Genomic DNA, 57671 nt, shown 5'->3' on the forward strand with positions numbered 1-57671 from the left:
ACAAAGTTAAAAACTGACTGGGAATTAACTCTACTAGCTGCTCTTATTTCACTGACACCTGGTACATTATCAATGGATTTTTCAGATGACAACAAGTTCATTTATATTCACTCAATTCATGTACCAGATAAAGAGGCTATGATTAGACAGATTCATAACACGTTTGAGAAAGCGATTATGGAGGTGACTCATTAATGCTGCACACAGTATCACAAGTCGTATTAATAGTCATGTCCATCTCATTACTCGTTTGTTTTATACGAGTAATCATTGGTCCTACAATGTCTGACCGTGTTGTAGCATTAGATACATTCGGAATAAACTTAATAGGATTTATTGGAATCTTAATGATAATCCAAGAAACTACTGCTTATTCTGAAATTATTTTAGTTCTTGGGATTCTTGCTTTTATAGGTTCAATCGCATTAGCTAAGTTTTTAGAAAGGGGTGCTGTTTTTGATAGAGATAATTCTTAGTATTTTAATTCTTCTTGGAGGCTTTCTTAGTATCCTAGGCTCAATCGGAATTATGCGCTTCCCAGATGTTTATGGTAGATTACATGCTGCAACGAAAAGTGCAACATTAGGTGTTATCTTTATTATGACAGCAACCTTTCTATTTTTTCTAATAGTAGAGCACTTATTTGTTGGAAAAATACTTTTAACCATCGTCTTTGTTTTTCTAACAGCACCATTAGCGGGGCTAATGATTTCCCGCTCTGCTTACCGAATTGGCGTACCATTATGGGAAGGTAGTACGCAAGACGATTTAAAGCATAAAATGAACAAAGCTAAAAAGAATCAAAATAATGAAGCTTAAATGTAAAGGAGACTCAAGATTGTATCTTGAGTCTCCTTTTATATCTTGATAGTAACAGCTTTAGTAACTTCTATAGCCGTATTTTTGTCATTAAGTTGATTCTGCATATTTCACAGCCTCAGCTAGTAAATCAACGATATGGACCCCTCTAACACTCTCAGATAAGCCCTCCCTTTCAATCCCTAGCTTCATTTGAAGTAAACAGCCTGGATTTGCCGTCACTATTGAAGATGCACTAGTTGCTTTTGCATTGACCATTTTGTGGTCTAAAATATCATTAGACATATCTGGTTGGACTATATTATATATCCCCGCTGAGCCACAACAAGTATCTGCATCTTTCATTTCTTTGTACGTCACGCCTTCAATTGACTGAAGTAATTTTCTTGGTGCACTGGCTGTTTTCATGACATTTCGTAAATGACATGAATCTTGGAAAGTTATTGTTTGCTCTGTTAGTTTCATTTTGGGAGGACCCACTTCAACTAGTATCTCTGAAATATCCATCACTCTTGAGGAAAAGGCCTTTGCTCTCTCTACCCATTCAGGATCGTCTTTTAATAAATGGTCATACTCAACTAATAGTGCCCCACAACCGCCTGCATTAGAGATAATATAATCAATATGGTCTTCCTCAAAGGCAATAATGTTTTTCTTAGCCATTTCCTTCGCTTTATCTTTCTCACCACTGTGAGCATGAAGAGCACCACAACAGCTTTGAGTTTGAGGAATTACGACTTCACAACCTGACTTCTTTAATAGGTACAATGTAGAATCATTTGTTTCCATAAACATTGTATCCATTAAACATCCTGAAAAGAATGCAACTTTTTTCTTTACTATCCCTTCTGCCTGAACATGAGAGGGACGATTTTTCATTCGTTTAGGTGATGGTACGGATGGAAGGATTTTTTCCATTGTTGCCATATTACCAGGCATAACATGTAGCACTTTCGACTTTTGGACAACCTTTTGTACACCAGACTTTTGATAGAACCATAATAAACTATTTAACGAACGCATTCTATTTTGATGAGGGAAAAGCTGATTAAATACTGTTTTGCGCAAGACACGGACAGGAACACTATATTTTTTTGTTGTATTTAGGATATCTCTAGCTTCCTCTAGTAAATGACCATATTTCACACCTGAAGGGCAGGCTGTTTCACATGCACGACAACCGAGACATAGGCTTAACTGCCTTTCAAAATCTTCATCAGGCTCCATTTTCCCGTCGACAACTGCCTTCATTAACGCTATCCGACCACGAGGTGATGCGGCTTCATTTTGTACTGTTTCTCCATAAGTCGGACAACTTGGTAAACAAAAACCACATCTCATACAGTTCATTAATTCATCATAATCCATTCGTTTTTGAAATTCAGCGATTGTCTGTTCTTTTGTTTTATCTGTTATGTTACTCATCGTTGAACAACCACCCGTTTTTTAGTTTCTTTCGCAAACATCTTTCCAGGGTTCATTATGTTATTAGGGTCGAAAGCAAATTTTAATGTCTTCATCGCAGCTACACCTTCTTCACCTAACTTCCAAGCTAAATAAGGTGATTTCATAACCCCTACACCATGCTCTCCTGTAATCGTCCCACCTAAATCTATTGCCTTAGCGAAAATCTCTGCAAAAGCCTCTTCTACACGTTCTATTTCCTCTTCATTTCTAGCATCCGTCATACATGTTGGGTGTAAGTTTCCATCACCTGCATGACCAAATGTACAAATTTCAACATTATACTTTACAGCAATTTCATTGATCGCCTTGACCATTTCAGCAACCTTAGAACGTGGGACTGTTGCGTCCTCTAAAATCGTTGTTGGTTTCTTTCTAGCTAATGCCGATAATGCTGAACGTCGTGCTGTCGTTAATGCAAGACCTTCTTCTGCTGTTTTGGCAATTTGAACAGAAATTGCTTTTTCCTCTTTACATATTTCTGCAATTCTCTCAATGTCTCTATCTACTACTTCTTTGGCACCATCTTGCTCAATTAATAATACTGCACCTACATCAGTTGGTAAGCCAATCTTGGCAAAATCTTCTACTACCTCTAATGTGGCACGATCAAGAAACTCCAGAGTAGCTGGGATGATTTTATTTGAGATAATTTTTGATACTGTCGCACCTGAAGCTTCAAGCGTGTCAAATAACGCGAGCATCGTTTTCTTTGTCTCAGGCGTTGGGATAAGCTTCAGAGTTGCCTCTGTAATAACCCCTAGAGTCCCCTCAGAGCCAACCATTAATCTAGTAAAATCATAACCTGCTACATCCTTTGCTAACTTTCCACCCGTACGAATTACTTCCCCGTTTGGTAAAACAACCTCTAATGCGATAACATAATCACGAGTAACTCCATACTTTAAGCCACGTAAACCACCTGAGTTTTCATTAATGTTGCCACCGATAGTAGAGATTTTCATTGAGCTTGGGTCTGGTGGATAAAACAAACCTTTTTCTTCTACAGCTTGAATCATATCTAACGTGATGACCCCCGGCTGAACCGTAACGGTAAGATTCTCTTCGTCAATTTCTAAAATCTCGTTCATATGTGTAAATAAGAGGACAATTCCTCCCTCTAAGGGACATGTTCCAGCACATAAATTCGTTCCTGAACCACGAGGAACAATCGGCACTTTATATTCATTACAAACTTTGACAATCCCCTGTACTTCCTTGGTATTTCTAGGCTTTACAACTCCATCAGGCATTGCTTGATAATTTGGTGTAGCATCATATGAATAAACGAGAAGACTTTCATTTGAATCAAGAACATTTTCTTCTCCAACTATTTTCACTAACTTCTGCTTTACTTCACTAGTTAACATATTTGTTGCCTCCCTTAATCGTCTGAACGAATCGGTTATTATAGTTCTATTGTAAAAAAACAAACCGCTTAACTCTATGTATAAGTCTACAAAGAATAAGCGGTTTTTCTGTTTATTTTTATATGTTCATCTAATTTCATTCCAAAAATTTAATGCAATGTAACATGTTACTAAAATACGAGTGTCCTTTAAGGATTCTCCAGTTAATTCTCCAATTCTTTTCAACCGATAGTGGAGTGTATTTATATGGATATGTAAGGCACTAGCTGTATGCTTAAGCGAGGTATGATGAATGAAGTATTGTTCAAGCGTTTCCATTAGTTCCTGTTCATAAAGAATTGGTCCTAATACCTTTTTGACAACTTCCTCTCTTGTTTCATCACTTATTTCAGCAAGAGCTATATCTAACGTCAATTCATCATAAAAGGTTATTCCACTCCCTTTTCTCGATGTCCGTAACGCTCTCTTCGCTTCCTGATAAGACTTCGACAGATACTCAATTCCCTTTTGTAGTGAACCGACACCAATAGTCGAAGAAATTCCGTAGTTGTTCCTTATCATTTCTCTAAACTTCTCAAGCTTTTCTCGGAATAGAGATTCTTTCTGCTGTGTTGTAGCTACTTTTAAGAGAACAAATCGACCATTACCCCATCGTACTAGCAAATCCTCTGAATTTACAATAGTAGGTCCGTACCTTTCTAGAACTTCTCTTTCAATTAATAGTTCATCTATTGGTTCGTTTGCGATATCTAACTGTATTAAAGCACATTTTCTAGGGACATCCATTCGGATTCCAAGGATTTCTCCTCTTTCCCTGAAGTCATCATCTTGTTCCGTAGAATGTACCCATTCGTAAACAAAGGATTCAAGCCCCCTCATTTTTGATTCTAAGCGTTCTGAATAATGCGCTTCTTGTATAATTAACTCTGTCATACGTTGAATTAATTCACCATACGAAGACACTTTTTCGAGAGAACCGGTAATTCCAATGACACCAATGACTTCTTTTTGGAAAGTAATCGGTAAATTCAAACCCGATTTTACGCCTTGGAGACGTTCTACGTCTTCCTCAGTAATCGGCATTTTCTTCTTTGATTTTACAACTCGCAATGCTCCTTCATGAAAAGTACCAACCCGTTTATTATCGCTTCCTGCAACAATAAAACCATCTGGCCCAACAACTATGACCTCTTCATTAATAACTTGAGTTACTTCACTCACAATTCGTTGCGCCAAAACTAGTAAGATTCTCATGAATATACACCCTTAATCTATAAAAAAATTACATAATTTTTGTAAATTGGTCATACACTTCATTAATTAGAAAATTCTATTCTTCCAATACTTTGACCTACTTGTACCTCTTTTGGAAGGTTCTTTTCATCACTATGAAAAATCCCCTTCTCAAATAACAATACGACTGTAGAGCCGAAGGAAAAGTACCCGACTTCTTCCCCTTTTTTTATTTCACTCGATGGATGAGTTGTGTGGATACTGTTGACATTTAATGCACCAACTTTCACAATCGCCATATGCTTACCTTCAGTTTGCACTTCAGTAATTAAACGGTAATTCCTGGAAAGTGGTCTTTTTCCATAAATAAGTCCATGTTCATTGACTGGATATGACTTTTTACCTAATGTCCACTGCCTGATAACTTGGCCAGATATTGGACTATGGATTCTGTGATAATGGGATGGACTTAAATAGAATATAACATAAGCACCACCGCGATATTTATCAATATGATTATGGTTTCCAAGCATTTCTTCTATGCTATATGTTTGTCCTTTTACAAAGAAGGTACAGGTGTCTGTTATCTCTCCTAAATCAGCTAAAATCCCGTCGACTGGACTTACTACTTGGTCCTTTCGTTCATCAATGATACGAACACCTTGTTTCAACCTTCTAACAAAAAATGAATGTAAACTACGATAATCGGAAAGTGGTTTTTCCATTTCCTCTTGGTTTATTTTATAAGTTTTTGCAAAGGATTTAACGAGGTATCTACTTGCACTTGATGTTGTAAACTTCCGAAGTAAATATGAATTTAATTGATTACTTGTTAATTCCATAAAAGAACGATATAAAGCTTTTTTCACCGTTAACCTCCACTGGCATAAGATTGTAAAATTATCTAAATGTTTCTATAGTTCTCTTGCCAAAATTATGTTATTATTTTAAGTTAAGAAGATCTTTATTTTTTTTATTTTATTTTTTATCGTATAGAAGGGATGAGTGAATCTCATGTTTTTACTACAACATTTGGATCATACAGTAAAAAAGATGAAAAGCCAATCAGCAAATTTGCTGACAATCATAAATTTAAGCTTTGGTGCATTTGCCATTATTTTTGTTCTTCAAAATGATCTTCGCGCTGCCCTATTATTAATTACTCTAGCCGCAGTATTCGATCGATTAGACGGAATGGTTGCAAGAAAATTAAAGATTACATCTGAACTTGGGAAGCAACTTGACTCACTTAGTGACATTATTTCCTTCGGTGTTGCTCCTGCTATTTTATTACATCAAGCGATACTATATGAATTCGGAATTGCAGGGTCAACTTTTGCAATTATATTCATCGTTTGCGGTGCAATTCGTCTTGCTCGCTTTAATGTCTCTGAAATGCATGGTTATTTTGTTGGACTACCAATTACAGCCGCTGGGTGTCTTTTAACACTTTGCTATTTATTAGTAGGGTTCATCCCTGACGCTGTTTTTATGTTTATAACTGTCATTTTGGCTTTACTAATGATAAGCACATTTAAAGTTAAAAAAGTATAAAATAAAATCAATTGTATTACCTACTTTGTACAAACACAGAGTAGGTTTTTTAAAAAATTTGCATTTTATGTAAGTGTTTCGACAAATCCTGAGTGAAATCTGGATTTTTTTATGTATTTTTTATGGAATGCTTGACACTTTAAGGTTTAATGAGTAAATTTTAAATGCAGGTTATATTTATAGGTATGAAAGGGAGTTTTTTCATGAACAAAACAGATCTTATTAATACAGTAGCTGAACAAGCTGATCTTTCAAAGAAAGATGCTTCAAAAGCTGTTGATGCAGTATTTGAAAGTATTACAAACACATTAAAAGAAGGCAATAAAGTTCAATTAGTTGGTTTCGGTAGCTTTGAAGTACGTGAGCGTTCAGCTCGTAAAGGTCGTAATCCGCAAACTGGTGAAGAAATTGAAATTGCAGCTACGAAAAATCCTGCATTTAAGCCAGGTAAACAGTTAAAAGACGCTGTAAACTAAAGACAGTGTAGGTTCTTGGTTACATAAGCTTTTGCCATTATCGTTGAATATTTATATATCAATATAATAAACCAAAACCCCAAAAAGCAAAGGCACTTGTCCTTTGCTTTTTATTATTATGTACTTTGTTTAGACCGCCCAACAAAAGTTCACATCCCAGTTGAACGGCCAATCGCAGGTAAAATTGGGATGTTACTATCATTGTTCCACATTTAGACCTTTTTTGCACCTAGAAAATGTTGGATTTTATAAAAGGAGCAGTACCCTACGCTGTTAATTATATTATTTTAACTTTTCAGCAATTTGTACTGTACGCCTTGCTTGATGCTTCACTGCATCTGTTACATCTTCTTTCATGTTTCCTTCTTGGTCAACAGTAACACTATTGCCATACGGGTTTCCACCAGAAGTGAAAGCAGACTGGTCTGTATAGCCTGGAGCTACTACTATAGCACCCCAGTGATACATTGTTGTGTAAAGTTGAAGTATTGTTTGCTCGTGTCCACCATGTAGGTTACTGGCTGATGTCATCCCACTAACTACCTTATTCGCAAGTTTCCCATTGAACCACAAACCACCGGTCGTATCTAAGAATTGTTTCAATTGTGCAGGTATGTTACCAAATCTCGTTGGTACACTGAAGATAATAGCATCAGCCCATTCTAGGTCATCTAATGTTACTTCAGGAACATCCTTAGTTGCATCTAAATGAGCTTTCCAGGCTGGATTTGATTCTATAGCAGCAGCAGGAGCAAGCTCTGGCACCTTTAACACTTTTACTTCAGCACCAGCCTCTGTACCACCATCCTCTGCCCACTTTGCAAGCTGATAATTCGTTCCTGTTGAACTGTAATAGATTATTGCTAAATTAATTTTTGACATGCTATTTACTCACTTTCCCTTCTATAAAAGTTTCATGAATACATGTCTACTATACCCTCAATTCATTGAATTCAATCAACATTACTGCATTACCTTTAACACATAACTAAAGTAACTTAAGTTAATGATTATGATTGTAAACCAAAAAAAAAATTAAAGCTCTTTTGCATTGAGCCCTAACTTTTTTAATAAAGTAATCATCGTATTCTTTTCATCTTGATCTAAACTTCCAAATATATTATTTATTGCTTCCTCATGGTCAGGGAAGATTTCACTCATAAACTTCTTACCAGCTTCAGTAATTGCTGCATACGTTACTCTTCTATCTTTTGGACATGACTTTCTTTCTAATAGTTGTTTTTTTTCTAATTTATCAACAACATATGTTATACTTCCACTTGCTAACAAAACTCTTTTCCCAATTTGTTGAATAGGCTGATCTCCTTTATGGTAAAGAAGTTCTAGAACAGCAAATTCAGTTGGGTTTAGACCGTAACTTCTAATGTCATCCTCAACACAGTCCATTACCGTTCTTGTTGACCTCGACAACACTATAAATAACTTCAATGCTAAGTCTTTCTCATCAACATTATTATTCATAATATCAACCCTTATTTATCTCGAATTAAGGATAATTATATAATTAGCAAAGTAAACATGTCAACACTAAAAAGTAACTGTTTTTCATTAAATTAATTTATCCCTCTATCTTAAAGGACAAAATCAAAATCAATTTCACTAGGATAAGAACTACTTTCCGTTAACAACCGATAATAAAAGTAAAGTTTTTTAAGGTTCTTTGTAAAATATATCCTTTCAGATCCTCCATCATTAATCATCCCTTTTTCAAACAGTAGATATTTAATACTTACAAAAATATATGGATTATTTTTCGAAATATCCATTATACTTAAAGTAGTAGCAAACTTCTGAAAGTGGGGAATTACTTAGATGTATAAAGTATTTATTGTGGAAGATGATTTTTTGATGCGCTACAGTCTAGAAGTAATGCTAAATAACGAAGACGATATGAAAGTTATTGGTAAGGCTGAAAATGGAGAAGAGGCCATAAAAAAAATCAGTAATGAACAACCTGACATTGTGCTAATGGATATTCGATTGCCGATAATGGATGGGATTACATGCACAAAACTTATTAAAGAAAAATTCCCTAATATCGTTGTATTAATTCTTACTACTTTTAATGAAGACGAATACATTTATGAAGGTTTAGCCTATAAGGCAAATGGTTATATTTTAAAAAATATTAATAACGATAAGCTTATTAAAACAATAAGAGAAGCAGCTAAAGGACAATTTATTATGCCAGAAGAAGTAGCTGCTAAATTATCAAACCGTCTCCACAAACTCTATGACCATGCCTCTCTTTCTATGAAACTAAACAAAATTTTTGACTATTTAGAGCAAGATAATATCCAGTTAAGTAAGAAAGAAAGAGAAATTGTCGAATTAGTATTAGAAAAACTTAATAATCGAGAAGTAGCAAAACGGTTATTTATTAGCGAAGGAACAGTAAAAAATTATTTAACAGTACTTTATACAAAACTCGGAGTTAAAAACCGAAATCAATTAATCGATTACTTTAGAAAGTTAGATAAAAAACAATTAAATTAAAAGAAGACCCTTGATATGTTACTTTACCAAGGGTCTTTGTTCTAACTATACTGTAGGAAAAGAAATGCAAACAAAATAAATCGCTGCTTTGTCTTTCTCAACCCAAATTTCCCCACCTTGCTTCTCAATAATTTCCTTTGCTAATGTAAGTCCTAACCCTGTATTCGATGAATTTACTTTACGTGCTTGATAAAGCTTTTCAAATATAAATTCAATTTCGTCATCTGTAATTAGGCTACTCGGAAGCGTAATTTTAAAAATGATTTGTGATTCTTTCTGTTCACAGCTCAAACCTAGTGGAGTAGAGTCTTTCCTTAAATCCTCAATTACATTCTTTATCAGCTTTTTAAATACTCGTAGCGTTTGAGTAACATCAATAATAATAGCAAGATCAGAATGGTTACTGTCTATGGGTTTACTCGTGGTAAAAGCTTTTATTTTACTTTCGTACACTAGATGCTTTTCAACTGTATCAATTAATTCACATACCCCAATTATCTCCTTATCAAATGTTACCTTATCCATCTTCAGCTAATTTATTCTCTAACGATTGATTCAATTCATACACTTCATATGTCAGACTATCAACCTTTTTAAAAAGGTGTGAATAATTCATCGATATAATAATAATCTGTGCTAATAAAAATAAGCTGAAACCATAAGGTAGTAAGTCCATTGTCTGAATAATTTCATTATGATGAAGATAATCATTCATAATTGTCATAAAACAGATTATAGCAAAAATAAATCCAATTAGTGCCCCTTCTCGCTTCTTTATAGCTGCAGTTAAATATACATATAAAAGATATATCCCCGATAAGCCTATAACAACCATCATCAACGGCATTAAAGAAGTAAACGTCCCTATAGAAGTCACTAATACAATCAAGCTAAAAACAGTTCCTATTAGTATAGCAATAAAAACAAAAGCCTTATTAATTTCATATGGGAATAAATATCTTAGAAATAATACAAATGCTATGTAACTCACATTTTCAGATAAATATTCTAATTTCTTTAGGACAGTCCAATCAAGCTCATTGTATAACGTTAAGAGCAATATATCGCCTACTAATAATGTACGTACAGTCATCGCTAAACAAAATAGTCCAAAGAAAAGCATCGATAAATTTTTTCTTTGAAAACTGTAAACCACAAGATAATAAACTCCCATAATGAAAAGCATTCCGATACTCAACATTTGGAGCATCAGACTTATATCCTTACTTGTATTAATAGAATTAATTGTTCCAAGTGTAATAGGTTCCCTAGTCCACCTTTACGATAATTATAGTTAGTAACATGTAAGACTAAATCAATGGAAGTTGATTGTGGTGTAAAATAAGCAACAGTGTTACGTAGCATTGGGATCATCACTTCTTCTGACTCCCCAATTCTCCCTTCTCCTGCAACTTTCACTCCATCAATCCACAACTCATACGAGCTCCCAATCTTTGGAATACGCAACGCTTTCATTTGGTCTATTCCCTCAGGGGAAATCTTTATTTTTAATCGATAGGTAGCAAAACCCTCGCTATCCCAACTTGATGGTACATCAATATACTCACTTACCTTTTTTACAGCATTCGGTTCTACAAATTGGTTCCAAAAAAACTCCCATTCACCAATTAACTTGATACTATCATCTTCAAAATCCCAGTCTAGTAAGTTCATCTCACCCTTTAAAGCAACAATATCTTTTTTCTCAGCTACTACATATTCGAGACCATACGTACATATAAGAAAAATAGATGCTAAAACAACTCTATAACACGTCATTAATTCTCCTCGTTTTGTTATTATTTGTTAAAAAAAATATCTCTATTTCAAAATACACTATATTTTAAAGAACTGGAAATTAAAAGTGCTTATTAGTCACTTTTTATAGTAATCATCTAAAATTTTAGTTTATAGATTGAATAAATTAAAATTAACTATATAATTATTTTATAAAGCATAGTCCATAAGTACTAACTAATTTGGAAATGAAGTCACTAACAATACATTTTTGATTGCTTTATAATGAAAATTAAATCATAGGTATAAATAATGAATCATTATAAATTGGAAGGGGCCTTTAATTTGTCAATCAGTCATCTGCTTAATTTACAAAATCTACTAAGAGATGAAGGGGTACTTATAAGTTTCTCAGGAAGATTTTCACAAAGTATTATTGAAGAGTTAGGCGCAGCTCTAAAAAAATACCTCGAAGAAGAAAATAAGCCTAAAAATAATATCTATAATATATTCGCTATTTTTATTGAGCAAACACAAAACATCAAGAACTATTGCACATTAAATCAAAATCATCCAAACTATGAAAAGTTCGCCCAATCATGCATTGTAACGATAGGTATTGAAAACGAGACAAATTATATTCATTCAGGAAACCTTATCTTAAATAAAGATGTTAATAACCTTGTAGAGAAGGTAGAAGCTCTCCAAAAGCTAAATAAAGATGACTTGAAAAAACTATTTAAAGAAAAAAGAAAAGAATCTCTTATTTTAGAAGAAGGAAGTGCTGGTTTAGGTCTAATCGAAATCGCGAGAAAAGCAAGCTCTCCATTGAATTACTCAATTACTAGAATAGATGATCAATTTTCCTTTTTTACTCTAAAGGTTTTGGTTTAGGGGTGGACAATATTATGAATTTATTACAAATAGAAAGCACAAACAGTACACCAGAGATAAACTTTGACTCAGAAAATAACGTATTAGTTATGAAAGGTCAATCCTATCCTGAAAATGCTTATAAATTTTACGAACCGCTTTTCCTATGGATTGACCATTTTCTAGAACAACTCCAATCAGGACACTCAGTCCGAATTGAATTAGATTTACCGTATATTAATACGAGTAGCTCTAAATGCTTAATGATGCTGTTAGATAAATTTGAAGAAGCCAACAGTCCTGATAATCCATTTTCGCTATTTTGGTATTGTGATATGGAAAACGAAAGTGAAGTTGAATGTGCGGAAGAGTTTGTTGAAGATTTAACTTTCTCATATGAAATCATTCAAAGAAATGATTAATGGTCTGATACTGTGAAAAAAAAGACGATATTTAATGAAGAATTGGAATTTTTGGAACAAGCTAAGGAAGTAATTTCGGACGGCAAACATAATGAAGAACAGCTTCATCCAAAATATATAGAACTAATCAATCGTTATGAAAAGCTATTAAAAACTTCAATGAAAACAACGAGGATTAGTGATATTCAAGGAAAGAGACTAAAAACACAAGGAAATGAAATTAACTCCATTAATGAGTCTCTTAAAGCCGTTGAAAAGTCGAGAAAACGGTATATTTCTGAAATTTCCCATGAGTTAGGGAGCCCAATGATGGCTATACAGAGCTTTATTAATGGAATGATAAATGGCTCAATTAAACCTGAGAAAACGTACCTAAAAATCATTCATGAAAAAATCGCCTTAGTCAATCGTCTTATCGAAGAGTTATTTGATTTAGCAAAATTAGAAGAACAAGAAGTAAATTTTCGTCTAGTAGATATACCATTAAATGGTATTTATACATTATTTGATAGATATAAAGTTGATTGTAAAACTAAGAATATTTCACTCATCATCAATCCTATTAGTACTAATTTCACATTAACTCAAGTATCCATCTCTATCGAACCCTTTCGTATACAGCAAGTTTTAACAAATATAATTGAAAATGCCCTAAAACATACTCCCGAGGGAGGAAAAATAGAAGTACATTTCAACACCAACATAAAAGATTACCTGATGATAGAAATTGAAGACAACGGTTTAGGCATTAAACCAGAAGCCATTCCACATGTCTTTACACGTTTCTATAAACAACAAACTCCATTATACCCCGAAGTAAGCAGTACTGGACTAGGTCTTGCTATCGCAAGAGAAATAATTATTAAACACGGTGGACAAATCAGTGTAAGAAGTGAACCTGGAAAAGGCAGTATATTTTACTTTACTATTCCAATAATGAGAAAATAAAATATGTCATATTTAAAGACGAGGGGAAATATCCTCGTCTTTCTTTTCTAGTCATATTTTAAATCCAATAACTGTTATGTCATCTCGCTGTAGTTCTATTCCTTTATACTCTTCAAGCCGATTTACAAACCCTTCTTTTTGTGATTCCATAGAATGAAGATAGTTTTCTTCAATTAGCTTCACTAAATTCTTCTTGCCGAAGGAATAATTTTTCTCTCCTCCATTTTGGTCTACATAACCATCTGTTGTAATATAAAATATCGTATTTTCATTTGCTATCACTTCTGCATTTGTATATGAATAGTCATAAGGTGTTCGGCGATATCCTATGCTTTTTTTGTCTCCTTTAATGATTGTAAGACCATCCTCTCTCTTTACATACAATGACAGTTTAGAACCAGAAAATGTTACAGTTTTGCCTTCTATAAAGCAAAGTCCTATGTCCAACCCATCATCAGTTAATCCTGACTTAGATTGTTGATTTAAGCTTTGCTTAATTTTTCTGTTTAATCTTTCTAGTATATCTGCTGGTGTTAACATAGGAGCATCATCAACAATTTGATTCAAGGCAGATATCGACAATGTTGTCATTAAAGCTCCTGGTACACCGTGCCCTGTACAGTCAGCGACAGCAATATAAAAGCCTCTTTCTGTTTCTTTACACCAATAAAAATCTCCACCAACTGTATCTCTCTGCTTATAAATTAGGAAGTGCTCCTGGAACAAAGTTAAAAGTAATCTATTAGCCGGAAGTACAGAATCTTGAATTCGTTTTGCATAATCAATACTATCATTAATTCGTTCATTTTTTTCCTTCAGAGCATTTGCATTACTCTGAATCTTTTCAATTGACTGATGCAAGTTCTTTTTCATGCGGTTAAATGAATTTGTTAATAAGCCAACCTCATCACGACTAGTAAATTCTATCTCTTTTATTGCCAAATTTCCTGCTGCTATTTCCTTTGAATAATCACTTAACGTCTGTATAGGCTTTAAAATTCTTTTCGTGATTAGTATGTTAATAAGGGTTGATGCTACTAGTAAAACTAAACCACTTGTAAAAGCAATAGATATCACCTGGTCATTATTTTGCTTAATTAATTGTGCATATCTTTCCTTCATCGATAAATTTAAAAGGTAAATATCATTCATAATTCCAAATAATTTTGTTGAAAGCATCATCGCTTCAATCGTTTCGCCCTGTTCAATTACAACATTCATATCCTTTTGTAATACATCTACCTTTGTTTGTATCGTATCTATTCTTCTTATTTCTTCATTACTAATAACGGTTGGTATATCGGACAATGTATCCACTTTTTCTAACATATCGTTATACTTAGTAATTGCATTTGCTAAATTTCCTTCTGTGGCATTTTTCCCGAAGTTATCTAATGCTTGCTGATAACTGACAATGGCACTATTCATTTGTTCAATATTAAGCAATGAATTTGAAAAAGTAGTGGCTGTTGTTTGCATAGACATCATTCTAAAAATGATATATGTCAAAATAAGTAGGGCCATTACTATAATTACAAATGAGTTCAGTAATAGCTTGGTTTGTAGCTTCATCCTGAAGAGAGCCTCCTTAGTGTAGAATCAATCATTAAGCCTTTTATGGATTAATTGTGATAGAACCATCGATTAATTGCTTCGTAAGTGATTCTACTAGCGCCTCATGTTCCTTACTTAGAGTTATTACTCGTATTGGAGCCGCACCAACACCATCTTCAGCTATACCGAATACCATATGTTCTTCAGGCAAATGTCCATGTTCTATAAGTTCCTCGATAGCAGTATAAATCGCCACATCAATCTTTTTAATCATTGACGTAATAACAGCCGATTCTGCAAGAAAAAATTGGTCACTATCGACGCCAATAGCATACTTTTGCTGATGGGCTATTTCTTCAATTGCCCCTAAACCAGAAAAGCCTGCTGCCACATAAATAATTTCTATATCATGTTTCTCTATCATTTGACGAGCAATGTCTTTTGCAATTTCTGCATTACGAAAATCATGTGTATACTCTACAATTATATTTGTTTCTGGACTAACTGCTTTTACTCCTGCGATATACCCATTCTTAATATTTTTAATAACAGGAATATCCATCCCACCGATAAAGCCTATGTTATTCTTGTCTGTTTGCAAACCAGCAATTGCACCTACAATAAAGCTTCCTTGCTCATCTCTAAAGGTTAGAGAGGTAACATTTGGTAAATCAATTACTCCACCTAATATTAAAAATTGTTGTTCAGGATATTCACTTGCAATGTAGGTGAGGTCCTCAATCATATTAAATTCTAATCCAATAATAAGGTCACAGCCTTCATCCATCAATTCATTGAAGCCTTGCAGGTATGTACCTGTTTCACTTAACTGACGATATTCAAAGATGATATCTAACTCGTCCCTAGCTTTCATAACTCCCATGAACGCAGCATCATTAAAAGACTGATCGCCTAAGCCCGAGTCAAGCATTAATCCGATCTTCACTTTATCGCTTACACTATCTATTACTTGCGATTGCCCACAGCCAGTAATTCCAAAAAGAAATAATAGCAAAAGAAATAAATGGTAATTTTTCATCATTATTCACCGTTTCCTGTTTTTCATCTAAAGTTATTGCAAAGTTACTTCTATTATACATTACTATTGAAATGGATATAGTCATAAATTACTAGAGAGGATAAAAACAGAGGGGTAATTCAAAAGACTACAAATTTTATTTTTCCTAAGAAAGTAGCAAAACTATAGAAAAATTAAGAATCTAGTAACTGTTTTTTAACTGCTTCTTTCACCTTTTCTTTATGAAATGGTTTTATGATAAAGTCCCTTGCTCCTAACATGATAGTATCGATTATCGTTCTTTTATGCCCACTAGCTGAACACATAATAATCTTGGCTCTTTTATCTATCCTGAGCATTTCTTTTAATGCATCAATACCGTTCATTTCTGGCATCATAATGTCCATTAATACTAATTCAGGTTTGTATTGCTTGTATAAAAAGAGTGCCTCTTTACCATTCGAAGCCTCTAAAATCTTTGTATTACCAATCTCCTCTATAATTTTTCTTAAAGAGTTACGCATAAAATTCGCATCATCTACTATTAAAATTTTTGTCATAGCGCCCTCCATTAAGCTCTAATTTTCTGATAAAATAATAGTAGCAAAATGTATGATACATAAATAGTGAAGAAAAGTCACTTCAAATAGGGCCTTTGGACTTATTTTTTAATGGTGTATGAGTTTCACCTTCAAGGAACTATTTGGTATTTAAACCAACTATATTGTAGTACCTAATCATTACTAAAAGAAAATAATTTTAAAGGGAAGGGACACAATATATTTAGATAAGTCGGCAAACATTTGGAGGTACACGATGAGGAGGATTTTGCCTGGTTCGATTGTTACTTATAGCCAATATGGACACTTAAAACTACCTAAGGACTTAAAAAGCAAATGTCCTAAATGTGGAAAAATCAGTGAATTTAATCTAAAGTTCACTTATCAAGAAAAGAGACCTGGAATTATTTCAACCGGTTCATGCTCTCTTTGTAATCATACATCTCATTTTGTTATTATGTTAAACAATGCAACAGAAACAAACGAAGAACCGTCAATCTATATTAACGAGGAAAGAAATCCATTCCATCAAATCGAACAAAATAATATTATACCTGTAGACTTACTTAGAGCTTATCGCTCAGCTATCAATGTACATAATATTAAAGATACATCAGCCACAGCGGTCATGACTAAAAGAGTTCTAGAAGGTATAATAAAAAGTTTTCTTGATGAAAAGGTTGAAGGAAACTCTTTATCTCAACAACTCGCACTATTATCCGAACATATTAATTTTTCCAAACCCCTTCATCAACTAAGTGAATTAGTTGAAAGTCAACAAAAATTATATAAAACCCTAGAACTTGAAATTGACCCTGATGAAGAGATGGCTGACCTGTTAATCGAATTATTAAACTCATTGATCGAGTATTTATTTATTCTCCCGTCAAAAATAGATTTAATTTATGAACGGTTTAGTCAAAAGGTTGATTGAGCTAAATCGTAAGTCTTAATTAGAATAAGCCTGTCTTCACTTAGTAAGTGTAAAGGCAGGCTTATCTTAATTATTTAATTAAATTAATTCACATTTAACTCCAACAATACCATCAATTTCTTTCACATCTAAATGAACATCAGTAGTGTAACGCTTTTCCCCTACCCTTACTCGAAGCTCTAACAACACAAGCTCTTTATTTTCCAGATCATCAACTTTTACATTATCAATTGCAATATTCTTCGATTTAATCTCTTTAATTATCTCTGTCATGTTTCTTTCTTTTGTAATCGTAATTTTCATTCGAATTGTTTTTTCATTCAGCCTTTTTGGACCAATATATTTTATAACAAGTGGTAGTACTTCTACACTCACAATAATTAGGAATAAGCTTAAAATAGCTTCTTTATAAAAACCAGCTCCAGTGGCTATTCCAAGTCCTGCAGCACCCCAAATCATCGCTGCTGTTGTTAGTCCACGAACAGAAAGACCTTGTACTAAAATAGTACCAGCACCAATGAAGCCGACACCTGTAATGATTTGTGCAGCTAAACGCATCGGGTCCATCATTACACCTGAGTGTTTTTCAAAAGAATAAGCTGCCTCGATAGAGACTATTGTCAAAAGGCAACTACTAACTGCAATAACAATAGACGTTTTTAAGCCAAGAGGTTTATTCCTAAGTCCTCTTTCTAGACCAATAATCATCCCTATTATGGTCGACAAACCTAATTTGAGTAATAATTCTGCTGAAACATCCATTGTTGCTCCCCCTAATTTATCGAAAAATTAGATAAATTATTAATTTCGTTTTATTATTACAGGTTGAGATAATATTCTATATAATTAGAACACTCCATTTCAAAAGAACCTCTCCTCTTATCATTCCTTTATTTTATCATAGAGCTATTTCCACTGCACAAAACAAAAGTAATATGAGACATTGGACTATTATATAGTTATATTGAAAATTAAGTAAATAAAAAGCCTCCCCTCACCACAGTGAAGGCAGGCCATTTTCTACATCTTACCCTTATTATGCTTATAAAACTCATGAAACAGCTTCATCAATGCTCGCTTCTCGATTCTTGAGACATAACTGCGTGAAATTCCTAAATCACTTGCAATTTCACGTTGCGTCCTCTCTTCTTTCATTTCTAATCCAAACCGTCCGACTACTACATCTCGCTCTCTAGGATCGAGTATATGAATGTAATCATAAATTTGAGCCTTTTCCATCTTCAGCTGAATTGTATCTACGATGTCCTCTCCTTCTTCTTGGAGAACGTCGATAAGGGTGATTTCATTCCCTTCCTTATCTGTGCCAATAGGGTCATGTAAGGAAACATCTTTCTTAACTTTTTTTAACGCTCGAAGGTGCATTAGTATTTCATTCTCAATACACCGTGCTGCATACGTAGCAAGTTTTGTACCTTTTCCGTCTGAATAGCTCTCGATTGCTTTAATTAGCCCAATCGTTCCTATTGAAATTAAATCTTCTGTATCTTCTCTTGTGTTTTCAAATTTCTTCACAATATGAGCCACAAGACGTAGGTTATGCTCTATTAGAAGGTCTCGCGCATCTGGATCCCCTTCCTGCATCAGTTTTAAGTACTTCTTTTCATCGTCTTTCGATAGTGGTTGTGGGAAGGCATTGTTTTTTACATATGAAACGAAAACAAAGACCTCTTTAATAAAATAAGTTATTGCTGCAAATATACTTGACACAACTTCACCCCCGTCAGGTAGTCTTATCTTATGTCTATGTAAGGTTGGGCTTGGTTGTGTCTGTACATATGAAAAAGGACTGGCACAAGTAGAAGAATTATATATTATAAATATTTGAAACAAAAAAAGAGCCTTCACAGTTATCTGCAAGGCTCCCATAAATATTATTCAAAATGATCGATAATGAATTGTGGAACGTCGTTTACCGGAAACGATAGAATATCTATATGACTCGGTTGGTTGACGTAATGCTGTATAACAATATACTCACCTGATTGCCTCCACGTTGACTTTCGAAGTGATTCTTCGATTTTCTCTTCATCTTCTACAGTCAATACTCTTCCCTCTGATTCAAATTGCCCTAATAATTCATCATTACGATAAAATTCATACACGTCCATATTGTCATTATTTTTTATAACAGAAATATGAGTTAGGTCATTAGAAGTTACTCTTGCTTTTTCCATCAAACCATTTTCTATTAGCCAGTTTTCTATTTCCAAATATGACTTCTTCCAAGTAGCATTTAACCGCTTATTGTTGTTCCAAATTACTTCAATGTCTGACCATCCATCTTGATTTAAAATTGTATCCTCATAAGATTCATTCACCATTTCATTTTGTAAAAGAGTGAGAAGCTCCTGTATGTTTTCTTTTTCTGTAATCTCAACATGACCACCAATACGATAATTATGGAAGGAAACACTTTTTATTTCGGAAAAATCGTCTACTTGAAGAAGTGGAAACTGATTTCTCTTGTATTCATCTGATTCAACAATTGGACGATAGAAATCTTTAAAGCGCTCTATCTCAATTTGATATTGTCGAACAACTTTTCTCCCATTCTCTAATTCATACCCGATAACGACCGGTCTAGTGTCATTACTATAGTTAGAAGACAACACTTGTCTTTCATTTACTATCTCTTGGTGAAATTGACGAATATCTTCTAAACTCTGTGCTTCATGATAGTAATAAAGACGTTGAACATATTGTTCACGTTCATATCCCCACCTATCTTGCCTCTCTTCATCAATATAATGAATTGACTCTGCAAAATAGATTCGTTCTACATTTCCTAGTTCTGGAATTCGACTCTCGTATCCTGTCACATCAAGTTGTAATAGAACTCCCACAATCACTATACAAACAGAATATACAAGATACCCTTTCCACTTTCCAAATACACGCCAAGTTTTTTCTAAAATCATTTGAGCAATAATATATCCTATTAATGAAGCTGTAACATATCCAAAAATAATCCATCCAATGCCACCTTGTGTTTCTCCAAAGTAGGCACCACCTAACAACATTGCACAAGCTGTCACACCAAATTTAAAGACCGGTCGTAAGACTTTAAACGTGATTGCCTGTGTTGCAGCTTCTACATTCCTTTTCTTATATGAAATAAAACCTATAAATATAAAGATAATAATTAGAATGGTATAGCTGATGATTTCCATTACAGTTAATGGTTGATGCACAAGTTGACTAAGCCTAACAAACGGAACAATTTGGTCAAATTGATTAAAGTAATAATCATAAGAAAACCCAAATAAATAAAACTTCATATTAATAAATAACAGAAAAGAGATCCCTGCTGGAAATAGAAACAAGATATAAACTAGTCCAGCATGTAAAACTGACATCCCAGTAAACATTGCGACAAATAAACCTGCGAAAAAGACAAACAAGAGTGATAGGATTGTAATTCCAATCCAGTTTACTATAACACCTACTGTAAGTGGCTCAATATCCAACGCTCCTACTAGTATAAATAACACAAGACTTGTTATTACCACTGGGATGACTAATAAAAAGACCCCGGATATAATATTATGAAAATATAGTTTCTCCCTACTTATTGGCAAACTATGAATATAGTCTGCTGAAAGCTTCACCTGCATATATCTGAAAAGAAAAACTGCGAGTAATACAGGAATAGTGAACATTAAAAATATTTGAAATCCACCAGAAACAGCAAACAAGCTCTCAGTTTCAGTGAATAGGTGATGATAATTTTGATGTCGGTTTACATCATTTGTATAAATCATGATGAGTTGGAGAGGTAAGGCAAATAACAAAGATAATAAATAAACAAGACCTACCCACCCGACACTTCTAATATTTTGTAAAAGTATTCCCTTATTAAACAACGATGTTTTCGATTGCATAGCCAACATCCCTCATTTCATATATAAAGATTTCTTCTAATGTAAGAGGTAGCAAATCGAAAATGACTGGTTGCATCATTTGTATGTGAGATGTTACTGCATCTTCTTTTCCTCTAACAATATATAAGAGAACACTTCCTCTCGTCTCTTTGTAAAGTACATCAAACTTCTCCAGAAATTCCTCTGGTACGTCATTTTTAAATGCCACTTGTATTTTATGAATATCTGACTTTAAATCATCAAGCTCTTTTTCGATTATTAATTCTCCATTATGCAAGATTCCAATATGATCACATAAATCTTCTACTTCCCTAAGATTATGAGAAGAGATTATAATCGTTAGTCCTCTGTCTGCCACATCTTGAACAAGGAGATTTTTCACCTTTTGCCTCATCACTGCATCTAGTCCGTCTAAAGGCTCATCTAGTATAAGCGTTTCTGGCATTGCAGATAACGTTAACCAAAAGGCAACCTGTCTCTGCATTCCTTTTGACATGCGGTGAATTTTTTTATGCACATCGATTGGGAAGACTTCATTTAACTTCTTAAACCTTTCTTCATTCCACATCGGATACATCGTTTTATAAAAATCAGCCATTTGCTTAATCGATGAATGGGGAAAAAAGAACAGAGAATCTGCTAAAAACATTACTTTCTGCTTCATTTTCACATTTTCAAAGATTGGCAGTTCCTCTATTGATACTGTGCCTGAGTCTTGTTTATATATGCCGGCAATAATTTTTAGTAGCGTTGTTTTACCAGCACCATTTGAACCTAACAATCCATAAATAGAGCCCTTTTCAATATGTAAATTCACCCGCTTTATCGCTTCAATGTCTTCAAATTCTTTCTTAATATCTTGAACTTTAATCACCCTTTTCTCCTCCCTTCACAGTTTGTTCCGCTTCTTCTATTAAGTTTAATAGCTCATCTTTATTAATTCCTAAGTACAAAGCTTCTGAAATAAGTTTAATCAAATCATTTTTCATCTTCTTCACCTTTTCATCATTTATCGAATTAGATTGAGGCGCTACAAATTTTCCTTTACCAGGTACCGAATAAATGTATCCTTGACTTTCTAATTCTCGATAGGCTTTTTGAATCGTATTGGGATTGATTGTCAACTCCTGAGCTAACACACGAACTGAAGGGAGTTGTTCATCCGGTTTAAATACCTCGTGAAAAATGAACTCCTTTAACTTCTCCACTAGCTGCTCATAAATGGGTTTACGACTTCTAACATCTAATTGAAACATTACATACCTCCTCCCTATCGAAGATTGCAGATAAAATTGGAATTGTACTAACCGCACTAACTGTACCATCTCACTTAGTACAGTCTTATTATATACTGACCTTTAGAAATATCAACCTTTTTTTATGATAAAATAGATAACTTATGTTGTTACCTTGCACAACCGTCCTTGCAAATACATACAATTTATTAATGAACAACTATGCTTCCGGTACTTTTAGTTAAGAGGTGAAATTTGATGGAGGGTACTCAATATTATGTATTATTAGGAGTCATTGTCTTTATATTTTTAACGTTTTCCCTTGGGGCAGTTGAAGAAGAGGAGGAACGTGAAATTCCAGCAGAAGTACTTCCTGTCATTCTTGAGTAGGGAGGTGACATGATGAAAAAAAATACAAATGCTCGTTTTTCGGGTAATGAAAAAGATAATTTAAATAAGTTATTAGAAAACTATAAACTCTCTCCTCAGCAAATTGCAGTAGTTGCAGCTATTTTATTTAATGCTTTATATGTTCAATCAGTACTTGTCGATAAAGATCAAACTGTGGTTGTTTTGCTCGAAGGTTCCTTAAAGAAAGAAAATGAAGGAATGGAAAAGTTATTAAATGAAGTAAGAGGATTAAGTTTAGGGGAACTACTTTTACTTTTACAAGGTAGAAGAAGCGCTCTATAACATAAATTTAATAATATAATGTATATAAAAAAATAACTCCCCATTCATAATGGGGAGTTCTAGAGGGGAGTAGAGAGACAGTTAGGAAACAAGTGTTTAACGTCTTTCCTTCTGAAACTTAGTTTACTAAAACCTATGACTTGTTTTCATTAGATTTGTGAGGTTTTATAACAGACAAATTTATTGTCTATTTCCTATCATGGAAAATAGCCGTCCTTATCTTCAATTGAAAAATAATGTTGTAGCTCCTTAACTACAGTCGTTAACTCCTGATTAGTATTATCTTTTCTTGCCAATCGCTCAATTTCTTGATAACAAGATAATAATACATACTCCGGATGTTGCTGATCTAAACTACGTTGGTTAGCTGGTGTAGAGTATACATTATCTGTAATTTGCTCAATATGCTCATCTGATTGTTCCATCAACGTCTGTTTTGCCTGTTGAATTTTCTGTTGCATGTCACTTGGTATCTGACTTGAATAGCTTTCAAAATCTTGAATTATTTGTAATAAGCGTTCCTTTTTTGTTATCGCCATTCGAATCTCTTCCTTTCTTGTCTATAACTACATGATTATTACTATCATTTCCTAGAATTCAAAAAAATATGTTTAAAATCAAAAAGAAATGTAGCAGTTTTCAATAGTTATAAACAAAAAAAGAACTCAATCCCATTAGTGAACTGAGCCTCTTAGAACTAATATATTTGTGGTAAAATGCCTATGCGTTCAACTTCTCGTCCGTACTTCTCGAAATACTCTATCTTCTCTTCTTTCTTTATCGGTCTCCATCCCCAACAAAGATTCTTATCTTCTGAATAGTCCTTATCTAAAAAACGGAGTTCCTCTAAAAAAAGACAATGTTTCTTTTCATTTACCCACCAGCAATTCTCACAACTTCTGTTTGAATGCAATCGAAAAACACTCCTTTACTTAATATGTTTAAAAGAATAATTAGTTATATTCTAAGCAATTTAGCTAAGGGTGTCTTAAACTATAGTCGATAATCTAACAGTAAATTTCACTTGTAGTTTTATTTGTTATTGTATTCCTACCAAACGTAATTGTTACTTACTTTCAATAAAAATTGAAAATTCAAATAATTTATTTTACAGTACTTAGTAACTAACCCTATCTTACCATCAAGCTACTTAAATCTCTATACTTAATTATATATTATTTAAAAAGTCAGTAAATTAAAAATGAATGAACACTTATTCATTGAGATATAGTAAAATATTTATTACACTCTAGATATGATTTTATATAATTATAGATTCCTGTAGGAGGCGCAAATGGAAAGAAAAATTGATGAGTTAGATACAAATATCATTCGATTACTTTCAAAAGATGGACGTATGTCCTTTACTGAAATTTCGAACCGTTTAGAAGTAACAGAAAAAACAGTACGTACTAGGTATAAAAGCTTAATTGAAGATGACATTATTGATATTGTTGGGGTCGTTAATCCTATCTCTTTAGGATTGAATGTTTCAGCTATTGTCCAGATAAGCGCTGGAGCAAATTACCTAGAAAAAATAATACAACAAACCAGAAAGTATAAAGAGGTGCGATACATATCACTCATAACAGGAGAATATCAGCTATATTTACAAGTGAATGTAAAAGACTATCAAGAATTAACTAGTTTTATTAAACAATTAAATCTAATTGAAGGTGTAACAAAATGTAATACAATGGTTCAACTTGAAGTTAATAAAAACTCTCATGAAATAATTTAAAAATTGATTGAATTCAGGTTAAATAGTTCCTAATAATAATATATAGGAAAAAGAAATCGGTTGCAGGTAAATAGACATACTTTTGTCCTAAATAGATCAAAAAAGCTCAATTCCCTTTCTGTTTTTTGATATTATTAAAGAAAAGGCTAAGGAGTTTGATGCTATTGTCTGAACAAATTTCTACAATAAAAGGATTAATTGAAAATAGAAAAGCGGATGTTATGGGTCATGACGAGTACTCTAAATCAGCCGTAATGCTCCCTTTAGTTATGATTGAAAATAAAACATATATCTTATTCGAAGTACGTTCAAAAAACCTTTCAAAACAACCAGGGGAAGTTTGTTTTCCTGGTGGAAAAATTGACAAAAGCGATGTAAGCGAAGAGCAGGCTGCAGTAAGAGAATTATGTGAAGAGCTCGGGTTAACAAAGGAGGACGTGCAAACGATTGCACCTTTAGATTACTTGGTAACACCCTTTCGTGGAATTATCTATCCTTTTGTAGGCGAGTTAAAACGAATTGATACGATACAACCCAATCCTACAGAAGTTGAAACTGTCTTCTACGTCCCGTTAGATTATTTTTTAGAAAATGAACCAGACTGCTTTCACATGGAGCACCATATTCGTCCACAAGAAGATTTTCCTTTTCATCTCATTAAAAATAGAAGTACATACAAAGAAAGAACAGGTCTTATGCCTCAATACTTTTACCAATACAAAGACCACGTAATTTGGGGACTTACCGCAAGAATTGTATATCATTTTGTCGATCTTATAAAAAATCCAACTACTAGCTAGAACTAGTTGTTGGATTTTTTTAACAAAAATATATTCTAAAATAACATTTAAAAGTTATATACTTACACATTGAAAAAATATTTTTTAGATTTTTTAAATTTTCTAAAGATTTACCCTTGAAAGAATTTACCCAATAGTGTAGATTTTTTAATATGTTACATTTTCTGCAAAGGTAAAAACTGTTTGCTCGTAGTTGATCTGCATGAATCGCTCTATCCTTTTTGGACATAGATGATGCAGAGGGTTTTCTATCGCGAACATACCGAGTGGTCGTTCAGTTTTATTTTTTGCAGTGAATACTAGTATTGAATTAGGTTCTTACTTTTTGTTAACGCAAAATTGTAAGCACTTACAAAAAATAAGGGGGAGAGAAACATGAGCGCATACAAAAAGGAAGTATGGTTTACGATTATTATGTCTGCACTATTTCTAATTTCAGGGCACATTGGATTTATTTTTTCAATTTTTCCGGTTGATGGTTATCTATTTGGATTCCCAATCATGTACATAGTTCCGATTCTTTTTGGCTGGTTCGGTGTGCTTTTCTTAACAGTTGTTGCTGGTAAAATGGGGAATCACATTGACGCAGCTATTGAAGAAGAGAACTCACGTCATGCAGGTAATGAATCAAAAGATAATACGAGAGGAGCGAGTTAAATATGGAAGAACAAGTATGGCAACTGAGTAATCCCATTATCGGGATCGTTATCGTAATATTAACTTTTCTTTTATTCTATTTTGTTAGTTACATGTCAAACCGAAAAAGTAAATCAGTTGAAGACCTCTATGTAGCTGGTGGTGGTGTTGGACCAGTCACAAACGGTTTAGCAATGGCATCTACTTATATGAGTTTAGCTACATTCTTAGGGGTTACAGGACTTATTCTAAATTTACAAGTACCTTTCGTTATGCTTTGGATTCAAATGATTTTAGCTATTCCGTTAATTACGATTATTTATGGAACTAGCTTACGCCGTATGGGTGCTTTCTCTCCTACTCATTTCGTTCGTGAGCGTTATGGTGTTTCTGCTTCCATCATTGCAGCTCTATTTATGATTCTAGTCTCAATTATGTATGCGTTAGGACAAATGATTGGGATTGCTGTTACGTTTGAAACATTGTTAGGTATCCCTTATATGACTGGTTTAATCGTTGGTGGTATTCTAATTGTTGGGTACGTAACTATCGGTGGAATGAGTGGTGCAACAAATAATGCTGCAATTCAAATGGTAATTATTGCGTTAATGTTCATCGTACCTTTAGGAGCAATCATGAAGGCGATGGGTGGTAGTGGCTGGTATTTCCCTCCACTTTTCTATGCTGACATGGTACCTGCAATGCTTGAAGCTATGCCTACATTCTTTGACTATCAATACTCATCAAAATGGTATTTTGCTATTATACCTGCTTTAACATTAGGTTCACTAGGACTTCCTCACTTAGCGATGCGTATCTATACAGCATCTAGCTTAAAGAGCGCTCGTCAAGCGATGATTTGGTTCGCTTTTGCTTTAGGTCTAGTTTTCTCTGCTACTTATGCAATGGGATTCTCAGGTGTATTTTTTACACAAACTTCAGGTATAACGATTTCTCCTGCCGATGCAGATAAATTAACCATCATTTTAAACCTTGTCTATAATCCTGAATGGGTAACAGCTCTTGTTATTGCTGGTGCAATTTCTGCTGGTTTATCAACACTAAGTGGAAACTTACTTGCAATCGGTGCACTTATCTCTCAAGATATTGTAACAACGTTAAAACCATCTCTTTCTAGTAAAGCAAAAGTTCGCTTAGGTTATTTTTCAATTGCCTTTGGTGGTTTTGCGAGTGTGGTGCTTGCGATTAACCCACCAGATTTCTTAGTAGTTAGTATTCTATGGGCCTTTGGTTTAGCCGGGGTAACAAATGCACCTCTGATTCTCTTGGGTGTATGGTGGAAAGAAGCAAACAGATACGGAGCTATTGCTGCTTCTATATTTGCAGGGGGATTATACATTATCGTGTCACCATTTGTATTCCCATCTATTGTTGTAAGTGGTCACGCTTTAACAGACGGAATGGGACTATCAGGAGCAATGCTATGTGTACCTCTTAGTTTTATCCTATTAATTATCGTATCTTATATTACGAACCGTATGCCAGGATTAAAGCATCGCCTTTCTACTGAATCCGATCATAAACTAATTGAACGTATCCATGGTTGGAGTGATGTAAATCCAAATCGCTATAACAGCAAACTTGGTGCCTTTATTGTAACAACTGCTAGTGTATTAATCGTTGTTTGGGCATTACTCCCTTGGGATCTTTAATATACTTATATAGTAACAATTGGCTCCTGTTAGCTCTTTAGCTGGTAGGAGCCAATATTATTTGTTATAATTTTTAGATACTTATAAATAAGGAGATTACTATGAATGGAATTGGATTAATTTTTCGATCATTATTAGTAGACAGGGATGCAATGAAGGAACTAAGTGAATCTCCTAAATTCAATAAGTGGTGTCTATTAATCATACTTTTAGTTGGTATCATTTATGGATTATTTTCTATACAGCACAATGCTGAATACATATTGAGCTTCGAATCAGACTTCCTTCGTAACATAGTTGTACCTGGAATATTTATCATTGGTGGGGTCATTATGGTCCTGTTAACTCGTCTAGTATTCTCACTACTTTTATGGGCAGCTAGTAGAGGCTTTGGTGGTCCTGGTGGGTTAGGAAGCTTGAATCGGATGACTACCGTTGTTATGGTCCCTAGTATCATAGCGATGCCAGCTTTTATTGCTAGTAACTTCACCCTGCTTGGGATTTCTTCAATTATTATTGCTCTTATTTGGATGTACATAATTTCAGTACGTTCATTGGCAGTTACTCAAGCTTTTGTTTCATGGAAAGCCTATGCGGCAATTTCAGTTATTTTTATATTCTTTATTAGCATTTATTATATTGTAATACCTCCAGCAAGCTAAAAACGAGACACTAAGTGATTTACTTCACTCTAGTGTCTCGTTTTTTGTTATGCTATCCTTTACTGCATCTCTTCATTTAATTGTCTTTGACATGAAGTCGCTCTTTTATGAAAAAATAGTGCAAAAACTAACATTGAAAGTACTGCTAATATAATAAAGCTAGGTTCAGGCCCAGATGTCACTGTCCCCTCACTAGGAATAAGAAGCCCAATAAATAAAAAGATACTTAACGATAGAAGGATATAAGCATAACGGCGGAAATCAGTTACTTTATCTTTTAACATTTGAATTTGTTTATCTCCCATTGTATCCCTCTCCTTTTCTAACTACTTTCTATTTTAACATCAAAATAGTAGATTGATTGGATGTAATTTATGGGAGAATAAACAAAAGAGTGCTACAAAAAAATAATAGTTACCTTTTTGTAGCACTCTAATTATTTATTAATGATTATTCTTATACTGTTCCACCATCAGTAATACCAGCTTGGCTGAGTTAACTGAAGCTGTTTCTAAGAACTTGTCATATGAAACCTTCGCATCACTACCAGCAATATCTGATAATGAACGAATAATAACAAACGGACATTGGAATTGATGACATACTTGAGCAATTGCCCCCGCTTCCATTTCAGCGCAATAAGGGTTAGTGAAGAGTTTCTTTAACTCTTCCACACGCCCATGGTCACTCATGAACGAGTCACCAGAAACAATGAGCCCTTTCTCTGAGTGTACTCCTACATCCTTTGCACTCTCTTCAGCAATGTTAACTAAGTTTTCTGCTGGAGAGTAGTATGCTGGCATTTGTGGTACTTGTCCAAACTCGTAACCAAATACAGTCGCGTCAACATCATTGTACCGAACCTCAGTTGAAATAACGATATCTCCAACATTTAGCTTTTCATAAAATCCTCCAGCTGATCCTGTATTGATAACCGCATCAGGTTTGTATAATTGAATAAGTAACGTTGTCGCAACTGCTGCGTTTACCTTACCAATTCCTGATTTTAATAGAACGACGTCTACGCCATTTAACATTCCACTGTGAAACTCACAACCAGCAATTGTATTGTCCTCACGATTGTCTATTTTGCTCTTTAATAGCTCAACTTCCTCGTCCATTGCTCCAATAATACCTAATCTCATATGTATGTGTCATTCCTTTCTAATTCATTCCCTATTTCTTGCTATGAATAGTATACACGACTTTATTTATTTTCACATATTTTCTTTTCAATCTATTTTTGTTATATTGAGCTAAGAGAATTCTTTTAGAAAGGAATGATAAGCATGGGCATTCAATTAGAACGTATTCATGATAAAGTCGAGTTTTTCGAAACAGCAAACCTACAATCACTCGAAAAGAAAATAAATGAACAAATCGATATTAATAAAGCACTTTTACTTGAAGTACACTCTATTTCACACCAAGTATTTCCGAATCCTAAAACAGGACAGCCTATTTACTCAGCTGTTGTACATTTTAGAGCAAAAGGATAGAAGGCCTGGACAATGTCCAGACCTTCTTTACATTAATTATAAGGATTCTTATCTAATGTATTAACATTTACTGGCTGCCAGCCACGATTTGTCCATTCTAAACGTACCTGATACGGCGTACTTTGATTTTGATAATCACTGACTGTTCCAACGGCACTTTGGAGATTCCCTCCGTTTTCTAAGCGCCAAATAATAATATTGTCACCAAGACCTGTAGCATACTCTAATGCTCGCTTCATTTCGTTCCAGTTTTGGCCGTCTCTTGTGAAGTCAGCTTCAAAAGGTTCCTGTTGTTGCTGCTGTGTTCCAATTGGTTGCCACTCTCCATCAACTGGCTCTAGTAGCTCTTCTTCATCTTCTTCTATTTGTTCTTCTTCATTATTATTTTCTATCTCAGGAATTTCTTCTTCCACCACTGCTTCTTCTATATTTTCTTCCTCTATTACTTCTTCTTCTTCGATTGTTTCTTCTTCTTCCACTTCTGTCATTGCATCTTCATTACTAGATGTACCAAAGATAAGTTGTGAACCAAAGAATAGAATAAGTACTGCTACAATACCAATAGAGATATTTAAGATTTTGTTAACTCTTTTTTTCTTTCTCTGTTCAAACCTCGTACTATTATAATCCATAAATCTCCCTCCCATCTCATAATACTACCACGAATTTATTTAATTATGAATTGCTAATTGCTAATTGCTAATTGCTAATTGCTAATTGCTAATTGCTAATTGCTAATTGCTAATTGCTAATGAAAAATCCCAGATGAATTCATCTGGGATTTTTCAGGAGTTCATTATTCAATAACCACTGTTCATTGACAATTATATTTGTCTTATAGCGTTGTTATTATTTTACTTCTAAAATTTTAACTTCCATTTCTCCACCAGGAGTGTTGACCGTTACTTTATCACCAATAGTACGTCCTAATAAGCTTTGTGCCATTGGTGAATCATTTGAAATCTTTCCTTCAAGTGGATCTGACTCTGCACTACCAACAATTGTGTATTCTTCTTCGTCACCATCAGGAAGTTCAATAAATCGTACTGTTCTTCCTAAACCAACGACTGAAGTATTTGTTTGATTCTCTTCTATAATGACTGCATTACGAATCATTTTTTCTATTTGAGAAATACGACCTTCTACAAAGGCTTGTTCCTCTTTTGCAGAATCATATTCCGAGTTCTCTGATAAATCACCAAAGCTACGAGCCACTTTAATACGCTCGACTACTTCCTTACGTTTTTCTGTTTTTAAAAATTCTAACTCATCTTCTAACTTCTGCTTTCCATCAAGGGTCATATAATGCTTCTTATCTGCCATGTATTCCACTCCTCTTTCCAACTATGTATTAAAAATAACTTGATTAGCTTTTCTAGTATGCAATGCGCAAAGGCCTTACTATGCTAGTAAGACTATATATGAATGGTGTATCCATCCTTCATTACCAATACTTTTGCATTCATAATAGAAAAACTCAACTTATCTTTTTTATGCTTAAGAAAGCAAGGTCAACAACCTCGCTTTCCTTATGCTATTATAAAAATACTTTTTCTTCAATAATTGTGCGAATTTTTGTAACCATCAAATCAATTGCAACGCGATTTTTTCCACCTTCTGGAATAACCAAATCCGCATACCGCTTTGTTGGTTCAATAAACTGAAGATGCATAGGTCTTACAACTTCTGTATATTGCTTTATAACCGAATCCAAAGTACGCTCTCGCTCTTGAATATCTCGCATTAACCTACGAATAATTCTTAAATCAGCATCCGTATCAACAAAAAGCTTAATATCCATTAAATCACGAAGTCGTTTGTCCTCTAATATTAGTATACCTTCAAGAATGACAACATCTTTTGGACCAATCGGTTTTACTTCTTTAGAGCGTGTATGCTCAGCATAATCATAAACCGGAAGATCAATTGGTCTACCATTTATCAGTTCTTTCAGCTGCTCAACAAGTAAATCGTTATCAAAGGCTAACGGATGGTCATAATTCGTTTTAAGACGTTCTTCAAAAGACAGATGACTTTGGTCTTTATAATATGCATCTTGTTCAATGAATACAATAGATTTTTCATTAAACTGGTGAAAAATCTCTTTTGCTACTGTTGTTTTACCTGAGCCTGTTCCTCCTGCTACTCCAATGATGACTGGCTTTTGACTCATTATCTTACCTCTTTACGCATCATATTTTGTGGATAAACTTGTTTGTCCACTTTGAACTTCACAATTTGTAATGGATGACGTGCTGCATCTAATTCGTTTCCTTCTTCATCCCATATTGTCTCAACAACTTGTTTCACATTTTGTTCTAATTCTGGTCCAAAGAATTCTACTTCATCACCTGGTTTAAAATGATTACGTTGCTGTAGGGTAATTATTCCTGTCTTATCATCATAGTCTAGGACAAGACCAGCAAAATCATACGTAGTACGCTTAGGATGATTTCCATACATTTGTTCTTCATAACTAGGAACGTTTTCAAAGAAGGCAGGGGCTGTGTCTCTATTCGCACACTTATCAAGCTCTTCTAACCATTCCTTTTTAATTTTAAAATTATCAGGGTCTGCACAGTAAGCGTCAATTACTTTACGGTATACAGCTGTTACTGTTGCCACATAATGAATTGATTTCATTCTACCTTCGACTTTTAAGCTATCAATTCCTGCTTCAATTAATTTAGGTATAGCTTGAATTAAATTTAAATCCTTTGGACTCATTGTATACGGAGCGTCTTCGTCTCCGTATAGAGGTACTTCTTGCACCACTCCGTTTTCATCTTTTTCTTCCATTAGGTTATAATCCCAACGACAAGACTGACAACAGCCACCTCTATTTGAATCTCGTGCAGTCATATGATTACTTAATACACAACGACCAGAATAAGAAATACACATAGCACCATGAACGAATGTTTCAATTTCGATATCAACATTCTTTTTCATTTCTAGCATCTCTTCTAAGCTAACCTCACGTGCTAAAACGACACGCTCTAGCCCTTCTTCCTTCCAGTACTTTACTGCAAGCCAGTTACTTAATGATTGCTGTGTACTTAAGTGGACCTCAACCTTAGGAGCTACACGTTTACATGTTTCAATAATTAATGGATCAGCAACAATAATCCCTGTAATTCCAACGTCCTGTAATGCAGCTAAATACTCTTCAAGCCCATCCATATTTTCATTATGTGCATAAATATTTGTTGTTACATATACCTTTGCTCCATAACGATTAGCAAATTCTACTCCCTCTCTCATCTGATCGATTGAGAAGTTATCCGCACTTGAACGAAGTCCGAACTCTCGCCCACCTATATAAACTGCATCTGCTCCATAGCGAATCGCAATCTTAAGCTTCTCAAGACTACCTGCCGGAGACAAAAGCTCTGGTTTCTTTGTTATCACTCGTTTTCCATCCTTTGTTACCTGAGCGATAGCTTCCATTTAAATCCCTCCTAATAATAAAAACCGCCAGGCGGTCTTTTATTAATACACTGTTTCTTTAAAGAAAAAGCCTGTATCAATGTCTCTATTTGTAGGCTGAATAGACCTAATTTTCTCTAGATACTCTTCTTTTTTATCACTGTAAGCATCTTCATCTTCAAAATATAAGTCGATAGCTTGTCTATACATAGAAACAACTTGTTCCATATACTCAGTTGACTTGAAAATCCCATCTATTTTAAAGCTATCAACATCAGCTTCCAGCATATCTTCGAGCTCATCAATAATACAAATGTCATTAGGACTCATAATGTGTGTCCCATTTCCATCTTCAAAAATAGGGTATTTCGCATCACGCTCAGGATCATATAAATACATTTGACGGTCCTGATTCTTACCTTCTACTTTCATATTCTTCCCTAAATACTCAAAGTAATTTCCTACTAATTCACGTTTAGAATGGAACATACATGTCATTCCGTGAACTTGTACTTCTATTTCAATCTTTGCATTCTCTTTTGTTTCAACAATAGAATCCATATTTACTTCTCTAGCAAGTACAGCACGTTTCGCGCCTTTACTTCCCCAATAATTAGCAGTAAACCAATTTGTTGCTGTTGTTTCAGTATTCCAGTGTAACTTCATATTAGGAGCTTCTTCCTTCGCTGTCATCAACACAGCTGGGTCACCGAACACTACGCCATCTACATTGATTTCAACTAGACGCTTCAAATAGTCGCCAAGTTCTGGAACTCTTTCATTATGAAAAATACCATTCATTGCAACATATACTTTAGCACTTAGGTTTTGCGCGATCTCAGTTGCCTCTTTTATTTCTTCAATCTTGAATTCTCCGGCTAAACGTAAACCATATCTCTCTTCACCAATTAATATAGCCGTTGCTCCAGCTTTTACTAACGGTTCGATTGCAGCTACATCTCTTGGTGTAACTAATAGCTCTGGTTTGTTTGACATTTTCATTCACCTACTTTAGCATGCATTTTTATTTTTTTATACTAACGGCAATTCCGTCACCAACAGGAAAAATCGTAGTACCATACTGCTCGTGAGTCATCAACCATTGATTGTATTGATTTAGCTTATTTGCTAATGTTTTTAAACGCTTCTGCTCATGCTCTGAATTGGCAACTAATCCTCGAAAAAGTATATTATCTGATATAATAACTCCACCCGATGGAATTAACTTGCCATATTCCTCAAAAAAGCGCTTATATTGGCCTTTTGCAGCATCAATAAATAGTACATCAAAAGGAGGCTCATCATCAAGTTCTTTGCTTACTTCAAATGCGTCTCCATAGATAACTCGAATTCGATGAGATAGATTTGCACGGTTAATGTATTCAATTGCTTTTTCATAGCGTTCTTCGTCACGCTCAATTGTTACTACCATACAATCCTCTACTGCCTCTGCCATTCGAATAGCAGAGTATCCAATAGCGGTACCGATTTCAATTATCCGTTTTGGTTTATATAGCTTTAACATTTGTAGCATTGCCTCTATACCAACAAGCTCCATGATAGGAACATTTGCTTCCTTTGCATAGTGTTCCATTTCTACAAGTAACTCATTTCTATCTTGTATAAGCTCTTCTATATAGTGAACTACTTCTTTCGAAATCATCAGTCAGACCCCTTAGTCATTAGGTTATAACGATTAATTCTAACATAAATACAATAGGAATGCGAGTTTCCCCGCATCCCCTTTTTGTCATTAATCTTGTCTACCTTCAACCCATTCATCACGATACTGCTGATGGACTCGGTTATGCTCTTGGTACGTTTCATTGTAAATAACTTCTCCATTAAACCTTGCATAGAAGAAGAGATAATCTGTCCTCTCAGGAAGAATCGTCGCTTTGATAGAATCCTCACCTGGATTCGCAATCGGACCAATTGGCACACCGGCATAACGATACGTATTATATGGAGAGTCAATTTCTAAATCTGCAAAGGTTGTCATATAACGATGCTCTCCAATCGCATACGCAACTGTTGGATCAACCTGTAATGCCATACCTTGTTCTAAACGATTGTGTAACACACCTGAAATTAAATAACGATCTTCAGATTTTTGTGCTTCTCTTTCAACAATTGAAGCTAATGTCATAATTTCATGAATCGTGTAAGGACTATTATCTAGATCTGTTTCATACTTAAAGAAAACTGTCTCTGTCTGTCCTATCATTTTCTCAATAATTTCTTCAATTGATACATCCTCTTGATAAAAATCATAACGAGAAGGAAATAAATAACCTTCTAACGGATGTTTAATGCCTTCTTTAAAAATGTCTTCAGTTAAAATTGCAAACTTCTCTTCTAATTCTTTTAAATAATCCTCATCATTAAGAACTTCGTCGATCTCTTCCACTTCATAGTCCGTGTTGTTTGCAATAATTTCAATAACATCCGAAATCCAAAGCCCCTCTGGAACTGTAAAAACAAGCACAGGCTCTTGAATGACACGTCCTTCTTTTAACTCTTGAATGATATCATCTAAACTCATTGTCTTAGATAATTCATAATCACCTGCCTGGAACCCTGTCTCATTCTTATATCGAACATAATATCTGAAGAAAGTACCACTTTTAATTACTCCTTCATTCTCAAGGATTTGACCTATCTGTGTACTAGATGAACCTATTGGAATAGAAACTTCTACAGGAGACTCATCATTTATATCAACCGGACCAACCGCTGATTTCACATATAAAAAACTACTTATTAATGCTATAGAACAAACAACGACAATTGCCAGTACACAAAAGAAGACAATCTTCCGAACAATTTTTGCTTGAGCCACTTTTTCCGCATACTTTCTATCATACTCTTGCTTATCTTTCTTCTCTGTCATTTGTATCCCCCCTTCACCTGTCTCATTATACTATAATAACGCAAATTTTCGATAAAAATGTAGAAAAAAAGCAATCGAGGTGGATTTCCTCGATTGCTTTTTGAAACTGAGGTGCTTTTCCTCAGTAATCTTTTGAACTTTTGTTTTTTATTGAGGTGGGTTTCCTCAACTTCTTTTTTTACTCTTCGTCTTGTTCCTCTTCAAAGGTATTTAGCATTTCTTCAACCATATCCCACTCTTCTTCTGTTTCAATCGTATGAAGAGTGATATCACTATCTTCGCCTTCTTCGTCTTCGTATCTGAAGGCTAATACTTCAACACCGTCTTCATCATCCTCTTCGTCGTCACCTACTGGTACTAAAAGAATGTATGATTTACCAGTTTCGTCAACTGAGAATTTAAATAGCTCTTCAAATAAATGCTCGTCCCCATTTTCATCAGGGATAATAATACGTTCTCTTTCTTGTTCCATGTCAACTACACCTCTTATTTTTATTTGCCAGCGTGATCTAAATATCCTTGTAAAATCATGACTGCTGCCATTTTATCTATTACTTTTTTTCTTTTTTTACGACTAACATCAGCTGAAATCAGCATTTTTTCTGCGGCTACAGTTGTTAATCGTTCATCCCACAGAATAATTGGGCCTGTTATATATTGCTTCAATTGCTCTGCAAACTGCTGACATGCTTCGCCACTAGGACCAATTGTACCATTCATATTTTTAGGTAAGCCTACAACTACCTTTTCAATATCATAGTCTTTCACAAGTTTAGCAATTGATTCAAAAACTAACATTGGATCTTCTTCCTCTGTCCGTCTAATTGTATCATGCCCTTGTGCCGTCCATCCTAATTCGTCACTTATAGCAATACCAACAGTCTTCGTTCCTACATCTAAACCTAATATCCTCATTAGTACTCCTTATTATAGGACGTTCAAGTAATTCTTCGTATTTGAACCCCGTTTTTAGTGCTGTGATAAGATTCATACGACTCCCGCGTTTACATAAAACGATTACCGATAAAACAGGATTACTTATCTTCCTTCTTTGTAGCTAAATAAGACTTTACAAGTTCCTCGATTAGCTCGTCCCGTTCTAGTTTTCTTATAATCGTTCTAGCCTCATTATGTCTAGGAATATAGGCTGGATCCCCTGATAGCAAATAACCAACTATTTGATTAATCGGATTATAGCCTTTTTCCTCAAGAGCTTCATATACAGTAAGAAGCACTTCTTGGACATCAACTTGGGCAGCGTCATCATGGAAATTAAATTTCATCGTATTGTCCATAGAGCCCATCACAAACACCTCTTTCTAAAACTATCTAAGTTTAACATGGTAAAACCACATTTTGCACAGACCAGAAAATATTACTCAATTTTAATTGTACACTACTTCTATCGAATTAGGAAACTGATTTAATATATTCTTCAACAAATGCAAGTGCCTCTTCAAGTTGCTCAGGATTCTTTCCACCTGCTTGTGCCATATCTGGACGACCACCGCCGCCACCACCGCAACGTGTAGCAACTTCCTTTACGATTTTACCTGCATTATAGCCTTGTCCAATTAAGTCCTTTGTTACAGCAGCAACGATATTAACTTTCCCATTGTTTGCTGCCCCAAGAACGATCACACCTGACTCTATGCTTGTTTTAAGATTATCTACGATTGAACGTAAGCTATCCATGTCGCTAGCATTTACTTTTTTCGCTAAAAGAGATACACCATTTACATCAATTGTCTCGTTAACCAAATTCCCTGCTTCCATGTTACCCAATTTTGCTGATAATGATTCATTATCTTTTTGTAAGTCTTTAATTTGTTGTTGCATTGAATCAATACGGCTTGGCACATCCTTTAAATTCTTCGCTTTTAATCCAGTAGCTGCATCTCGTAAAAGGTCAATTTGGCTGTTCATAAATTCATAAGCACCTTTACCAGTTACTGCTTCAATACGTCGTACCCCTGCACCAATACCTGATTCAGAAACAATCTTAAATAAGCCAATCTCAGACGTGTTATTCACATGACAACCGCCGCATAGCTCAATACTGTATTCACCAACTGTTACAACACGTACAACACTGCCATATTTTTCACCAAATAGAGCCATTGCACCCATTGCTTTTGCTTCATCAATATTCTTGACTGCAATATCAACAGCAATTGCATTCCATACTTTTTCATTTACGATAGCTTCAATTTTTGTAAGCTCTTCAGGTGTAACTTGCCCAAAGTGAGAGAAGTCAAAACGTAGACGGTCTTCAGATACTAATGAACCAGCTTGGTTTACATGCTCCCCTAGTGTATCTTTTAATGCACGGTGAAGAAGGTGAGTCGCTGTATGATTTTTGACGATACCAATTCGACCTGTATCTTCAATAATCGCCTTTATCTTTTCACCCTTTCTCACTGTTCCTTCAGTTACAACTGCAGTGTGAAGGTGTTGTCCATTTGGTGCTTTTTGTACATCATTTACTTTGACAATAAAACCGTTACCATTGATTGTACCTTTATCTGCAACTTGTCCACCGCTTTCTGCATAGAAAGGTGTTTCGTTTAAAATTAACTGAATCTCATCGTCAACACCAGCAAAGTCGACAAACTGCTTGTCCTTGATAATTATCTCTACTACTGCATCGTGACTTAAACGATCGTAACCAACGAATGTACTATCTACATTTAGTTCTCCTAATAATTGATCTTGAATTTGCATAGAGTCCGATTCTTGACGGGCAGCACGAGCACGCTCTCTTTGCCCTTCCATTTCCTTCTCAAAGCCTTCTCGATCAATTGTAAAACCTTTTTCCTCTGCATACTCTTCTGTTAAATCGACTGGGAAGCCATATGTATCATATAAGCGGAACACATCACTACCAGGAATCACTTTGTTTCCTTTTTCCTCAGCTTCTTTAATTACCTTAGATAGCATTGTTAACCCTTCATGAAGAGTTTCATGGAAGCGTTCTTCTTCGTTTTTAATTACTTTTTGTATAAAATCTGTTTTCTCTTTTACTTCTGGATAGAAATCTACCATGATTTCTCCAACAACTGGAACAAGTTCAAACATAAATGGACGTTCGATATTAATTAATTTTGCATAACGAACAGCACGGCGAAGTAAACGTCTTAATACATAGCCACGACCTTCATTTGATGGAAGCGCACCGTCTCCAATCGCAAATGTAACTGTACGAATATGGTCAGCAACTACTTTAAAAGCTACGTCAATATCTTTTTCTTTACCGTATGCTACTCCTGCAATCTCTTCAGTTGCTTTAATAATTGGCATAAATAAATCTGTATCAAAGTTCGTTGGAACATCTTGAATTACTGAAACCATACGTTCAAGACCCATCCCTGTATCAATGTTCTTCTTTGGAAGTGGTGTATATGTACCATCAGGGTTATGGTTAAATTGTGAAAATACTAAGTTCCAAACTTCTAAATACCTTTCATTTTCTCCACCAGGATATAGTTCTGAATCATTCGGATCATCACCATACTCAGGTCCTCTGTCATAAAAAATCTCAGTGTTAGGTCCACTTGGCCCTTCACCAATATCCCAGAAATTCCCTTCCAGACGGATGATACGCTCTTCAGGTACCCCAATCTTTTTGCTCCAATAATCATATGCTTCGTGATCTTCAGGATGTACAGTGACTGATAATTTCTCTGAGTCCCATCCAATCCACTTGTCACTTGTTAGGAACTCCCACGCCCATTCAATTGCTTCTTCTTTAAAATAATCTCCAATCGAGAAGTTTCCTAACATTTCAAAGAAAGTATGGTGACGAGCTGTTTTTCCTACATTTTCAATATCATTTGTACGAATTGATTTTTGCGCATTTGTAATTCTAGGGTTTTCGGGAATAACACGACCATCAAAGTATTTCTTTAATGTTGCAACACCACTATTAATCCATAATAATGATGGGTCTTCGTGTGGCACTAATGATGCACTAGGCTCAATATCATGTCCTTTTTCCTTAAAAAAATCTAAATACATTTGTCTTACTTCAGCAGATGAGAGCTTCTTCATTTTATAAAACCTCCTATTTTTTTTAATTTTCTTTTTATAAGTGCGTGTATACAAAAAACTCCCATCCCTAAAACAGGGACGAGAGTATTAATCACGCGGTACCACCCTGGTTAAAGTGAATCGATATTCGATTTCACAATCACCTCTAGACGTAACGTGTCAAGACGGCAGGTTTTTCCCTGCACTTAGGAGTAGCTTTCTGTTACTCTTCGTCTAGTCCCTTTTCCAGCCAAGAAGGCACCTCTCTTAAGACGGGCTGTAACATACTCATTCCTTCAACGTGTTTATTTTATGTACTTTACTAATTCAACAGTTAATATTATAGAAATTGTCGTTATTAATGTCAATCCTTGTTTGAATTTGCCCTAATATGCAGTACTATTACCTTTACAATCGAAAGAATAGGCACAGCCAGTACTAAACCAATAATCCCTCCTATTTCAATCCCAAGTATTAGTGCTAACATAATAATCACAGGGTGTGTGTGTAGTGTTCTACCTACAATAACAGGTGATAATATATTTCCTTCAATTTGTTGCAAAATTAAAATTACCAACCCAGTATATATTAACATTTGCCATGATTGTAGAGCAGCGACAATTAATGCTGGTACTGCACCAAGAAAGGCACCAAAGTATGGGATAATATCCGTCATACCAATAAATAACCCTAAAAGAACTGCATACGGGAGCCCAATAAGATAAAGTCCAGTGGTTGCTATTACGCCAACACTCATTGAAACAAGAATTTGACCACGAATATAGTTTCCAAAGGATTGATCAACATCACGTATAAAACGAATCCCTCTTCTTCTCCAACGTTTTGGAGTTAAGTACCACGCCACTTTTTCAACTAACTGATAGTCTTTAAGTAGATAAAAAACAAGGAATGGAACGATAATGAAGTATATAAAAGAGCTAAAAATACCCATAATCATAGCTATAATCCGTTCAAAAATATCCTCTACTACTTCCTCAAGACCAAGGAGCCATTCATCGATCTGATTTTGTATACCAACAGGCATATTAGCCACATGTTCATTAAAAAGAGTCAACCATCGTTGCACTTCTTCTACATATTGTGGAATATTTTCAACTAATTCCTTAATTTGCTCGACAACATAAGGAGCACCTTTAAAGCCTAGGTAAGTTAATCCACCAAAAAATAAAAAATAAATAATAAGTACAGCAACAGGTCTTGGTAATCCTGAATCATGTGTCCATTCAATAACTGGATGAAGTAAATATGTTATGAGAGCAGCGAATAAAAAAGGAATCGCCACAGACGTTATAACATCCAAAACTGGTTTCCACATCGGTGCTAATTTCATAAAGACATATACACACAACAAAATGAGAAGAAAATTTGTTATTTTAATAAGCCATTGCATGCTTGACGTTTTTTCCATAATAGCCCTCCATAACCGTAGTTTGTACAGGAAGTGAAAAGACTATAAGAATAAGTTTAAAAAGGTTAGCATTTAATAAAAAAAAGGAAAAGTGCATCCCAACACTTTCCCCCTTCTATAGATTATGCAAATGTTTTTGTTAAACGTTTACGCATCTTTCTAACTGTAGAACGTTTGGGCATGAGTTCTTCTACATTGCCGTTTGTAATCGGTTGAATCATTTTCATAAATCGTTTACGTGTACGTCGATCTCTCATGGAATATGCTGCAGCCCCAAGGCTAGCGACAAACAACGATCTCATTGCTCTGCCCATTGTGATCACCACCGTTTTAGATTTACATTTCAACACTCATGTCCCTATCTTCAAATAAGTCATCTAATGAACTTAGTGAGCCGTCTTCTTCCACTTGATGAAGCGAGAGTTTACCATTCGTAATCGTCATCTCAACAAAGCAATTCCAGCAATAGTATTGATTTGTTCCAATCTTACCAATATCTTTGCAATTACAGTTTGGGCACTGCATCATTGGGCCTCCTTTAGCTTATATCAATCACGAGTATATCTTTACCAATTTTTATTGGTTCGTTGGTTTTAATCACTTTTTTTCCTTCTTTGATATCAGCAATAAAACCTTCCGTTACCTCATACCCTATGATTGTGCCCAATTCTTCCATAAAATATACATCTTCTACCAGGCCCAACTTCTCCCCTTCGACCGTTAGCAACGGTTTTCCAGAAAGTCGCTCTTTCCCCTCTTTTAAAGCAAAGTAGTGATGATGATGTTTAACAAATGGTTTCAGTTTTTCTGACTCCTTCACCATTATCCCATCATACCCAAATCCTGTAATTGCTTCCCGTGGTACGAACAAATCACGATTTAACCAGCCTTTTTTATCGACTAGAAATCCAGTAACTATGCAATGCTCATTGATAAACAGATCTTCGATGATACCAATCTCGGCTCCGTTACTGGCATTATAGACGGTTTGACCATACATAGTTGAAAATGTCCGCAAAGCGCTCGCCACCCTTCCGAACATTTATAGTCTATGGAGCATCACCACACCTCATCCTAGTCTGATATTTCCATGAGCAATTGTGGGTCAATTGGTTAAAGGTCCTTTTTTTCTCCGAACTCCAACTGTAACTTCTCCTGTAATTGTGAATTACGATTTGATTCATCCTCACGTGCGATTGCTTGCTCAAAAGCTGGCAATTCCCCACATAAAATCAAATAATCCTTTGCCCTAGTAATCCCTGTATAGATTAATTTTCTCCGTAACATACGATAATACCCACGAACTACAGGCATAATAACAATTGGAAATTCACTTCCTTGCGACTTATGAATGGATGAACAAAATGCATGAGTAATTTGATTGAAATCTTTTTTCGAATAGACTACCTCAGTACCATCAAAGGAGATGACAAGCTGGTCTTGTTTTTCCACATTTTCTTTGGCATAAAAAATGGCTACGATTTCACCTCTGTCCCCATTGTATACATGTTCCTCTGAATTATTAACTAGCTGTAAAACGACATCACCGGTTCTAAATATGATTTCACCATGACGAAGCTCTCTTCGACCTTCAATCTGTGGATTAAACAATTGCTGTAGTTCAACATTTAATTTTTCGATACCAGCATTCCCTCTATACATCGGAGCTAGGACTTGTACTTCCTTTGCCGTATATCCTTTTTTAATTGCATTTGCACAAACCTTAATTACAGCCTCAACCACTTGATTTTGGTCACATGTAAAGAAACGTCTGTCATTTTGAGGCTGTAATAAATCTGTCGGAGCCTTCCCATCTTTAATTTCATGGGCTAATTTAATAATAGAGGATCCTGCTGCTTGACGGTAAATATCAGATAATGAAACAGTCGGAATAACTTTCGAACGAAGTAAATCACTAAGTACTTGTCCTGGTCCTACGGACGGAAGTTGATCTTGGTCTCCCACTAGAATAACTTGCATTTCTTTAGGAACTGATTTAAATAATTGATTTGCTAACCAAATATCAACCATCGATGTTTCGTCAACTATTAAAATTGAACCTTCCAATGGCTCATACTCATCTTTTTCAAATCCCCCACTATTACCTTTCCAGCCTAATAATCGATGGATCGTAAAAGAAGGTAGACCTGTTGCTTCTCCCATACGTTTAGCTGCTCGACCAGTAGGTGCTACTAATACAAAGGGGAATGTATCCTCTTTTCGATAATCTTTAGGGTCTAATGACAATCCATGAAGCTTTGCATAAACTTCAACAATTCCTTTTATGACAGTTGTTTTCCCAGTACCAGGACCTCCAGTTAGAATCATTAGTGGAGAAGATAATGCTTTTTGAATCGCATCTTTCTGTGATTCTGCGTACTCTATTTTAAGTGATTCTTCAAGTTCTCCTAATGCCTTTAGAAACTCAGCATCACATAAATCAATCTCTTCTTCTCTATCCGTCAATAACCGTTTAATATTTGTGACTATGCCCTTTTCAGCAAAATAAAGTGTCTTTAAATAAACTCTTTCATCCTCTAATACGATTTTTCCATCCTCATCCAAAGTAAGTAGCTGTTCCTTAGCTTCCTCAACCGTTATATGACATGATGAGTTAGATAAGAGCTTACTGGCTTCTTCGACCAATTCCTCACAATTTAAATAAACATGTCCTTCCTGTAAACAAAGTTCATTCAATAGAAACAAACAGCCTGCTCGAATACGTTCTGGATGATTATCGGAAATCCCAATTGCTTCTCCAAGCATATCTGCTTTTTTAAAACCGATCCCTTCCACATCCATTATGAGCTGATATGGATTCGTTTGAACAATATCAAGTGTTTGTTGTTTATAAACTTGATATATTTTCATTGAAAGCTCAACCCCGAACCCGTATTTAGAAAGAGCAATAATAACCTGTTCAACCCCTTGATGCTCAACTAATTGTTCATAGAGAAGATCCACTTTATCTTTTGCTAATTTAGGGATCGTTTGTAAGACAGATTTATCTTCAACAATCCTCGTTATTGCTCTATCCCCTAATGATTTCACAATTGTTTCCGCAGTCTTTTTACCAATACCGGGAAAACGATCACTCGATAAATATTGAATTAAGCCATGTGTTGTTTGAGGAATATCTCGGCGAAATTGTTCAACCTGATACTGTAACCCAAACCGTGGATGATCTGTTAATTGTCCAAAAAACAAATACACATCATTTGGTTCAATTTTTGGCAGTGTACCGACAATTGTGATTTTTTCTTCTTTTACATTTTCAGTTGTATCATGTATTTTAACTGATGCGACTGTATAAAAGTTTTCATCATTATGGAATATAACATGAACAACTTCCCCTTTTATAAATGGTTGTTCGGATGTTGAAGCTTGATTCTCTGGCATGATTCTTCGCTCCCTAATTTTCTAGCAATTCCTCCATTTTCTTCTTTCCATGGCCTGCAAGTAAATGATCAGGTTGTACCTCTATTGCCCGGTCAAAGTAATGAAGTGCTTTTTTTGCATTCTCTTTATATGCATAAGCAACACCTAGATTAAAATAGGCATCCGCATGATTCTCATTTCTTTCTATAACCTCTATAAATACTTTCATTGCTTCGTCAATTTGCTCTAATTGAGCTAGACATAATCCATATTGAAACTTTGCATCTATATCATCCACGTTCAACTCTACAGCTCTCTTTAAATTGGCCAGAGCGTGTGGCAGTTGACCTTCCTGATAATAAGACATTCCAAGCATAAAATAAGCGTCAGATTCATCGAGATTATTCTGTAATGATTTTAAAAACATCTCAATAGCATCTTTATATTGTTCCATATTGTAAAAAGCATTACCAGCACCATAGTAAGCAGTAGCAATTGAACCATCTATTTCTATAGCTTTGTTGAAAAAGACTATCGCCTTTTCTAATTCCCCAACCATTGCTAATAAATTTCCGAAATTTGTATAAGCAACTGGGTCGTTTGGATTCTCTTCAATCGCCTCATTAAACATTTTTGCAGCTTCTTCATAATTCTTTTCCTTCATATATGTAACACCTAATTGATTCTTATCACTCATGCTGTTCATCCTTTCAAAACATATTAATTAAATTATAACAAAGAGGAAGGGGTTTTTAATTATGAATTATGTGTTATGAATTACGAAGTGCAATTATTTTTTCTAAGAAAAACGCATAGCTTCTTTCTTTTCGTTAGACGGTTTATACTTTAATACCTTAAAATTCTGTTTTATAAATAAATGGCGAGCACCTTTGGTGTCGCCATTTAGCATAAAGAATTCATAACTCATAACTCAGAAATCATAATTAATTATGATTTCTCCCCCTTAATTACTACATCAATCGTTCCTCCACCTAAACAAATATCACCTTCATAGAAAACAACTGCTTGTCCAGGTGTAATTGCACGTTGCGGTTCATCAAAGACAACCTTAACATTATTTTCATCCTGTAAAACTACCGTTACCCCTTGGTCAGGCTGACGGTAACGAAACTTCGCTGTACAACTAAATTCTTTTTCAACTTGTTTATTGCTAACCCAATTCAAATTGGTAGCAAGTAATGCTTCTGAATATAGGCCTGGATGATGATAACCTTGCCCTACATGAAGGACATTTTTCTCTAGGTCCTTACCGATAACAAACCAAGGCTCACCTGCACCACCTATACCAAGACCATGTCTTTGACCTAATGTATAGTACATTAAGCCATCATGTTTCCCTTTTACTTCACCATCTAGTGTTTGCATTTCTCCTGGTTGAGCTGGTAAGTAGTTACTTAAAAAATCTTTGAAATTACGTTCACCGATAAAACAAATTCCAGTACTATCTTTCTTTTTAGCTGTTGCTAAATTTGCTTTTGCAGCGAGTTCTCGTACCTCTTTTTTTGGTATATCTCCAATTGGAAACATCGTACGAGATAACTGTTCTTGGTCAAGGGCATTTAAGAAATACGTCTGGTCTTTATTATCATCGACACCACGAATTAATTTGTATTCTCCATCTTGATAATCAACACGAGCATAATGACCTGTTGCTAAATAATCAGCACCTAATGATAGTGCATGCTTTAAGAAAGCCTTAAACTTAATTTCTTTATTACACATTACATCAGGGTTCGGCGTTCGCCCTGCTTTATACTCTTCTAAAAAGTAGGTAAAAACTTTATCCCAATACTCTTTCTCAAAGTTAACAGCATAATAGGGTATCCCAATTTGGTTACACACTGCTACAACATCGTTATAATCGTCTGTAGCTGTACATACACCATTTTCATCGGTATCATCCCAGTTTTTCATAAAAATTCCGATTACATCGTATCCTTGTTCTTTCAATAATAGTGCTGTTACACTTGAATCTACTCCACCAGACATTCCAACTACAATCCTAGTATCTTCTGGTCTTTTCTCTTGTTGTTTTTCCATAGAACTCACCACCAAACTTTAACTTTGGCAATGGCTGTAATCACTGTACAAATAACAAGTACAGTATTTCTGCACATTGCTTAGAGAGTGTCCCAAAAGGTACTAACACCTTTTTAAACACTCTCTATAATGCTGTTATTCTTTTTACTATTGCAGCAGTTTTCACTGCAACCTCTTCTATTTCGTCAATAGTGTTACCTAATCCGAAGCTAAATCGGATAGCAGAACGTGTTCGTTCATCATTTCCTATCATCGCTACTAGAACATGTGAAGGCTCAACTGAACCTGCTGTACAAGCCGAACCACTTGAAGCAGCTATTCCAGCTAAATCAAGATTAACAAGTAGAGATTCTACATTTGCTCCTGGAAAACTTACATTTAAGATGTGAGGAAGAGTATGATCTGTACTTCCATTAAGGATGAATTCAATTCCTTCATCTCTAAAGACCTTTACCATCACATCTTTAAATGATTTATAACGATCCATTTTATCTTCTATATTACTTGTTGCCATGCTGACTGCTTTTGCAAAACCTACAATTGCGGCTACATTCTCAGTTCCAGCACGCCGTTTCCGCTCTTGTTCTCCTCCATATAAAAAAGGCTTAAGAGCATGTCCCTTACGAATATACAAACAGCCAATTCCTTTTGGTCCATTTATCTTATGAGCCGAAACTGATAAAAAGTCTACAGGTAACGTCTGTACATTAATATTAACAGTACCAAAGGCTTGCACGGCATCTGTATGAAAAGCAATACCTTTTTCCTTAAGAAACGTACCTACTTCTTCAATCGGCTGAATTGTACCAACCTCATTATTACCATACATCATCGTTACTAGAATCGTATCTTCTCTCACACTTTCTTGTAACTCCTCAAGCGACACCCTTCCAGTCTCATCCACTGGCAAGTATGTCACTTCAAAACCTTCCTTCGCAAGCTGCTGGCATGTATGAAGTACAGCATGATGTTCTATTGCAGTAGTAATAATATGGTTGCCTTTACTACTTTGTTGCTTAGCTACTCCGACAATTGCCATATTATCTGCTTCTGTGCCACCACTTGTAAAGATAATTTCATCGACAGATGCATTTATCGATTGTGCAATCGTTTTTCTAGCATCATCAAGAGCTTTCCTAGTTTCTCTACCAAACCGATGAATACTAGATGGATTTCCAAAATATTCATTAAAATATGGCATCATTGCCTCTAGCACATCTGGATGGAGAGGTGAAGTTGCTGCATGATCCACATATATTGGTTTCACATAATTCACCTTCTTTACCTAACTCTTTAATACTATATATTATAGCCAACTATCATATAGGAAAACCATGCAAGTGGCAATTACAACTGCTCATTTATAAAGAAAGGGAGTCCCCCTTCCTAATACCCTAAATATAAAACATATAGTACTCTTGGTCTCCGCTATCTTTATAATTAGCTAAATCTAATAATGTTGTATTATCAAGAACTTCTTTTACAGCATCACGAATTTTAATCCATAAATCACGTTTAGCTGGTTCTTCATCATCCATTACTTCTACAGGACTAATTGGTCCTTCAAGAACACGGATAATATCTCCTGCTGTTATTTGTTCAGGTTCTTTTGCAAGCATATAACCACCGTATGCTCCTCTAACACTTTTTACAAGCATTGCATTCCTTAAAGGAGCAATAAGTTGCTCTAGATAATGCTCCGATAAATTATGGTCTTTCGCTATTGATTTTAACGAGATTGGACCTTCACCGAACTTCTTCGCTAATGCCATCATGATTGTCAGCCCGTAACGTCCCTTGGTTGAAATTTTCATTCTGTTCCCCTCTTTCCATCATTCGATCTACTATCCTTTGACATTGTGGCAATGTTATCCCAACAACAGATCCTATACCAAAACTAAATATAATTGTCCCTATAAAGACAGGTCCCCCTAATAACCAACCTACCGAGAGAACAATCACTTCCATTACACTACGTACATACTGAACTTTCCAGCCAGTAATCTTTGTAAGAGCCAGCATTAAGCTATCTCGAGGTCCAGCTCCACAATTTGGAGCAATATATAATCCAATTCCATAGCCGATCACGATTATTCCTATTATAAGCATTAGAAATTGTCCTATTAATGAAGAAGGAGTCACTAAGATGAATAGGAATATATCAATAAAAATACCAACTAAAAGCATATTAATAAAGGCACCTAATTGAGGCCATTCTCTTGTTAAAAGAGTTGTCAAACCTATAATACAGAATCCAGCTATAATTGTCCAAGTTCCGACGGTTAGACCAAATTGGAGCTGTAACCCGATGTGAAATACATCCCAAGGAGCACTTCCTAAATCAGCAACGATCATCATCGAAATTCCAAAAGACATTATAATTATACCAATCATAAAAATAGCCCAACGTAAAAACAATTTCTTTGTCCGATATCTTGGATGTGCCGTATCCATTCTATAACCCTACTTCCAATATTCGAGATTTCAATTCTTTGACATTATAGCACGAATTGGAATTAGTATGTTACTAAACCGATAGGAATCTTTGTAATTACTCTTCTGCATTAATTTGATTTATTTTAAAAAGCTTATCATATCGTTTACACTATAAATACGTACTGGATACTTAGGAGAAGTCAATCAAAAAGATAACGATTTACTAGTTGGTTAACCTCTGTTGACCATAAGTGTAGATATTATTCTAGGAGAGATATTATGTCAAAGCAACCCCTTGCTTATCGAATGAGGCCTACTAAAATAGACGAAGTAATCGGACAAGATCATTTAGTATCTGAAGGTAAAATTATTTGGAGAATGATTGAGGCGAAGCACCTTTCTTCCATGATACTCTACGGGCCACCAGGTACAGGAAAAACATCAATAGCCCGAGCAATCGCAGGCAGTACAGATACCCATTTTAAAATGCTTAACGCTGTTGTCAATAATAAAAAGGATATGGAAATTGCTGTTGAGGAAGCAAAAATGTCAGGGAAAATGATTTTGATTTTAGATGAAGTACACCGCTTGGATAAAGCAAAACAAGATTTTCTCCTTCCTTTCTTAGAAAAAGGACTCATTACTCTCATCGGTGCGACTACTGCCAATCCCTATCATGCAATTAACCCTGCGATACGTAGTAGGTGCCAAATCTTTGAACTTAATTCGCTTACTCCTGAAGATATACAAAAAGTCATACTACGAACACTAAAAGATGAACAAGACGGCTTTGGTACAAAAGAGATAACAATTGATGACTCCGCCTTAGAACATTTAACCTATGCTTCTGGCGGCGATGTTCGTTCAACTTTAAATGCCTTAGAATTAGCTGTATTATCAACGAAGCCCAGTGATACCGGCCAAATCCACCTCACACTTCCTACCGTTGAAGAATGCTTACAAAAGAAAAGCTTTACGCATGATAAGAATGGAGATGCCCATTATGATGTATTGAGCGCATTACAAAAATCAATCCGTGGTAGTGACGTTCATGCTGCGATTCATTACTTAGCGAGACTAATAGAAGCCGGGGATTTAGTCAGTATTTCAAGAAGATTACTTGTTATTGCCTATGAAGATATTGGGTTAGCAAACCCGCAAGCAGGACCAAACACATTATCTGCTATTGAAGTCGCAGAACGTGTTGGTTTTCCTGAGGCACGAATTCCACTTGCTACAATAGTAGTAGAACTCTGTCTCTCTCCAAAATCAAACTCTGCTTACAAAGCTGTTGATAATGCACTGGCAGATATTCGTAGCGGTCGTGGCGGTACAGTTCCAAATCATCTAAAAGATTCTCATTACAAAGGTGCAGAAAAATTAGGGCGAGGATTAGAATATTTATATCCACATGATTATCCAAACTCTTGGGTTAAACAACAATACCTACCTGATACATTAAAGGATAAAAAGTATTTCCAACCTAATCATAATGGACAAGAAAAACATCTTGCTAAAGTATATGAAAGATTAGAAGAACTAAAGAAAAATAAATAATTATTTGTGGGTGTTCCAAAAAGTTACTTCCAACTTTAGGACACCTTTTTTATTTTTCAATTAAACTAGTATATTTAATTACAGTTAACAATCATTGAATTATTTTATAACTCGAAGAAAATCCTAGCAAATTTTTCTAGCAAGATATGTATAAATCCTAGATTTCCTGGAAAGAGTAGAGATATCAAACAAATTACAGGGAGTTGGGAAAACTATGAAAGTAAGACAAGACGCATGGTCACACGAGGATGACGTATTATTAGCTGAAACCGTACTACGCCACATTAAAGAAGGCAGTACACAATTACTAGCATTTGATGAAGTAGGAGATGAACTTAATCGTACATCTGCTGCATGTGGGTTTAGATGGAACGCCGTTGTAAGACTTAAGTACATTAACCAAATTGCAGAAGCAAAGAAGGAAAGAAAAGAAAGAAAGAGACATTCTGCTTATCTTTCAAGCACTAGAAACCCTACTAGAAGACAGCAAGTTGTTACTTCTATTGAAGGCTTAGATATGGATATGATTATCAATTATCTACAAAACATAGATAATAATGATGACACTACTACAAGTCTACAAAGGGAAAACGACTATTTATTAAGAGAAAATCTTGAATTATTAACAAAAACAAAGGAACTAGAAACAGAGTTAGAAAAGCTTAAGAAGGATCATGGAACAATTGAGGAAGACTACCAGTCCCTTATTCAAATCATGAATCGCGCTAGACGTATGGCAATTCTTCAAGAGGATGAACCACTATCCTCACCTACTTTTAAAATGGACAAAAACGGGAACCTAGAGAAGGTTGCAAAATAAAATAGAGAAGCAGATCTTATCTGCTTCTCTATTTTTTTATTTATCTTCCACCACAATATAACATGCTCTAACAGGTCCATGAACTCCTACAACAAGATTCATTTCAATATCAGCACTATTACTTGGTCCTGAAATGAAATTTATGCAGGAAGGAAAATATCCTGCTTTTTCTGCTAGCTTATGAAATTCATGAGTTGCTTGAGTCATTCTTGGAACTATCGTGCTCTTTGGAATAATGGCAATATAACCCGTCGGTAAAAGACTGACAGACCGTCCTTTTCCTTTATCACTCATAAGTACAACCGTACCAGATTCTGCTAATGTCATATCAGAAAAAGTAATCCCAACATCAGCTTTCTCTGCTATTTCTACATTCTCTTCACCTAATTCTGAATTCCAAACATGAACATCTTTACCTTCACCTGAAAGTTTATCGAAGAATCCAGTAAGTTTGTACTCATCAAACCTAGGGTCACCCCAATTGACAATAGAATTCACATTAAAACTAGCTAACACTTGTTCTATCATCGCAGGTAGATTATCAACTGTAGTCACTTCATAACGAGTATGAATTCGTTCACACTGATTTTTTAATTGGTCCACAAGTTGCTCTTGAGAATACCCCTTAAACACATCCCATTGAGGACTATGTTTCCATTTAGGTCTTTCTACTCCACTTTTTCTTGGCTCACGACCTAAGCTTTTCGCTACATTCGCAAGAAATTTTTCCTTATTTTGAACTGTTCCAACCATTACTGTTTTCCTCCGTTCTCACGCTTTTCAAACCATTGACGGAATGACTCTTTGCTCGGCTCTGGAAAATCACGAATATCAGTCCACGGTTTCACTGGTCCTGGTCCTTTTGAGATTTTTCCTTCTTTAGAAAAAGGTCCCATCATTGTTGGAGCAGCCTTTGAGCCCATTTTATAAATTGCCGGAGAACTAGCAGCCATCGCAAATCCTTTCATTGCTAGCTTTTCAGCAAAGCCACCTTTTCCTTGGTCCTCAACCATATTACGACGATGCTTTACTAACAAATCATGGAGAGGAATTTTCACGGGACATGCTTCTGTACAAGCAGCACATAAGCTAGATGCATAAGGTAGTTCCTTATAATCATCATAACCACCTAATAACGGAGAAAGCACTGCTCCGATTGGGCCTGGATAAATCGAACCATAAGAGTGGCCACCAATATGACGATATATTGGACATACATTAATACACGCCGCACACCGAATACATTGTAGTGCCGATTCAAATTCAGTACCTAGAATATTCGATCGTCCATTATCTACAATGATAAGATGGAATTCATCAGGTCCGTCCACATCTCCATCCTCTTTAGGACCAGTTAAACCTGTAATATAGCTCGTTAATTTCTGCCCAACCGCACTACGACATAGCATACTTACTAAAATATCAAGCTCTTCCCAAGTAGGAACAATTCGCTCCATTCCCATCACTGTAATTTGTGTTTTCGGTAGGGTCGTTGCAAGTCTTGCGTTCCCTTCGTTCGTTACAAGAGAGATACTCCCTGATTCAGCTACAGCAAAGTTACAACCTGTAATCCCGATATCAGCAGATAAAAAGTCACTACGTAGCTGCTCTCTTGCAAAAAGAGCCAGTTCTTCAGGTTTTGATGTTTTGTCGTAGCCTTTTTTCTCATGAAATGTATCACGTATTTGTTCTTTATTTTTGTGTAAAGCAGGCGCAACGATATGTGACGGTGGGTCATGGTCATCAATTTGAAGAATGTACTCTCCAAGGTCCGATTCAATTACTTCACAACCAACAGACTCCAAAGCTTCGTTCATGCTAATCTCTTCTGTTACCATCGATTTCGATTTGATTACTTTCTTTGCATTTTTTTCTTGAGCAATCTTTTTCACATACTCATTTGCTTCCTCTGCTGTTTCAGCAAAGAACACATGCCCACCTTTTTTTGTAACATTATCAGTTAATTGCTCTAAATAGAAATCTAGATTCTCTAATGTATGTTGTCGTATTTCTTCTGCTAGGTTTCTCCACTCTTCCCAGTTTCCTAATTCTTCCGCTGCATTAATTCTTGCATTTTTCAGTCGTTCTTGGGCTGACACCATTGCATTTCTCATAAATGTATTGTTTAAGCCTTTATCGACACGGTCATTGAACTTCTCGTTACCAATTTTCATGGACATCCCTTTTCACCACCTTTATTATCTTATTTCACGCTATTTAACACTTGAGCAATATGCATTACTTTTATCGGCTTTCCTTGACGGTCAATACGTCCACCAATATTCATTAAACAACCGCAATCAGCTCCAATTAATACTTCTGCTTCTGTTTCTTCAATATGTTCAATTTTCTCATTTACCATTTGTTCTGAGATAGGAACCATCTTAACTGAGAACGTTCCACCAAAGCCACAGCAAGTTTCTTTATTCGGTAAATCAGTAAATTCAAGTCCTTTTACATTCTTTAAAAGCGTCATAGGAGCATCTTTCACTCCCAACAATCTAGTCATATGGCATGACGTATGATACGTAGCCTTCATAGAAAGAGTAGCACCTACATCCTCTACTTTTAACACATCTACAATAAATTGAGTAAATTCGAACGTCTTATCTGCAAGTGACTGAGCCCTTGCTTTCCATTCTTTATCCTCTTCAAAAAGATGAACATACTCATGTATCATTGTTACACATGAACCTGAAGGGGAAACAATATATTCTGATTCCTCAAATGTTTGGATCATATGTTTTGCTACTTCTTTAGCCTCTTTATGATACCCACTATTATAAGCAGGCTGACCACAGCATGTTTGTTTTTTCGGAAAATCGATCTCACAGCCTAACCTTTCTAGTACCTCGACTGTATCTTTACCAACCTTTGTATAAAAAACGTCTGCTAAACACGTGATAAAAAGTGTTACTTTCATAATGGTAATTCTCCCTTCATTAGATAGTCTGGTCATCAGATCTATTACTATTAAAAAAAACGTATCAAGCCCCACATAACACTGTGGAGCTTTAACGCTTTTTTAACATTCACTTCATCCGAATACTTTTCCTTGCTTTTATTATAATTAATTCTTTGAGAAGTAACAATGGAAAGTATTTAAAACACATTTTTTAGGCTGCTCTATCATTCTCTTCTACTTTGTTTTGTTGGCTTCCTTTTACGATAGCCGTCACAATAATAGCAGCTACAACGATTAAAATCCCAGTTCCAAGATTAAAACCAAATCCATGTACCATAACAAATCCTATACCACCAGCAAATAATAAATAATAGGCAGTTGGAATCATTGTTTTACGTATCAGACTTCCTTCACGTCCCACAACTCCTGCGGCCGCAGATGCTGCTACTACATTATGAACACAAATCATGTTACCAGCTGCCCCACCGATGGCTTGTAACGCTACAATCGTTGCACCGTTTACACCGATGTTATCAGCGACACCAAATTGGAATAGTGAGAACATCATATTACTAATTGTATTACTTCCTGCTACGAAGGCACCAAGAGCACCAATAACAGGCGCAAATGCCGGCCACTGGTCACCCATAACACTTGAAACTGTTTCAGCAAGTAATAATGGCATGCTTGCTAAATCTGCTGCATTTACACCTGAGTTAATAAATACTTGAACCATAGGTACGGCAAGTAATAAAGCTGCTGCTGCACTTACAGTTGTTGTAAAAGAATCTTTCACTGCTCGCCCATAAGCTTTACCGTTCATACCATGTAAAACAATACAAATTAATGATACGAAAATCATAATTGCACCTGGCAAGTATAACGGTGTACTTGTAAAGGAAATTGATGTGCCAAATACTTCTGTAAAGCTTAATTTCACAGCATCTGCTGTTAACCACCCTCTAATTGGTAGTTCATTTAAACGAGTAAGAACTAAGATAGCTCCAACTAAAACATATGGAATCCACGCTATGAAAGGAGAGATTTTCTTTGCTGGGGCCTCTTCTGAAATACGAAGCTTCCCACTCCAATCAGCATCCCAGTTTGATTTCACATCAAAATCCCATGTTTTCTTAGGCATGAATAAACCTTTTTTCGCGGCTGGAATAACAATTGCTAGACCAATTAATCCACCAAATAATGATGGGAATTCAGGTCCTAACAAGTTTGCTATTAGGGCATACGGAATTGTAAAAGACAATCCAGCAAAGATAGCAAACTTCCATATACCTAAACCTTCTTTAATTGATTTATTTTTCCCAAAGAATTTCGTAAGCATAACGACCATAAATAGAGGTATTAAGGTACCAATAATTCCATGAATGATAGCTACTTGTCCACCAATCATATGAAGATATGCTTCATACGTCATCCCTAAGCTTGCTGCCGTTTCTTGAACTAAAGCAGATTCACTAATTCCTGAGTTAACCCCAACTAATATTGGTGTTCCAATTGCTCCAAAAGAAACCGGTGTTGACTGAATAATTAAAGCTACCATCACTGCAGCCATAGCCGGGAAGCCAATTGCTACAAGAAGTGGTGCTGCAATTGCTGCTGGTGTTCCAAATCCAGAAGCCCCCTCAATAAATGAACCAAATAACCAACAAATAATAATTGCTTGAACACGACGGTCAGGTGATATATCTGTAAACCCTTGACGAATCGTATGTAAAGCTCCACTTTCCTTTAATGTGTTTAAAAGCAATATCGCTCCAAACACAATAAATAAAATTTCAAATACAGTCACAAATCCACGTGAACTTGCAGCTGCTACCTGATTAAATGGAACTTTCCAAACTGTTACCGCTACTAAAACAGTTACAACGAATGCCAATGGCATCGCCCGGCTCGCTGGCCAGCGTAAAATTACTAGAAACAAAAATACAGTTAAAATTGGAACTAATGCTAATAAAGATAAAACCCCTACCCCCATGTTCAGTTTCCCCCTCATAGTAAGTTCATCTAATATATCCCAAAGACCAAATTTTCGAACTTTATTATTTTATAATCAGTCGAATAATCATATAATCATATCTTAAGGTCATCAGACGAGTTGTAAGTGCTTTCATTATATGAAAAGTTCATAAATTATTCAAGATTCTTTCGACAAATTGCAAAAATTCTATCACTTAAAATTTGACAACCATGATAATAACCTATTTTTCACCATATAACAGGATGATTTAAACAGAAAAAGGACTGACTATTGTTTTTATATGACAATAGTACAGTCCTTTAAATTTTTTACATACAGTATTTAGGTAGAAAAAAATCCTTATATGATTTTTTTCATTTTAACGATTAATTGTAATATCTTTAAGTAAATTCGTAATAACATGACCTGCCATCAATAA

At 35.2% G+C, this 57671-nt stretch carries 67 protein-coding genes (2 of these 67 cut by a window edge); 20 read left to right on the forward strand and 47 right to left on the reverse strand.

Features of this window, described 5'->3' with window-relative positions; all coding sequences use genetic code 11:
* The 3 genes in view from CD003_RS12055 to mnhG are tightly spaced (each overlapping or abutting the next) and all read left to right on the forward strand, a layout consistent with a single transcriptional unit that may run on beyond the window.
* Positions 1-195 carry the 3' end of a Na+/H+ antiporter subunit E gene (locus CD003_RS12055; RefSeq protein ID WP_096201348.1) on the forward strand. It extends 282 nt beyond the left edge of the window, so the window shows 195 of its 477 coding nt (coding positions 283-477); the start codon falls outside the window, past its left edge; the stop codon is at positions 193-195.
* Entirely contained in the window at positions 195-476 is a 282-nt protein-coding gene (locus tag CD003_RS12060) for a Na(+)/H(+) antiporter subunit F1 (protein ID WP_096201349.1), read from the forward strand. The genes CD003_RS12055 and CD003_RS12060 overlap by 1 nt, the downstream gene beginning before the upstream one ends.
* Positions 451-819, forward strand: a complete 369-nt coding sequence (gene mnhG, locus CD003_RS12065) for a monovalent cation/H(+) antiporter subunit G (protein ID WP_096202342.1) — start codon at positions 451-453, stop codon at positions 817-819. The genes CD003_RS12060 and mnhG overlap by 26 nt, the downstream gene beginning before the upstream one ends.
* 90 nt (positions 820-909) lie before the next feature.
* On the opposite strand, the gene CD003_RS12070 is transcribed toward mnhG, so the two are convergent.
* The 4 genes from CD003_RS12070 to CD003_RS12085 all read right to left on the reverse strand — a co-directional run bounded on the left by CD003_RS12070 (position 910) and on the right by CD003_RS12085 (position 5755).
* A complete protein-coding gene (locus tag CD003_RS12070) occupies positions 910-2244 on the reverse strand; it encodes a (Fe-S)-binding protein (protein ID WP_096201350.1) in 1335 nt (444 codons plus the stop codon).
* Complete coding sequence (glcD, locus tag CD003_RS12075) at positions 2241-3653, reverse strand: glycolate oxidase subunit GlcD (protein WP_096201351.1); 1413 nt, start codon at positions 3651-3653, stop codon at positions 2241-2243. The genes CD003_RS12070 and glcD overlap by 4 nt, the downstream gene beginning before the upstream one ends.
* Before the next feature lie 126 nt (positions 3654-3779).
* Positions 3780-4907, reverse strand: coding sequence for a CdaR family transcriptional regulator (locus CD003_RS12080; protein WP_096201352.1), 1128 nt, complete (start codon positions 4905-4907; stop codon positions 3780-3782).
* A gap of 62 nt (positions 4908-4969) precedes the next feature.
* Positions 4970-5755, reverse strand: a complete 786-nt coding sequence (locus CD003_RS12085) for a phosphatidylserine decarboxylase (RefSeq protein ID WP_096201353.1) — start codon at positions 5753-5755, stop codon at positions 4970-4972.
* Between the two features lie 145 nt (positions 5756-5900).
* Here CD003_RS12085 and pssA point away from each other — a divergent pair, with 145 nt between their 5' ends.
* Both pssA and CD003_RS12095 read left to right on the forward strand, forming a co-directional pair.
* Positions 5901-6440, forward strand: coding sequence for a CDP-diacylglycerol--serine O-phosphatidyltransferase (gene pssA / locus CD003_RS12090; protein WP_096201354.1), 540 nt, complete (start codon positions 5901-5903; stop codon positions 6438-6440).
* A gap of 203 nt (positions 6441-6643) precedes the next feature.
* On the forward strand, positions 6644-6916 hold the full coding sequence (locus tag CD003_RS12095) for an HU family DNA-binding protein (protein WP_096201355.1): 273 nt from the start codon (positions 6644-6646) through the stop codon (positions 6914-6916).
* Positions 6917-7198: 282 nt separating this feature from the next.
* Here the strand turns inward: CD003_RS12095 and wrbA are convergent, their stop codons facing one another.
* On the reverse strand, positions 7199-7798 hold the full coding sequence (gene wrbA / locus CD003_RS12100) for an NAD(P)H:quinone oxidoreductase (RefSeq protein ID WP_096201356.1): 600 nt from the start codon (positions 7796-7798) through the stop codon (positions 7199-7201).
* 153 nt (positions 7799-7951) lie between these two features.
* Entirely contained in the window at positions 7952-8398 is a 447-nt protein-coding gene (locus CD003_RS12105; RefSeq protein WP_096201357.1) for a MarR family winged helix-turn-helix transcriptional regulator, read from the reverse strand.
* Positions 8399-8749: 351 nt separating this feature from the next.
* On the opposite strand from CD003_RS12105, the gene CD003_RS12110 reads away from it, so the two are divergent.
* On the forward strand, positions 8750-9433 hold the full coding sequence (locus CD003_RS12110) for a response regulator transcription factor (protein WP_096201358.1): 684 nt from the start codon (positions 8750-8752) through the stop codon (positions 9431-9433).
* 45 nt (positions 9434-9478) lie between these two features.
* On the opposite strand, the gene CD003_RS12115 is transcribed toward CD003_RS12110, so the two are convergent.
* The 3 genes from CD003_RS12115 to CD003_RS12125 are packed head-to-tail and all read right to left on the reverse strand — an operon-like array spanning position 9479 to position 11212.
* Positions 9479-9958 carry a sensor histidine kinase gene (locus CD003_RS12115; protein WP_096201359.1) on the reverse strand — a complete coding sequence of 160 codons (480 nt, stop codon included), beginning with the start codon at positions 9956-9958 and terminating at the stop codon, positions 9479-9481.
* Positions 9951-10643 carry a 7TM diverse intracellular signaling domain-containing protein gene (locus CD003_RS12120; protein ID WP_096201360.1) on the reverse strand — a complete coding sequence of 231 codons (693 nt, stop codon included), beginning with the start codon at positions 10641-10643 and terminating at the stop codon, positions 9951-9953. Before CD003_RS12120 ends, CD003_RS12115 begins: the two co-directional genes overlap by 8 nt.
* A 5-nt stretch (positions 10644-10648) precedes the next feature.
* The gene (locus CD003_RS12125; RefSeq protein WP_096201361.1) at positions 10649-11212 is read right to left on the reverse strand and encodes a hypothetical protein; all 564 of its coding nucleotides are present in this window, start codon (positions 11210-11212) and stop codon (positions 10649-10651) included.
* A 270-nt stretch (positions 11213-11482) separates the two neighbouring features.
* On the opposite strand from CD003_RS12125, the gene CD003_RS12130 reads away from it, so the two are divergent.
* From CD003_RS12130 to CD003_RS12140, 3 genes are read left to right on the forward strand one after another with little or no spacing between them, the layout of a single operon-like run.
* Complete coding sequence (locus CD003_RS12130) at positions 11483-12064, forward strand: SiaB family protein kinase (protein ID WP_218838250.1); 582 nt, start codon at positions 11483-11485, stop codon at positions 12062-12064.
* 14 nt (positions 12065-12078) lie between these two features.
* Positions 12079-12465, forward strand: coding sequence for a DUF1987 domain-containing protein (locus tag CD003_RS12135; protein WP_096201363.1), 387 nt, complete (start codon positions 12079-12081; stop codon positions 12463-12465).
* Positions 12466-12477: 12 nt separating this feature from the next.
* On the forward strand, positions 12478-13413 hold the full coding sequence (locus CD003_RS12140) for a sensor histidine kinase (RefSeq protein WP_096201364.1): 936 nt from the start codon (positions 12478-12480) through the stop codon (positions 13411-13413).
* Positions 13414-13464: 51 nt separating this feature from the next.
* On the opposite strand, the gene CD003_RS12145 is transcribed toward CD003_RS12140, so the two are convergent.
* The 3 genes from CD003_RS12145 to CD003_RS12155 form a co-directional block, all read right to left on the reverse strand.
* Entirely contained in the window at positions 13465-14985 is a 1521-nt protein-coding gene (locus CD003_RS12145) for a SpoIIE family protein phosphatase (protein ID WP_096201365.1), read from the reverse strand.
* A 43-nt stretch (positions 14986-15028) separates the two neighbouring features.
* Positions 15029-16009 carry a BMP family lipoprotein gene (locus tag CD003_RS12150; RefSeq protein WP_096201366.1) on the reverse strand — a complete coding sequence of 327 codons (981 nt, stop codon included), beginning with the start codon at positions 16007-16009 and terminating at the stop codon, positions 15029-15031.
* 170 nt (positions 16010-16179) lie between these two features.
* A complete protein-coding gene (locus tag CD003_RS12155) occupies positions 16180-16545 on the reverse strand; it encodes a response regulator (RefSeq protein ID WP_096201367.1) in 366 nt (121 codons plus the stop codon).
* A 256-nt stretch (positions 16546-16801) separates the two neighbouring features.
* On the opposite strand from CD003_RS12155, the gene CD003_RS12160 reads away from it, so the two are divergent.
* Entirely contained in the window at positions 16802-17479 is a 678-nt protein-coding gene (locus CD003_RS12160; RefSeq protein WP_096201368.1) for a hypothetical protein, read from the forward strand.
* A 78-nt stretch (positions 17480-17557) separates the two neighbouring features.
* Here CD003_RS12160 and CD003_RS12165 read toward each other — a convergent pair whose 3' ends face one another.
* From CD003_RS12165 to CD003_RS12185, 5 genes are all read right to left on the reverse strand, one after another.
* Positions 17558-18241, reverse strand: coding sequence for an MgtC/SapB family protein (locus tag CD003_RS12165; RefSeq protein WP_096201369.1), 684 nt, complete (start codon positions 18239-18241; stop codon positions 17558-17560).
* A gap of 258 nt (positions 18242-18499) precedes the next feature.
* A complete protein-coding gene (gene sigK, locus CD003_RS12170; protein ID WP_096201370.1) occupies positions 18500-19207 on the reverse strand; it encodes an RNA polymerase sporulation sigma factor SigK in 708 nt (235 codons plus the stop codon).
* Positions 19208-19371: 164 nt separating this feature from the next.
* A complete protein-coding gene (locus CD003_RS12175; protein ID WP_096201371.1) occupies positions 19372-21381 on the reverse strand; it encodes a DUF6449 domain-containing protein in 2010 nt (669 codons plus the stop codon).
* Positions 21356-22255: an ABC transporter ATP-binding protein gene (locus tag CD003_RS12180; protein ID WP_096201372.1), complete on the reverse strand. Its 900-nt coding sequence runs from the start codon at positions 22253-22255 to the stop codon at positions 21356-21358. Before CD003_RS12180 ends, CD003_RS12175 begins: the two co-directional genes overlap by 26 nt.
* Positions 22248-22637, reverse strand: coding sequence for a GntR family transcriptional regulator (locus CD003_RS12185; RefSeq protein WP_096201373.1), 390 nt, complete (start codon positions 22635-22637; stop codon positions 22248-22250). The genes CD003_RS12180 and CD003_RS12185 overlap by 8 nt, the downstream gene beginning before the upstream one ends.
* A 237-nt stretch (positions 22638-22874) precedes the next feature.
* Here CD003_RS12185 and CD003_RS22320 point away from each other — a divergent pair, with 237 nt between their 5' ends.
* Together CD003_RS22320 and CD003_RS12190 are read left to right on the forward strand one after the other, a co-directional pair.
* Positions 22875-23006, forward strand: a complete 132-nt coding sequence (locus tag CD003_RS22320) for a hypothetical protein (protein ID WP_257008305.1) — start codon at positions 22875-22877, stop codon at positions 23004-23006.
* Between the two features lie 12 nt (positions 23007-23018).
* Positions 23019-23309: a hypothetical protein gene (locus tag CD003_RS12190; RefSeq protein WP_096201374.1), complete on the forward strand. Its 291-nt coding sequence runs from the start codon at positions 23019-23021 to the stop codon at positions 23307-23309.
* 197 nt (positions 23310-23506) lie between these two features.
* Here the strand turns inward: CD003_RS12190 and CD003_RS12195 are convergent, their stop codons facing one another.
* Together CD003_RS12195 and CD003_RS12200 are read right to left on the reverse strand one after the other, a co-directional pair.
* Positions 23507-23848: a hypothetical protein gene (locus CD003_RS12195; RefSeq protein WP_096201375.1), complete on the reverse strand. Its 342-nt coding sequence runs from the start codon at positions 23846-23848 to the stop codon at positions 23507-23509.
* A 158-nt stretch (positions 23849-24006) separates the two neighbouring features.
* Positions 24007-24222: a hypothetical protein gene (locus CD003_RS12200; RefSeq protein WP_096201376.1), complete on the reverse strand. Its 216-nt coding sequence runs from the start codon at positions 24220-24222 to the stop codon at positions 24007-24009.
* A gap of 381 nt (positions 24223-24603) precedes the next feature.
* On the opposite strand from CD003_RS12200, the gene CD003_RS12205 reads away from it, so the two are divergent.
* From CD003_RS12205 to CD003_RS12225, 5 genes are all read left to right on the forward strand, one after another.
* Positions 24604-25050: an Lrp/AsnC family transcriptional regulator gene (locus CD003_RS12205; RefSeq protein ID WP_096201377.1), complete on the forward strand. Its 447-nt coding sequence runs from the start codon at positions 24604-24606 to the stop codon at positions 25048-25050.
* A 164-nt stretch (positions 25051-25214) separates the two neighbouring features.
* Positions 25215-25850: an NUDIX hydrolase gene (locus CD003_RS12210; protein WP_257008306.1), complete on the forward strand. Its 636-nt coding sequence runs from the start codon at positions 25215-25217 to the stop codon at positions 25848-25850.
* A gap of 375 nt (positions 25851-26225) precedes the next feature.
* Positions 26226-26507: a hypothetical protein gene (locus tag CD003_RS12215; RefSeq protein ID WP_096201379.1), complete on the forward strand. Its 282-nt coding sequence runs from the start codon at positions 26226-26228 to the stop codon at positions 26505-26507.
* 2 nt (positions 26508-26509) lie between these two features.
* Positions 26510-28159 (forward strand): sodium:solute symporter family transporter, encoded by a 1650-nt coding sequence (locus CD003_RS12220; protein WP_096201380.1) that lies wholly within the window; start codon positions 26510-26512, stop codon positions 28157-28159.
* 101 nt (positions 28160-28260) lie between these two features.
* On the forward strand, positions 28261-28821 hold the full coding sequence (locus tag CD003_RS12225) for a YIP1 family protein (protein ID WP_096201381.1): 561 nt from the start codon (positions 28261-28263) through the stop codon (positions 28819-28821).
* A gap of 59 nt (positions 28822-28880) precedes the next feature.
* On the opposite strand, the gene CD003_RS12230 is transcribed toward CD003_RS12225, so the two are convergent.
* Both CD003_RS12230 and mtnN read right to left on the reverse strand, forming a co-directional pair.
* Positions 28881-29126 (reverse strand): YrhC family protein, encoded by a 246-nt coding sequence (locus CD003_RS12230; RefSeq protein WP_096201382.1) that lies wholly within the window; start codon positions 29124-29126, stop codon positions 28881-28883.
* Between the two features lie 138 nt (positions 29127-29264).
* Positions 29265-29966, reverse strand: coding sequence for a 5'-methylthioadenosine/S-adenosylhomocysteine nucleosidase (gene mtnN, locus CD003_RS12235; RefSeq protein WP_096201383.1), 702 nt, complete (start codon positions 29964-29966; stop codon positions 29265-29267).
* Between the two features lie 144 nt (positions 29967-30110).
* Between mtnN and CD003_RS12240 the strand changes: the two genes are divergently transcribed.
* Positions 30111-30320, forward strand: a complete 210-nt coding sequence (locus CD003_RS12240; RefSeq protein WP_096201384.1) for a YrzA family protein — start codon at positions 30111-30113, stop codon at positions 30318-30320.
* Positions 30321-30352: 32 nt separating this feature from the next.
* On the opposite strand, the gene CD003_RS12245 is transcribed toward CD003_RS12240, so the two are convergent.
* The 21 genes from CD003_RS12245 to CD003_RS12345 all read right to left on the reverse strand — a co-directional run bounded on the left by CD003_RS12245 (position 30353) and on the right by CD003_RS12345 (position 49993).
* Positions 30353-30952, reverse strand: a complete 600-nt coding sequence (locus CD003_RS12245; protein ID WP_096201385.1) for a YrrS family protein — start codon at positions 30950-30952, stop codon at positions 30353-30355.
* A gap of 217 nt (positions 30953-31169) precedes the next feature.
* Positions 31170-31643 (reverse strand): transcription elongation factor GreA, encoded by a 474-nt coding sequence (greA, locus tag CD003_RS12250; protein WP_096201386.1) that lies wholly within the window; start codon positions 31641-31643, stop codon positions 31170-31172.
* A gap of 214 nt (positions 31644-31857) precedes the next feature.
* On the reverse strand, positions 31858-32493 hold the full coding sequence (udk, locus tag CD003_RS12255) for a uridine kinase (RefSeq protein WP_096201387.1): 636 nt from the start codon (positions 32491-32493) through the stop codon (positions 31858-31860).
* A complete protein-coding gene (locus CD003_RS12260; protein WP_096201388.1) occupies positions 32493-33770 on the reverse strand; it encodes a peptidase U32 family protein in 1278 nt (425 codons plus the stop codon). The genes udk and CD003_RS12260 overlap by 1 nt, the downstream gene beginning before the upstream one ends.
* Before the next feature lie 42 nt (positions 33771-33812).
* Positions 33813-34751: a peptidase U32 family protein gene (locus CD003_RS12265; RefSeq protein WP_096201389.1), complete on the reverse strand. Its 939-nt coding sequence runs from the start codon at positions 34749-34751 to the stop codon at positions 33813-33815.
* Positions 34752-34773: 22 nt separating this feature from the next.
* A complete protein-coding gene (locus CD003_RS12270) occupies positions 34774-35412 on the reverse strand; it encodes an O-methyltransferase (protein WP_096201390.1) in 639 nt (212 codons plus the stop codon).
* Positions 35413-35502: 90 nt separating this feature from the next.
* Entirely contained in the window at positions 35503-36642 is a 1140-nt protein-coding gene (gene mltG / locus CD003_RS12275) for an endolytic transglycosylase MltG (protein WP_096201391.1), read from the reverse strand.
* 178 nt (positions 36643-36820) lie between these two features.
* Positions 36821-37114, reverse strand: coding sequence for a DUF1292 domain-containing protein (locus CD003_RS12280; RefSeq protein ID WP_096201392.1), 294 nt, complete (start codon positions 37112-37114; stop codon positions 36821-36823).
* Positions 37115-37134: 20 nt separating this feature from the next.
* Positions 37135-37557: a Holliday junction resolvase RuvX gene (gene ruvX / locus CD003_RS12285; RefSeq protein WP_096201393.1), complete on the reverse strand. Its 423-nt coding sequence runs from the start codon at positions 37555-37557 to the stop codon at positions 37135-37137.
* A gap of 119 nt (positions 37558-37676) precedes the next feature.
* A complete protein-coding gene (locus CD003_RS12290) occupies positions 37677-37946 on the reverse strand; it encodes an IreB family regulatory phosphoprotein (protein WP_096201394.1) in 270 nt (89 codons plus the stop codon).
* Between the two features lie 106 nt (positions 37947-38052).
* Complete coding sequence (alaS, locus tag CD003_RS12295) at positions 38053-40692, reverse strand: alanine--tRNA ligase (RefSeq protein WP_096201395.1); 2640 nt, start codon at positions 40690-40692, stop codon at positions 38053-38055.
* A gap of 343 nt (positions 40693-41035) precedes the next feature.
* Positions 41036-42100 (reverse strand): AI-2E family transporter, encoded by a 1065-nt coding sequence (locus tag CD003_RS12300; protein WP_096201396.1) that lies wholly within the window; start codon positions 42098-42100, stop codon positions 41036-41038.
* Between the two features lie 122 nt (positions 42101-42222).
* Positions 42223-42414, reverse strand: a complete 192-nt coding sequence (locus tag CD003_RS12305) for a hypothetical protein (RefSeq protein WP_096201397.1) — start codon at positions 42412-42414, stop codon at positions 42223-42225.
* Between the two features lie 22 nt (positions 42415-42436).
* Positions 42437-42625, reverse strand: a complete 189-nt coding sequence (locus CD003_RS12310; RefSeq protein WP_179295534.1) for a hypothetical protein — start codon at positions 42623-42625, stop codon at positions 42437-42439.
* Between the two features lie 13 nt (positions 42626-42638).
* Positions 42639-43118 carry a PRC-barrel domain-containing protein gene (locus CD003_RS12315; RefSeq protein WP_096201399.1) on the reverse strand — a complete coding sequence of 160 codons (480 nt, stop codon included), beginning with the start codon at positions 43116-43118 and terminating at the stop codon, positions 42639-42641.
* A gap of 95 nt (positions 43119-43213) precedes the next feature.
* Entirely contained in the window at positions 43214-45499 is a 2286-nt protein-coding gene (recD2, locus tag CD003_RS12320) for an SF1B family DNA helicase RecD2 (RefSeq protein WP_096201400.1), read from the reverse strand.
* A 13-nt stretch (positions 45500-45512) separates the two neighbouring features.
* The gene (locus CD003_RS12325) at positions 45513-46175 is read right to left on the reverse strand and encodes a tetratricopeptide repeat protein (protein ID WP_096201401.1); all 663 of its coding nucleotides are present in this window, start codon (positions 46173-46175) and stop codon (positions 45513-45515) included.
* A gap of 251 nt (positions 46176-46426) precedes the next feature.
* Positions 46427-47539, reverse strand: a complete 1113-nt coding sequence (mnmA, locus tag CD003_RS12330; protein ID WP_096201402.1) for a tRNA 2-thiouridine(34) synthase MnmA — start codon at positions 47537-47539, stop codon at positions 46427-46429.
* Positions 47540-47663: 124 nt separating this feature from the next.
* Positions 47664-48806: a cysteine desulfurase family protein gene (locus CD003_RS12335; protein WP_096201403.1), complete on the reverse strand. Its 1143-nt coding sequence runs from the start codon at positions 48804-48806 to the stop codon at positions 47664-47666.
* A gap of 127 nt (positions 48807-48933) precedes the next feature.
* Complete coding sequence (gene cymR / locus CD003_RS12340; RefSeq protein ID WP_096201404.1) at positions 48934-49353, reverse strand: cysteine metabolism transcriptional regulator CymR; 420 nt, start codon at positions 49351-49353, stop codon at positions 48934-48936.
* Positions 49286-49993, reverse strand: coding sequence for a YczE/YyaS/YitT family protein (locus tag CD003_RS12345; protein ID WP_096201405.1), 708 nt, complete (start codon positions 49991-49993; stop codon positions 49286-49288). Before CD003_RS12345 ends, cymR begins: the two co-directional genes overlap by 68 nt.
* Positions 49994-50254: 261 nt before the next feature.
* On the opposite strand from CD003_RS12345, the gene CD003_RS12350 reads away from it, so the two are divergent.
* Both CD003_RS12350 and CD003_RS12355 read left to right on the forward strand, forming a co-directional pair.
* On the forward strand, positions 50255-51532 hold the full coding sequence (locus CD003_RS12350; protein ID WP_096201406.1) for a replication-associated recombination protein A: 1278 nt from the start codon (positions 50255-50257) through the stop codon (positions 51530-51532).
* 214 nt (positions 51533-51746) lie between these two features.
* Positions 51747-52352, forward strand: a complete 606-nt coding sequence (locus CD003_RS12355) for an RsfA family transcriptional regulator (protein ID WP_096201407.1) — start codon at positions 51747-51749, stop codon at positions 52350-52352.
* A 36-nt stretch (positions 52353-52388) separates the two neighbouring features.
* Here CD003_RS12355 and CD003_RS12360 read toward each other — a convergent pair whose 3' ends face one another.
* From CD003_RS12360 to CD003_RS12380, 5 genes are all read right to left on the reverse strand, one after another.
* A complete protein-coding gene (locus CD003_RS12360) occupies positions 52389-53105 on the reverse strand; it encodes a LutC/YkgG family protein (RefSeq protein ID WP_096201408.1) in 717 nt (238 codons plus the stop codon).
* Positions 53105-54532: a LutB/LldF family L-lactate oxidation iron-sulfur protein gene (locus tag CD003_RS12365; protein WP_096201409.1), complete on the reverse strand. Its 1428-nt coding sequence runs from the start codon at positions 54530-54532 to the stop codon at positions 53105-53107. Before CD003_RS12365 ends, CD003_RS12360 begins: the two co-directional genes overlap by 1 nt.
* A 23-nt stretch (positions 54533-54555) precedes the next feature.
* Complete coding sequence (locus CD003_RS12370; RefSeq protein ID WP_096201410.1) at positions 54556-55275, reverse strand: (Fe-S)-binding protein; 720 nt, start codon at positions 55273-55275, stop codon at positions 54556-54558.
* 193 nt (positions 55276-55468) lie between these two features.
* Complete coding sequence (locus CD003_RS12375) at positions 55469-57250, reverse strand: L-lactate permease (RefSeq protein WP_096201411.1); 1782 nt, start codon at positions 57248-57250, stop codon at positions 55469-55471.
* A gap of 361 nt (positions 57251-57611) precedes the next feature.
* Positions 57612-57671: the final stretch of a tRNA threonylcarbamoyladenosine dehydratase gene (locus CD003_RS12380; RefSeq protein ID WP_096201412.1), read on the reverse strand. Its footprint extends 702 nt past the window's final position; only the last 60 of its 762 coding nucleotides appear in the window; its start codon lies off the right edge, out of view; it ends in the stop codon at positions 57612-57614.

Source organism: Bacillus sp. FJAT-45350, from assembly GCF_002335805.1.
Classification (GTDB): domain Bacteria; phylum Bacillota; class Bacilli; order Bacillales; family NISU01; genus FJAT-45350.

Bases quoted from the DNA above. Each gene is read 5' to 3' on its own strand.
- CD003_RS12060 (WP_096201349.1), top strand. From the start codon at position 195: ATGCTGCACACAGTATCACAAGTCGTATTAATAGTCATGTCCATCTCA.
- CD003_RS12070 (WP_096201350.1), bottom strand. From the start codon at position 2,244: ATGAGTAACATAACAGATAAAACAAAAGAACAGACAATCGCTGAATTT.
- glcD (WP_096201351.1), bottom strand. From the start codon at position 3,653: ATGTTAACTAGTGAAGTAAAGCAGAAGTTAGTGAAAATAGTTGGAGAA.
- CD003_RS12080 (WP_096201352.1), bottom strand. From the start codon at position 4,907: ATGAGAATCTTACTAGTTTTGGCGCAACGAATTGTGAGTGAAGTAACT.
- pssA (WP_096201354.1), top strand. From the start codon at position 5,901: ATGTTTTTACTACAACATTTGGATCATACAGTAAAAAAGATGAAAAGC.
- CD003_RS12095 (WP_096201355.1), top strand. From the start codon at position 6,644: ATGAACAAAACAGATCTTATTAATACAGTAGCTGAACAAGCTGATCTT.
- wrbA (WP_096201356.1), bottom strand. From the start codon at position 7,798: ATGTCAAAAATTAATTTAGCAATAATCTATTACAGTTCAACAGGAACG.
- CD003_RS12105 (WP_096201357.1), bottom strand. From the start codon at position 8,398: ATGAATAATAATGTTGATGAGAAAGACTTAGCATTGAAGTTATTTATA.
- CD003_RS12110 (WP_096201358.1), top strand. From the start codon at position 8,750: ATGTATAAAGTATTTATTGTGGAAGATGATTTTTTGATGCGCTACAGT.
- CD003_RS12115 (WP_096201359.1), bottom strand. From the start codon at position 9,958: ATGGATAAGGTAACATTTGATAAGGAGATAATTGGGGTATGTGAATTA.
- CD003_RS12120 (WP_096201360.1), bottom strand. From the start codon at position 10,643: ATGCTCCAAATGTTGAGTATCGGAATGCTTTTCATTATGGGAGTTTAT.
- CD003_RS12125 (WP_096201361.1), bottom strand. From the start codon at position 11,212: ATGACGTGTTATAGAGTTGTTTTAGCATCTATTTTTCTTATATGTACG.
- CD003_RS12130 (WP_218838250.1), top strand. From the start codon at position 11,483: ATGAATCATTATAAATTGGAAGGGGCCTTTAATTTGTCAATCAGTCAT.
- CD003_RS12135 (WP_096201363.1), top strand. From the start codon at position 12,079: ATGAATTTATTACAAATAGAAAGCACAAACAGTACACCAGAGATAAAC.
- CD003_RS12145 (WP_096201365.1), bottom strand. From the start codon at position 14,985: ATGAAGCTACAAACCAAGCTATTACTGAACTCATTTGTAATTATAGTA.
- CD003_RS12150 (WP_096201366.1), bottom strand. From the start codon at position 16,009: ATGATGAAAAATTACCATTTATTTCTTTTGCTATTATTTCTTTTTGGA.
- CD003_RS12155 (WP_096201367.1), bottom strand. From the start codon at position 16,545: ATGACAAAAATTTTAATAGTAGATGATGCGAATTTTATGCGTAACTCT.
- CD003_RS12160 (WP_096201368.1), top strand. From the start codon at position 16,802: ATGAGGAGGATTTTGCCTGGTTCGATTGTTACTTATAGCCAATATGGA.
- CD003_RS12165 (WP_096201369.1), bottom strand. From the start codon at position 18,241: ATGGATGTTTCAGCAGAATTATTACTCAAATTAGGTTTGTCGACCATA.
- CD003_RS12175 (WP_096201371.1), bottom strand. From the start codon at position 21,381: ATGCAATCGAAAACATCGTTGTTTAATAAGGGAATACTTTTACAAAAT.
- CD003_RS12185 (WP_096201373.1), bottom strand. From the start codon at position 22,637: ATGTTTCAATTAGATGTTAGAAGTCGTAAACCCATTTATGAGCAGCTA.
- CD003_RS22320 (WP_257008305.1), top strand. From the start codon at position 22,875: ATGGAGGGTACTCAATATTATGTATTATTAGGAGTCATTGTCTTTATA.
- CD003_RS12190 (WP_096201374.1), top strand. From the start codon at position 23,019: ATGAAAAAAAATACAAATGCTCGTTTTTCGGGTAATGAAAAAGATAAT.
- CD003_RS12195 (WP_096201375.1), bottom strand. From the start codon at position 23,848: ATGGCGATAACAAAAAAGGAACGCTTATTACAAATAATTCAAGATTTT.
- CD003_RS12205 (WP_096201377.1), top strand. From the start codon at position 24,604: ATGGAAAGAAAAATTGATGAGTTAGATACAAATATCATTCGATTACTT.
- CD003_RS12215 (WP_096201379.1), top strand. From the start codon at position 26,226: ATGAGCGCATACAAAAAGGAAGTATGGTTTACGATTATTATGTCTGCA.
- CD003_RS12220 (WP_096201380.1), top strand. From the start codon at position 26,510: ATGGAAGAACAAGTATGGCAACTGAGTAATCCCATTATCGGGATCGTT.
- CD003_RS12225 (WP_096201381.1), top strand. From the start codon at position 28,261: ATGAATGGAATTGGATTAATTTTTCGATCATTATTAGTAGACAGGGAT.
- CD003_RS12230 (WP_096201382.1), bottom strand. From the start codon at position 29,126: ATGGGAGATAAACAAATTCAAATGTTAAAAGATAAAGTAACTGATTTC.
- mtnN (WP_096201383.1), bottom strand. From the start codon at position 29,966: ATGAGATTAGGTATTATTGGAGCAATGGACGAGGAAGTTGAGCTATTA.
- CD003_RS12240 (WP_096201384.1), top strand. From the start codon at position 30,111: ATGGGCATTCAATTAGAACGTATTCATGATAAAGTCGAGTTTTTCGAA.
- CD003_RS12245 (WP_096201385.1), bottom strand. From the start codon at position 30,952: ATGGATTATAATAGTACGAGGTTTGAACAGAGAAAGAAAAAAAGAGTT.
- greA (WP_096201386.1), bottom strand. From the start codon at position 31,643: ATGGCAGATAAGAAGCATTATATGACCCTTGATGGAAAGCAGAAGTTA.
- udk (WP_096201387.1), bottom strand. From the start codon at position 32,493: ATGAGTCAAAAGCCAGTCATCATTGGAGTAGCAGGAGGAACAGGCTCA.
- CD003_RS12260 (WP_096201388.1), bottom strand. From the start codon at position 33,770: ATGGAAGCTATCGCTCAGGTAACAAAGGATGGAAAACGAGTGATAACA.
- CD003_RS12265 (WP_096201389.1), bottom strand. From the start codon at position 34,751: ATGAAAATGTCAAACAAACCAGAGCTATTAGTTACACCAAGAGATGTA.
- CD003_RS12270 (WP_096201390.1), bottom strand. From the start codon at position 35,412: ATGATTTCGAAAGAAGTAGTTCACTATATAGAAGAGCTTATACAAGAT.
- mltG (WP_096201391.1), bottom strand. From the start codon at position 36,642: ATGACAGAGAAGAAAGATAAGCAAGAGTATGATAGAAAGTATGCGGAA.
- CD003_RS12280 (WP_096201392.1), bottom strand. From the start codon at position 37,114: ATGGAACAAGAAAGAGAACGTATTATTATCCCTGATGAAAATGGGGAC.
- ruvX (WP_096201393.1), bottom strand. From the start codon at position 37,557: ATGAGGATATTAGGTTTAGATGTAGGAACGAAGACTGTTGGTATTGCT.
- CD003_RS12290 (WP_096201394.1), bottom strand. From the start codon at position 37,946: ATGGGCTCTATGGACAATACGATGAAATTTAATTTCCATGATGACGCT.
- alaS (WP_096201395.1), bottom strand. From the start codon at position 40,692: ATGAAGAAGCTCTCATCTGCTGAAGTAAGACAAATGTATTTAGATTTT.
- CD003_RS12300 (WP_096201396.1), bottom strand. From the start codon at position 42,100: ATGGAAAAAACGTCAAGCATGCAATGGCTTATTAAAATAACAAATTTT.
- CD003_RS12305 (WP_096201397.1), bottom strand. From the start codon at position 42,414: ATGGGCAGAGCAATGAGATCGTTGTTTGTCGCTAGCCTTGGGGCTGCA.
- CD003_RS12310 (WP_179295534.1), bottom strand. From the start codon at position 42,625: ATGCAGTGCCCAAACTGTAATTGCAAAGATATTGGTAAGATTGGAACA.
- recD2 (WP_096201400.1), bottom strand. From the start codon at position 45,499: ATGCCAGAGAATCAAGCTTCAACATCCGAACAACCATTTATAAAAGGG.
- CD003_RS12325 (WP_096201401.1), bottom strand. From the start codon at position 46,175: ATGAGTGATAAGAATCAATTAGGTGTTACATATATGAAGGAAAAGAAT.
- mnmA (WP_096201402.1), bottom strand. From the start codon at position 47,539: ATGGAAAAACAACAAGAGAAAAGACCAGAAGATACTAGGATTGTAGTT.
- cymR (WP_096201404.1), bottom strand. From the start codon at position 49,353: ATGAAAATTTCAACCAAGGGACGTTACGGGCTGACAATCATGATGGCA.
- CD003_RS12345 (WP_096201405.1), bottom strand. From the start codon at position 49,993: ATGGATACGGCACATCCAAGATATCGGACAAAGAAATTGTTTTTACGT.
- CD003_RS12350 (WP_096201406.1), top strand. From the start codon at position 50,255: ATGTCAAAGCAACCCCTTGCTTATCGAATGAGGCCTACTAAAATAGAC.
- CD003_RS12355 (WP_096201407.1), top strand. From the start codon at position 51,747: ATGAAAGTAAGACAAGACGCATGGTCACACGAGGATGACGTATTATTA.
- CD003_RS12360 (WP_096201408.1), bottom strand. From the start codon at position 53,105: ATGGTTGGAACAGTTCAAAATAAGGAAAAATTTCTTGCGAATGTAGCG.
- CD003_RS12365 (WP_096201409.1), bottom strand. From the start codon at position 54,532: ATGTCCATGAAAATTGGTAACGAGAAGTTCAATGACCGTGTCGATAAA.
- CD003_RS12370 (WP_096201410.1), bottom strand. From the start codon at position 55,275: ATGAAAGTAACACTTTTTATCACGTGTTTAGCAGACGTTTTTTATACA.
- CD003_RS12375 (WP_096201411.1), bottom strand. From the start codon at position 57,250: ATGGGGGTAGGGGTTTTATCTTTATTAGCATTAGTTCCAATTTTAACT.